The organism is Spirillospora sp. CA-108201 (assembly GCF_050936235.1).
Lineage (GTDB): Bacteria > Actinomycetota > Actinomycetes > Streptosporangiales > Streptosporangiaceae > Spirillospora.
In genome coordinates, this window is the sequence record NZ_JBNJNE010000001.1 from 9,270,703 (window position 1) to 9,327,243 (window position 56,541).

Consider the following 56,541-nt stretch of genomic DNA (forward strand, 5'->3'; position numbering starts at 1 on the left):
ACGTAGTCGATGTCCGCCGGGGCCAGGCCCGACAGCTCCAGCGCCCGCCGCGTCACCCGCTCCTGCGACGGCCCGCTCGGCACCGTCAGCGCCTGGCTGCGGCCGTCCTGGCCGACGGCGCTGCCGCGCAGCACGGCGAGGACCCGGTCCCCGTCGCGCCCGGCGTCGGCGAGCCTCTTCAGCACCACCATCGCGACGCCGTCGGAGAACGCGGTACCGTCGGCGTCGGCGGAGAACGACCGGCACCGGCCGGTCGGCGACAGCGCCCGCATCCGGCTGAACTCGACGAACGTGTACGGGGTGGTCATCAGCGTGGCCCCGCCGACCAGGGCCTGGTCGCACTCGCCTGCGCGCAGCGCGGACGCGGCCAGGTGCACCGCCAGCAGCGACGAGGAGCAGGCGGTGTCGACGGTCATCGCCGGGCCGACCAGCCCCAGGGTGAAGGCGAGCCGCCCCGAGGCCACGCTCAGCGCCGAGCCGGTGCCGACGTAGCCGTCGAACTGGTCCAGGCTCAGCCCGGAGAGGTAGTCGCTGCCGAGCATGCCGAGGTAGACGCCGGTCGGGCTGCCCGCGAGCCGGGCCGGAACGGTCCCGGCGCGCTCCAGCGCCTCCCAGGCCGTCTCCAGCAGCAGCCGCTGCTGGGGGTCCATCGCCGCGGCCTCCCGGGTGGTGATGCCGAAGAAGCGCGGGTCGAAGGCGTCGATGCCGTGCACGAAGCCGCCGTGGCGGGAGTAGGTCCGGCCCGCGGCCTCGGGGTCGGGGTCGTAGAGCGCCCCGGCGTCCAGGCGGTCCGCCGGGAACTCCTCGATCGCGTCCTCGCCGCCGGACAGCAGCCGCCACAGCCCGTCCGGGTCGTCGGCGCCGCCCGGAAGGCGGCAGGCCATCGACACCACCGCCACCGGCTCGGCGTCCTGCGGCCCCGCGGGGGAGCCGGCCCGCGCGCCGTGCCGCTCGAAGCCGGCGAGCGCCCGGGTGAACCTGTGCGCTGGTGCGTCCATCGCTTGTCCTCTCGGTGGTCTGCGCGGGGACGGTGGGGGATGCGGCGTCAGGATCCGATCGCCGTCACGGGGGAGGCGCCCATGGGCCGGCCGCCGGCGTCGAGCGCCTCCACACGCACGAACCGGTGTCCGCCGGGCAGCGCGGCGGACGTGTCCAGGCCGTCCCACTCCACGGTGCGGACGGCCTCCAGAGCGTCCTCGTCGCGGCCCGCGTACAGCCGCCATCGCGCGACGCCGGTGGCCCCGTTCCACACGGCGTGCACATGCCCGTCCTCGACCCTGGCCTGCGGCGGCGTCCCCGGCATGCCGTCCCAGGGGTACCGGTAGACCCGGTAGGTGGTCCAGCCGTTCCCGGTGGGGGAGTGCGCGTCGAACAGCAGGTCGCCCGCGGGCGAGAACTCCGAGATCCGCGCGGCCCGCCCCCACCCGACCAGGGTGTTGCCGTTGGGCAGGTCCTGGGCGTTGCCCTCGGCGATGGCGGACAGGTGCTCGGGATGGGTGACCTGCCGGACGAACGTCGCCCTGCCCGTCGCCGTGTCGGCCCGCACCCACACCACCCGCGACTCGTAGCCGGCGAGCAGCTCGTTCGTGGCGTTGTCGAAGAACCGGTAGACGCCGTCCCCGCAGGGCTGCCCGTCGTGCTGCCAGTGGCACCGCGCCCCCACGCCCAGGACGAACGAGCTGTGCGCGCTGCCGAGCTTCCACACGATCTCGCCCGTCCGCCGGTCCACCTTGTAGAGGGCGGACGACATCCGCGCGGTGATCAGCAGGTCGCCGTCGTCGTCGACGGCGACCGAGTTGACGTGCAGGTGGTCGTAGGGGTCGGCGAGCGCCGCCGGCAGGTCGCTCTCCGCGAGCGGGACGTGCTCCAGCCCGCTCCAGTGCAGCAGCACCTCGCCCGTCTCCACGTCCACCTCCTCGACCACGCTGTCCAGCGCGACGCCGTCCTCGGGGCCGCCGATGGAGCTGAGGTCGCAGGGCTTGGGCTGGTAGCTGACGAGTAGCGCGGTGCCGCGCCCGGTCAGCAGGAACTCGTGCAGGTCGAAGGGCTGGTCGCCGCCGGCGCGGACGGTCGCGACGGTGCGGTAGCGGCGGTCGAGGACGTATCCGGTCCCGTCGCCCACGCCCGTCTCGGTCGCCGCGCCCTGCCACCAGGTGAGCACGGGCTCTCCCCGGTACTCCTGAACCCGGACGTTCGTGGCGTACTCGCCCTCGGGAACGGGGTGGAACCACAGCGTGCGCCCCCGGTCGTCCGCGATCTGCGGGCCGTGGCACTTCTCCGGCTCCAGAAGGGACTGCGGCGACATGAACAGATACCCGGGCGCGAGCCCGTCGAGCGCCCTCGTCACCCGGATCCGCGGGATCCGCGAGTAGTCCGGCAGAGCCCCGGTCACCGGAATTGCCGTTTCAGTCATGGTGTCACCTGCAAGAACTCTCAGGAATGGGCAGAAGTGCGGACCGGGCGGCCTGGACCCCACCGCTCCACCAGGTCGGCGGTCAGCGCGACGGCGTCCTCCTTGCGCAGGGCGTCGCCGATCGCCTGCGCGCGGGAGCGGCAGGCGGGATCGAGCACCCGGCCGAGGGCGCGGTGGAGCCGGTCGGGCGTGAGCGTGCGGAACGGCAGCGTGACGCCGGCGCCGAGCCGCTCGACGCGCCAGCCCCAGAAGGGCTGGTCGGCGTAGACGCTGGCGACCACCGCCGGAAGGCCCGCCCGCAGCGCCGACGCGGTCGTCCCCGCGCCCCCGTGGTGGACGGCGGCGCGGCATCGCGGCAGCACGCGGTCGTGGTCGAAGTCCGACCGCGCGACGTACAGGTGCTCCGGCAGATCTCCGGCGAACCGCCCGAGGTCGCTCCACCCGACGCCGACGAGCCCGCGAACCCCCAGCCGCGCGGTCACCTCCGCCAGACTGCGCAGCGTCTCCTCCGGCGAGAGCACCGGAATGCTCCCGAAACCGAAGTAGACCGGCGGCGTCCCGGCGTCGAGCCACGCATCGAGCTCGGCGTCGACGACCCCCTCCCCGAGACGCTCCCGGAGCGCGGCCCCCAGCACCGGCCAGCCGACCAGCTCGTGCCGGGCGGGCAGATCGGACGGGACGGGCACCACATGGCGGCTGTACAGATGCAGGGCGGGCCAGTCCTCCTGGCGGGGCAGCCGCCGCACGCGCGGAACCCCCATCGCGTCGCACAGCTCGTCCAGGTTCGCCTTGTTCTGAAGCCAGTACAGCTGGTTCAGGACGCGCGAACTCGTCCGGTTCGCCCAGGGCACGCGGAAGTCGCGCACCCGGGGCATGATGCTGCTCGTGAAGTCCCCGGTCGGCTGGATGGGGAAGGAGTACAGGATCCGGCTGGGGATCCCCAGCGCCTCCTCCAGGTAGAAGCCGCGCAACCCCATCGTCAACGTCGTCAGGATGAGGTCGGCGCCCGAGGCCGCCGCGCGGCAGGCCTCCGTGATCGTCCCGTTGACCCTGCGCTCGTCGGCCGCGATCCGCCGGATCGCGGTCATCGCCCGCCCCCGCGCGAGCATCGCCCGGCCCTCCTCCGAGCCGAGGAACCGCCCGATGTCCGTACCGGTCGGCACCGCCTCCAGCCCCGCCCTGCGCACCCACGGCGCCAGATCGGAGTTGACCGCCACGACCACCTCGTGCCCGCGCCGCACCAGCTCGTCGCCAATGGCGATCATCGGCTGCACGTCACCCCGGGTGCCGGCCGAAAGAAACGCGATACGCACCGCTCTCACCTGCGCTCTCTGGAAGGAACGCCAAGAACGCTACGGACGACCGCCACCCCGCACGATGGGCGTTAGACCGGACAAGCGTCCTCCCCACCCCGGCGGACAGTGTTTATTGCAGTGCCTTCCTCCTTCGGGCCTGGCGGCCCTCTATCGTCAGGAACTGCGTGCGATCGCTGGCATCGCTTCGGCTCGCCTTGCGGCTCGCTTCGCGATCAGTTTCTCGCAAGCTCGAAACTGCCTTTGGACGCGATCGCGGTTCTTTAGCTTGTCGCGTGGTTGCGGCGGTGGCTGAGGTCGGTGGTGTGTTTATTGGAGTGGCTTCCTCTTTCGGGCCTGGCGGCCCTCTATCGTCAGGAACTGCGTGCGATCGCTGGCATCGCTTCGGCTCGCCTTGCGGCTCGCTTCGCGATCAGTTTCTCGCAAGCTCGAAACTGCCTTTGGACGCGATCGCGGTTCTTTAGCTTGTCGCGTGGTTGCGGCGGTGGCTGAGGTCGGTGGTGTGTTTATTGGAGTGGCTTCCTCTTTCGGGCCTGGCGGCCCTCTATCGTCAGGAACTGCGTGCGATCGCTGGCATCGCTTCGGCTCGCCTTGCGGCTCGCTTCGCGATCAGTTTCTCGCAAGCTCGAAACTGCCTTTGGACGCGATCGCGGTTCTTTAGCTTGTCGCGTGGTTGCGGCGGTGGCTGAGGTCGGTGGTGTGTTTATTGGAGTGGCTTCCTCTTTCGGGCCTGGCGGCCCTCTATCGTCAGGAACTGCGTGCGATCGCTGGCATCGCTTCGGCTCGCCTTGCGGCTCGCTTCGCGATCAGTTTCTTGCTTCGCTTGAAACTGCCTTCGGCGCGATCGCGGTTCTTCACGTTGTCGCGTGGTTGGGGTGGTGGCTGAGGTTGGTCGCAATAGGTGGGTGGCGGGTCAGCGGTCAGGTTCTCGCCTACCGCAAAAGACGCGCTTGAATAAGCGTTTGTTCCGGGGTCGTGGGCGCGCTGGCGACATTCTCAGTTCTCTCAGCATCCACGCGACTACCTCAATGGTTGCGATCGCGTCCGAAGGCAGGTTCGAGCTTGCGAGAAACTGATCGCGCAGCGAGCCTTTAGGCGAGTCGAAGCGATGCCAGCGATCGCCGCATTGCGCGACGATGGAGGGCCGTCAAGGCCCGAAGGAGGAGCGCACTGCAATAAACGCAGCACCCACTACTCCAACGACCTGAGCCACCGCCGCACCACGCGACAACCTGGGGGCCGCGATCGCGTCCGAAGGCAGGTTCGAGCTTGCGAGAACCTGATCGCGCAGCGAGCCGCAAGGCGAGCCGGAGCGATGCCAGCGATCGCCCGCGTTTTTCGACGATGGAGGGCCGCCAGGCCCGAAGGAGGAGAAAAAGGCTATAGATACAGCCCAGTGCCGTGTTCTGGGCGTTCGCTGGCTATGGCATGTAGGTCGCGTTCGCGCATGATGAGGTAGTTCTCGCCCTGGATCTCTACCTCGTACTGGTCGCCGGGGTGGAACAGGACGCGGTCGCCGGGCTTGACTATGCGCACGTGGTGGCCGACGCCGCAGACCTCTCCCCAGGCCAGGCGGTTCTGCTGCTCGACCGTCGCGGGGATGACGATGCCGCCGGTGCTGCGGCGCTCGCCGCTGTCCTTCTCGGTCTTGATCATGACGCGGTCGTGCAGCATCTGGACTTCGAACTTCGGCTCGGACACGCGGGCGAGTTTATCCGCACGCGGGGGGCGGAACGTTCCGCGCGGGTCAGGGCAGGGAGGTGAGCCGGGCGTAGACGCCCGGGTAGCCGGGCTTTCCGCAGCCGTAGCCCCAGGAGACCAGGGCGGCGACGCGGCCGTTCGCGATCAGGGGGCCGCCGCTGTCGAACTGGCACGAGTCGGCCTTCTCCGAGCCGGCGCAGAGCATGTCGGACGGGTCGAAGGAGTCGCCGTAGGCGCGGCGGCAGGCCGCGTCGCCGGGGAGTGGGACGCCGGCCGACCGGAGGCGGGTGTTGAACAGGTCGTTCTCGGAGGTGAAGCCCCAGCCGGCGATCTCGGCCGTGCGGGCGGAGCCGGGCGTGCCGAGGGGCGCGGCCGGGCGGTTCACGCGGCGCGCGAGGGTCAGGACGGCGAGGTCGTGGTGGCTGACGGTCTCGTCCTTGAAGGACGTCTCGCGGTACTTCGGGTGCATGCGTACGGACTTCACCGCGACCGTCTCTCCGCCGCGGCCCGTCAGGTCGTCCCTGCCGAAGGTGGTGGTCAGGACGCCGGGCACCGAGCGGAACATCGAGACGCAGTGGCCCGCCGTGAGGAGCCGGTCGGGTTTGATGAGCACGCCGCCGCAGAACTGCCCGGCCGGCCGGACGAAGAAGATCGGCGATCCCACGGCGCCCAGCCACGGGTACCGGGCCGCGGGCGCGGGAGCGCCGCCCATGACGGCGTTCGCGGGGGCGGCGAGGGGGGTGAGCCCCAGGGAGGCTCCGAGCAGCGCGAGGCCGAGGGACCGGCGGGACGGCAGGGCCATGGCCGCACTGTAAGCGATCAAGGGGCGGCGCGCACCCGTTTCCCGGCGGCGGCCCGGTGCGGCGGCGCGTCCAGCGCCTCGTAGCGGGGGAACAGCGCCAGCGCGGCCAGCGCGAGCGCGAAGCCGCCCGCCCGGAGCGCGAACGGCCCGGTGTCGCGCGGCCACTGCTCGCCGAACAGGACGGTGCTGCTGAGGACCAGGTACGTCCGGCCGATGACGGTGAGCACGACCGCGACGATCGCGATCCGGCAGCGCTGCAGCGCGACCTGGAGCTGTCCGAGCGCGATCGCGGCGAGGCCGATCGTCAGGTACGGGTAGGGGGACTCCAGGACCGCCCGCGCGCTGCCGGTCTCCTGGTAGAGGAGCGAGATGCCGCGGATGCCCGCCTCGGCAAGCCCGGCGCAGGCTCCGGCGCCGATGCCGTAGGCGACCCCGGCGAGCCGGCGGGCGTGCCGCCCGCCCGCGCGGCGGTCGCCGACCAGCCACACCAGAGCCGCGACGATCACCGCCGGGGCGCACACGGCGAGCATCGTCCAGGGCCGGGCGAGCGTCCCGGTGAGGGTGGCGTCGGCGCGCGGCTCGCCCTCGGTCGTGGCCGACAGCCCGATCAGGCCGGTGGCGAGGACGAACAGGGCGACGCTCGCCCACTCGCGCAGGCTCAGCCGCTCGCCGAGGAACCCGACCGCGAAGGCGACCAGGAGCACCAGGCCGAGGGCGAAGACGGGCTGTGCGACGGCGAGCGGCACGGCGGAGAACGCGACGACCTCGTAGCCGAGGCCGAGGAACAGCAGGAGGCCGCCGCCGAGCCAGACGGGGTCGGTCAGCATGAGCCGGGCGACGCGGAACGGGCGGCTGCCCCGCAGCGGCTCCATCCGGCGCGCGGAGACGCGGAAGACGAGGAAGGCGATGTAGTAGACGGTGGTGGCGAGCAGGGCGAGGGCGGCGTAGCCCAGGTCGTGACCCATCGGGAAAGACCCTTCGGCGGACGGGGCGGGAAGAGTCGTCCGGCGCGCCTCGAAGCGACTCGCCCTGCCACCTTGCCCTCTCGTGCCGGTCCGTGACAAGGCCGTGACGCCCTACTGCATGATCAGTCGTAGCGGCGCCCGGTGGTGGAGGACAGGCGCCCGAGGAGGCCGCGCGGCAGGAGCCGCGTGACCCCGACGACGGCCTTGTACTGCGCTCCCGGGACGCTGACCTGGACGCCGCGGCGCAGGTCGCGCAGGGCGGCGGCCACGACGTCGTCCTTGTCCAGCCACATGAACTCCGGGACGTCCGACATGTCCATCTGGGCGCGGTCGTGGAACTCGGTGTGCACGAACCCGGGGCAGAGCGCCATCACCCGGACGCGGCCCCGCGAGCGCTTCCGGATGTCGGCGGCGACGCCCTGGCTGAAGTTCACGACCCACGCCTTGGAGGCCCCGTAGGTGCCGCGCGTCGCGAACGCCGCGACCGACGAGACGTTGACGACGCCGCCCCGGCCGCGCGCCAGCATCCCCGGGAGGACGGCGTGCGTGAGCCGCAGGACGGCCTCGCAGTGCACGCGCAGCATGGTCAGCTCGTCCGAGACCGGGACGTCCAGGAACACGCCCCTGTTGCCGAACCCGGCGTTGTTGACCAGCAGGTCGACGTCCTTGCGGGCGCGCTCCTCGGCCGCGGCCAGCCCCTCCTCGGAAGACAGGTCGGCGGGCAGCGTCTCGGCGCGGACGCCGTAGTCGGCGCGCAGGTCGCCGGCGGTCCGCTCCAGCCGCTCGGCGTCGCGGGCGAGCAGGACCAGGTCGAACCCGTCGGAGGCGAGGCGGCGGGCGAAGGCGGCACCGATGCCCGCGGTCGCGCCGGTGATGAAGGCGGTCGGCATGGCACCGAGCCTATGGTCTCGACGTGGCCTCGGCCATGCTCGCGAACGCGTGACCTGGCCGGTGGAGCGAAGCCGGAGGCGAGCGGAGCCGGGCGGATCGCGAAGCGATGCCGCGTTCGCCCAGGCCCGGTCACGTAGCGAGCCGCCAGGCGAGCGAAGAGGGCCGGGACGTTTGAAACACAGCCGCCAGGCGAGCGAAGTGGGCCGGGACTGTGAAACACAGCCTATGGCGCGCCGGCTACCGGGTCGTGGCGCGCCGCGCGCGGAAGTGCCGCGGGTCGGGGCGGCGGGTGGCGCGGCGGTAGGCGAAGGTGTAGCCCGGCCAGTTGTTGACGACCTTCCCGCCCGCCGTCATGTACCAGCTCTGGCAGCCGGCCTCCCAGACGGTCGAGCGCATCCGCTCCCGCATCTCCCGGGTGAACGCGTCCTGCACGTCGGGCCGCACGTCGATCCAGTCCAGGCCCGCGCCGCGCAGCGCCTCCACGCACCCGAGGACGTACCGGAACTGCGACTCCAGCATGTAGATGATCGAGTTGTGCCCGAGGTTGGTGTAGGGCCCGTACAGCAGGAACAGGTTGGGGAAGCCGCTGACGGTGATGCCGAGGTGGGCCTGCGCGCCGTCCCGCCACGCCTCGTTCAGCTCCCGCCCGCCCCGTCCGACGATCTTCATGGGGGACAGGAACTCGGTGGAGCGGAACCCGGTCGCGTACACGATGACGTCGGCCTCGTGCTCGCCGCCCGCCGTCCGGATGCCCGCCGGGGTGACGCGCTCGATCGGGTCGGTGACGAGGTGCACGTTCGGCCTGTTCAGCGCCGGGTAGTAGTCGCCGGACAGCAGGATCCGCTTGCACCCCATCCGGTATCCGGGGACGAGCCGCGCGCGCAGCGCCGGGTCGGCGACCTGCTCGGCCAGGCGCCGGCGGAAGCCGCGCTCCATGATCCCCATCAGCCGGGGGTAGCGGATGAAGCCGAGCGCGCGGGCCTCGAACATCGCGTAGATCCGGGCGCGGCTCAGCGCGTACAGCCCCGGCACGGCCCGCAGCGCGGCGCGCTCCCAGCCCCGGTACGGCCGGTCCGGCTTGTCGATCACGTACGGCGCGGACCGCTGGAACAGCAGCAGTTCCGCCGCCTCCCGGGCGATCTCCGGGACGATCTGGATCGCGCTCGCGCCCGTCCCGACCACCGCGACGCGCCTGCCCCGCAGGTCGGCGCCGTGGTCCCAGCGGGAGGAGTGGAAGGCCGGGCCCGCGAACGACTCGCGCCCCTCGATCGGCGGCAGTTCGGGCCGGTTGAGCTGCCCGCACGCCGAGACCAGCACCCGCGCCGCGAGATCCCCGGTCGTGGTGGAGATCCGCCAGAGCGCCGCGTCCTCGTCGAACCGCGCCTCGGTCACCTCGGCGCCGAACCGGATCCTGTCCAGGACGCCGTGCTCGCGGGCGCAGCGCCGCAGGTACTCCAGGATCTCCGCCTGCGGCGGGAACCGGCGCGACCAGTCGGTCCTGCGTTCGAACGAGAACGAGTACAGGTGGGAGGGGATGTCGCACGCCGCGCCGGGGTAGGTGTTGTCGCGCCAGGTCCCGCCGAGGCCGCCGGCCTTCTCCAGGACCACCACGTCGTGGACGCCGGCCTGCCGCAGCCGGATCGCCATCCCGATCCCGCCGAACCCGCTCCCGATGATCACCACGCTGTGCGTCATGGCCGTCCCGAATCTGATTCTGTATCGGTACCCACGAGCGTAGGTGACCGTGAAGTCACTGAGAAGGCGCCGCCGCCGCGCGTTTTGTCGGCCGGTTCTGGCAGCATCCGGGCATGTCCGACGACGCCCTCGCCACCGAAGCGCGCACCGACGACGGCCCCGGCGCCGTCCGGGCGATGCTGGCGCGCGCCTGTGAGACCGAGGAGCAGGGCCACCGGTTCGCCCTGCTCGTCGAAGAAGCGCTGCCCTCGGCCGAGCGCCTCGGCGCCGAGGCCCTCCGCGGGCTGGCGCCGCTGCTGAAGCAGGTCAACGGCCGCTTCGCGCGGGCCGACATCCCGATCGGGTACCGGCAGCGGGCCGGCCGCCGCCTGCGGGCCCTCCTGGCGATCGTGGACGAGGCGTACCTGCCCGACGGGGTACTCCCCGTCCACGACCCGTGGGCCGCGCCCCTCAGGGAGCGCGTGCGCACGGCGCCGTCGGCCGGGCTGACCCGGTTCGTCCGGCACCTGGCGAGCCTGTCGGCGCCGCGCCCCACGCACAGGTGGAACCGGACGTGCGTCACCCTCGCCGACGAGGCGACCGTGCGCGAGGACCTCGCCGAGTGCCTCCGCGCGCTCGCCGAGGACGAGCCCCACTGCCCCCGCGAGGACGGCCCGCACGGCGAGGAGATCTGCGGGTACCACCACCTGGTCCACCCGCACCTCGGCGACGTCGCGCGCGGCATGGTCTGGGCGGCGGCCCTCACCGGCGGCCCTGAGGCCGTGCCCCGCCTCCGCTCGGTCGTCCTGCGCATAGGCACGGCGGGCCGCGACCTCTACGAGGGCCCCAAGCTCGCGGGCGCGGCGATCAACGCCCTGGGCGCGATCGACGATCCGCGCGCGCTGGAGGCGCTTTGGCGGCTCCGCGCGCCGGTCAGGAACCGCGCGCTGCGCAAGCAGCTCGACACGGCGCTCCAGGCGGCCGCCGAGCGGCAGGGCATCACGCGGGCGCAGCTCGTCGAGCGCACCGTCCCCGCCCACGGCCTGGGGCGCGACGGCTCGGTGGAGCAGGCCCTCGGCGACCACACGGTGCGCGTCGCGGTCGAGGGCGCGGCGGCCGTCCGCCTCACCTTCACCGGCCCGGACGGCCGCGCCTCCCGGACGGCCCCGGCGGCGGTCAAGGACGGCTTCCCCGAGGAGCTCGGGCGGTTGAAGGCGCTCGCCAAGGAGGTGCGGGCGACGCTGTCGAGCGAGCGGGCGCGCGTCGAGGGCCTGATGTCGCAGGACCGGGTGTGGCCCTACGCCGAATGGTGCGAGCACTACCGCGACCACCCGGTCACCGGTGCGGTCGTCCGCGGCCTCGTCTGGGAGTTCCAGGGCGAGGACGGCGTCTGGCGCGCGTCCCTCGCCGCTCCCGGCGGCGACGCCGCGCACGTCAGGCTGTGGCATCCCCTCCGGGCGGCGCTGGACGACGTGCGGGCCTGGCGCGGGCGCGTCGTCGACGAGCAGGTCCGGCAGCCGTTCAAGCAGGCGTTCCGCGAGATCTACCTCCTCACCCCGGCGGAGGAGGAGACCGCGGCCTACTCCAACCGGTACGCGGCGCACATCGTCCACTACCGGCGGCTGTACGCGCTGTTCAAGGAGCGGGGCTGGCAGGCGAACTTCCTCGGGCGCCACGACGGCGGCTACGCCGGCGAGGCGCGCGGCGAGTTCGGCGGCGGCGAATGGCGCGCGTGCTTCCACCACGAGCCGGTGGACGACGGCGACTGGGCGTTCGAGCACGCCGCGACCGACCGGGTCCGCTTCGAGCGCAGGCACGGCCGGCGCTGGCGGGAGGCGCCCCTCGCCGAGGTCCCGCCGGCGGTGTTCAGCGAGGCGATGCGGGACGCGGACCTGTTCGTCGGCGTCACCTCCATCGCCGCCGACCCGGACTGGGCCGATCGGGGCGGGGACCGCCACGCCGCCTACCGGCGCGAGGCGGGCTTCGGCGCGCTGACCGCGAGCGCGGAGGTCCGCCGCGCGGCGCTGGAACGCGTCCTGCCGCGCACGAGGATCGCCGGCCGCTGCGCCCTCGACGGCCGCCACCTGGTGGTGCGCGGTGAGCTGCGCACGTACAGGATCCATCTGGGGTCGGCCAACGTCCTGATGGAACCGGACGGCGCCTACCTGTGCATCGTCCAGGGCCGCCGGCCCCCCGGCACGCTGTACCTGCCGTTCGAGGACGAGCGGCTCTCGCTGATCCTCAGCAAGGCGTTCCTGCTGGCCGCCGACGACAAGATCACCGACGGCTCGATCCGGCGGCAGATCGGCGTGTGATCACCTAAGCGTTCCGGAACCGTCGCTTCCATCTGGAAAGATCACCTTATGTCCGACGACCCCCGGCCGCCGGCCGCGCTCGACCTTCTGGACCGCCCGCCCGGCCCCGCCGTGCCCGCCGAGCCCGGGGCGCCCGCCGAGCCCGGGGCGCCCGCCGAGCCCGGGGCGCCCGCCGAGCCCGGGGTGCCCGCGCACGGGCTCGGCCGCGACGGCTCGCTCGCCCGCGACATCGGCGGCTACCAGGCGGTGCTCGCCATCGCCGACCCGATGACCGTCCGGCTCACCTTCATCGGCGCGGAGGGCCGCCCGCTGCCCACCGTCCCGGGCGCGCTCAGGGCCGGGTTCGCCCCGCAGGTCAAGGAGACGAAGGCGCTGGTGAGGCAGGTCCGCGCGACGCTGGCCGCCGAACGGGCGCGGGTCGAGGCGCTGATGGCGGGCGAGCGGACCTGGCCGTACGGGCAGTGGTGCCGGCACTTCCGCGACCATCCGGTCACCGGGAGGGTCGCGCACGGACTGATCTGGGAGTTCCAGGAGCCGGACGGGCACTGGCACGCCGCCACACCCGGCGAGGACGTGCTCGTCACCGTGGACGGCCGCGCCCTGCCCGTGCCGCGCGGCGGCGCGCCCGTGCGGCTGTGGCACCCGGCGCGGGCGCTCCCGGGCGCCGTCCGGGCCTGGCGGGGCTTCGTGACCGGCAACCGGATGGCCCAGTCGTTCCGGCAGGCGTTCCGCGAGACCTACCGGCCGGGCCCGCCCGGGGCCGAGACCGACCTGCGCGGCGGCCGCTTCGACGGGGAGTCCCGGCGCGTCCTCGCGGAGGGCGCGTGGCGGGTCGGCTGCCACGGGGGCCGGGCGCGGGCGACGTTCGAGCGGCGGGCCGCCGGGCGCTGGCGGGAGGCGCCGCCGCGGGCCGTGCCGCGGCCGGTGTTCAGCGAGGGCATGCGGGAGGCCGACCTGTTCCTGCGCCTCGTCCCGCCCGCGCAGGAGGACCCGTTCGGCGCGCTGTCGGCGTCCGCCGAGATCCGCGCGGACGTGCTGCGCCGCGTCCTGCCCGGCACGAGGATCGCCGACCGCTGCTCGGTCGACGGGAGGTTCCTCGTCGTCCGCGGAGGGCTGCGCACCTACCGCGTCCACCTCGGCTCGGGCGGCGTGCTGATGGAGCCCGGCGGCGGCCGGCTGCTGGTCGAGCCGTCCCGCCGGACGGGCCGCAGGGGCCTGTTCCTGCCGGTCGAGGACGAGGAGCTGGCGCGGGTCCTCGACACGGCGTCCCTGCTGGCCGCCGACCACCGGATCACCGACGAGGCCGTCCTGCGGCAGATCACGAGGGACGCCTGATGGAGCTGACCGCGCGCCTGCTGCGCGCCATGACCGACCCGGCGGCGGAGGACGAGGAGTTCCGCTCCTGGCATCCCGACCTGTCGGCGCTGTCCGACCACGACCTCGGCGGCCTCGTCCCCGCCGCCTACGCGGTCGGCCGGGAGGCGCCGTTCGTGTCGATGTCCGTCCGGCTCATGATCGAGGACGAGGCCAGGCGGCGGCAGCCGCGCTACACGCCGGAGGCGTGCGAGCGGATGTTCCAGGCGCTCGTCGGCGGGCTGGCCCAGCGCGAGTGGGCGGACCTCGTGCTCGGCGCGGGCACGCTGGTCCGCTGCACGGGGCCCTGGCCCGACATCGCCGGCCCCGCCCGGACGCTGGTCGGGTTCCTTCTCGGCGAAGGGCGCCTCGACCAGCCGTTCGCGCTGCTCGCGATCGGCGGGCTCGCGGGCGACGACGTCCTGCGGGCGGTCGCCGACCGGCTCGACCGGTTCCGGCAGGGCCCGATCGCTCAGGACGAGCTCGACCTCGTCCTGCGATTGGAACCGGCGGAACGGGTGCTGCTGTCCGAGCTGTTCGACACCCGGTCCTACAACTCCCCGCCGGTCGCGCCCCAGGTGTGGGAGCGCGTCGCCGCCGTCCCCGCCTGCGTCGCGTACGCCCGCGCCGCCCTGGAGGCCGCCGCCGACCGCGCCCGCGCCGTCCAGGACGGAGAGATCCCGTTCCGCGCCGACAAGGCGTTCACCGGGAGGGAGGTCGCCGCCGTCGGGCACGCCGCGCGCATCGCGCTGCTGCGCGACGAGCCGTGGCTGCCCGCCCTGCTCGACGGCCTCCTGCCCGCCATCTCCGTGGCTCCGACGGAGGTGAGGACGCTGCCCTCGCAGGGGCTGCTGTACGAGATCGTCCGGGCCGCGCAGGAGTTCCCCACGCCCGAGCTGGTCACCGCGATCCGGACCGTGCGCGGGAACGTCCGGCACGCCGGGGTCCCCAAGCAGCTCGACAAGATGCTCAAGAAGGTCGAGGCGGCCCTCGCCGAGCGGACCGAGGTCGCGCTGCGCCTCCCCGATCTCGGCTTCGGCCCCGGCGGCGTCCTGCGCCGGGACCTCGGCGGCTACACGGCCGTCGTCAGCGTCGCCGCCGGCAAGGCCGAGCTGGCCTTCGAGAAGGACGGCAAGATCCTGAAGGGCGTCCCCGCGCCCGTCCGCCGCGACCACAAGGACGAGGTCAAGGAGCTGCGCGACCTCGCCAAACGGGTCGGCGCCCAGCTCGTCACGCTCGCGCGGGCGCTGGAGGGCGGCTTCACCGCCGACGCCGTCCACCCGTTCGGCCGGTGGCGGGACGGGCTGCTGCGCCACCCGATCGCGGGGCCGACGGTGCGCGCGCTCCTCTGGCAGGTCGAGACCGCCCCCGGCGACTGGCGCACCGTCCTCCCCGAGACGGGCGAGCTCCCGGACTGCGCCGACGACGCGCCCGTCCGGCTGTGGCACCCGATCAGGTCGCGGCCGGACGAGGTCCGCGCGTGGCGGGACCTGCTCGTCGACGAGCAGGTCCGGCAGCCGTTCAAGCAGGCGTTCCGCGAGATCTACCTCCTCACCCCCGCGGAGGAGGAGACCGCGACCTACTCCAACCGGTTCGCCGCGCACCTCGTCCACTACCGGCGGATGTTCGCCCTGTTCCGGGCCCGCGGCTGGACGAGCGCCCTGCTCGGGCCCTGGGACGGCGGCGGCTCCGACGAGGCGGCCCGGACGCTCGCGGCGGGGGAGTGGCGGGTCAGGTTCTCCCACGTCCTGGCCGACTGGCAGGGCGAGCACGAGATCGCCGGGACCAACCGGGTGGTGTTCGACCGCCGCGGCGACGGCGGCGGCTGGCGGGAGGCGCCGCTCGCCGACGTGCCGCCGCTGGTGTTCAGCGAGGCGATGCGGGACGTGGACCTGTTCGTCGGCGTCGCCTCCATCGCCGCCGACCCCATGTGGGAGGACGGCGAGGCCCACGACTACTGGGTGCGCGCGTGGTACGCCGACCTCGGCGAGACCACCCGGACCCGCCGGGAAGCCCTGGAGCGCGTCCTGCCGCGCACGAGGATCGCCGACCGCTGCGCGATCGACGGCCGCTACCTGGTCGTGCGCGGGCGGCTGCGCACCTACAAGATCCATCTCGGTTCGGCCAACATCGTGATGGAGCCCGACGACGCGTTCCTCTGCGTCGTCCCGGAGCGGCGCGCCGCCGGAGCCAGGGTCTTCCTGCCGTTCGAGGACGAGCGGCTCTCCCTCATCCTCAGCAAGGCGTTCCTGCTCGCCGCCGACGACGCGATCGACGACGAGTCCATCCTGACGCAGATCAAGCGAGGTGCCTGATGCCCGCCGTGAACTTCCGCGACGAGACGGCCGCCGGCGCACCCGTCGCCGGGTTCCAGGTGGCCGGGCTGCCCGACCGGATGACCGTCCGGGAGCTGATCAGGCTCCGGGTCCGCGAGGAGGTCGCCCGGCACAACGCCCGCCCCTCCGACCGGTTCGACGGCCTCGTCCGCCCGGACGGCGCCGAGGCGGAGCTGAACGGCTACCGGCTCCGTGAGCCCCGCCGCCTGGACTGGGAGCGGCAGGCCGACATCGCCGAGCGCGCCTTCCTCGCCAACGGGTTCTTCGTGCTCGCCGCCGACCGCCAGGTGGAGGACCTCGACGAGGAGGTCGACCTCACCGGCGACCCCGACCTGGTCTTCATCAGGCTCGTCCCGCTCGCCGGAGGCTGAGGGCCGCGCGCGGCTCAGCCGATCAGGCCGTACTCGTGGGCGCGCAGGCCCGCCTGGAAGCGGGAGTCGGCGTCCAGCAGGGTCAGGATCTCCGCGACGCGGCGCCGGTAGGTGCGCAGCGACATGCCGAGCCGCCGCGCGGCCGCCTCGTCCTTCAGCCCGCCGCCGAGCAGCCGCAGGATGTGCAGGCTCTCCTCGCCCAGCGCGGGCGGCCGGTCGCGCCGGTGGTCGGCGAGCTCCGCCGCCGTCTCCCACGTCGCCTGGAACAGCGACACCACGCCCTTCACCACGCCCGGCGACCGGACGACGGTGTACTCGCGCACGCCGCCCTCCACCGGGCCCGCGAGGATGGCGACCCTCCCGTCCACGATGATCGTCTCGTGCGGGAGCGGCGCCCGGCTGATCCGCACCCGCGCCCCCGCGGCGGCGATCGCGAGCAGCCGCCGCTCGGACTCCTCGTCGGCGAGGGCCGCGGGGGTGTACAGCTTGCGGACGGCCGGGGCGGGCCGGATCCGGCGCCGCTCGGCGACGATCCGCTCCCGGAACCCGGGCAGCACCCACGTGTTCTGGTCGGTCGCGGCGCACGCGAACTCCTCGCACGCGAAGAACAGCCGCCCCGCGCGCTCGACCAGCTCCGCCTCGCCGCGGAGCACGACGTTGCGGTCCAGGTCGACGCTCACGGGCCCCAGTCTGCCACGCGGCCGGCCGGACGCCGCCGTGGCAGCAAGCTGCCAGCCGATCGCCCCGGCCCGCCGGCCGCAGCACAGTGGACGGCATGACACGACACTTCGATCTCGGCGGCGACCTGCGGATCTCCCGGATGGGCTTCGGCGCGATGCGGCTGCCCGCGAGCGCCCTCGGCGGCCCGGCCAACGACCGGGACACCGGAATCAAGATCCTCCAGCGGGCCGTCGAGCTGGGCGTGGACCACGTCGACACGGCCGCGTTCTACCGCCACCCGGACGGCCTGGCGGCCAACGAGATGATCCGCGCCGCGCTCGCCCCCTACCCGCCCGGCCTCGTCGTCGCCACGAAGGTGGGACCGTACCGGGGCCCGGACGACCCCTACCCGTCCGGGCAGCTCCCCGCCTCGGAGCTGCGCGCCGAGGTGGAGCGCAACCTCACCGGGCTCGGTCTCGACCGGCTCGACCTCGTGTACCTGCGGCCCGGCGGGCTGGAGGCCCCGGCGGACGAGCCGGTCGGGGAGCGCTTCGCCGTGCTGGCCGGGCTCCGCGAGGAGGGCCTCATCAGGCACCTCGGACTGAGCCACGTGAGCCTCGCCCAGCTGGAGGAGGCGCGCGGGATCGCGCCGGTCGCGGCCGTCCAGAACCGGTTCGACGTGACGCAGCCGCAGGACGCCGAGCTCCTGGCCGCCTGTGAGGACGGCCACATCGCCTACGCCCCCTACTTCCCGCTCGGCGGGTTCGGGATCCCCGACGACGCCCGCGTCAACGCGGTCGCCGCCCGGCACGGCGCCACCGTCCCGCAGGTGCTCCTCGCCGGGCTGCTGGCGCTCTCGCCGGTGATGCTCGCCATCCCGGGCACCAGTTCCCCGGCCCACCTGGAGGAGAACCTCGCCGCCGCGGATCTGGCGCTCGCCCCGGAGGACCTCGCCGCCCTGAAGCGGTGAGGACCGCGCGCGCGGTCGCCGGAGCCTCTACCCTGAACAGGTTTGCGATCAGGGGGAGAGGATGTCGACGACGCGGCTGCTGGTGCTCGGCGGGGTGCGCAGGTTCGGGCGGGCGCACGGCTACGAGGTCCGGCGCGAGCTTCTCTCCTGGGGCTCGGACGAGTGGGCCCACGTCAACCCGGGCTCGATCTACCACGCGCTCAGGCAGCTGGCCAAGGAGGGCCTGCTGCACGCCCACGAGGTGGAGGAGAGCGAGGCCGGCCCGCCGCACACCGACTACGAGATCACCGAGGCGGGCCGGGCGGAGTTCCACCGGCTGCTGCGCTCGGCCCTCTCCGCGGTGGACGTCCGGCACCCGGAGATGCTGACGGCGGGCCTGGGGTTCCTCACCGAGCTGCCGCGCGCCGAGGCGCTCGCCCTGCTGCGCGAGCGCCTCTGCGGCCTGGCCGCCTGGCGCGCCTCCGTCGCCCCGCCCCTGGACGCGCTGGCCCCCTCCGACCACCTGCGCGAGCTGCTCGGCTGGTGGGTCCACTCCGCCGACTCCGCCCGGACCTGGACGCTCGGCGTGATCGAGCGCCTGGAGGCGGGCGCCTACGTCATGGCCGACGAGCGCGGGCAGGGCGGCCCCTGACCCGCCCCGGGCGGGTCAGGGGCGTCCTCCGGCCGATCAGGTGTCGACGAACGTCTTCGGGACGATCACCCGCAGGGCGTTGCCGCGCAGCTTGATCGAGACCGGGGTACGGCCGCGGACCTCGCCGTCCACGTCCACCTGCATCGGCGGGTCGGTCTCGATCTCCACGTTCGTCGTGGTGAGGAACGCGTCGTCCTCCAGCGACCGCCACGGGCCGGTCAGGACGTGCCGGGCCGTGGCCGACGCCAGCCGCAGCCGCCGCTCGTCACCGAGCCGGTACACGGCGAGCAGCCGGTCGTCCGGGCTGGCGTCGCGGGCGATGCGCTGCCCGCTGTGGTGCGCGCCGTTGGCGACGTTCAGCTGGTGCGTGGCGACCTCGTGCGTCTCGCCGTCGATCGTGATGCGGGCGGTGAACGCCTCGTGCCGGGGCAGCAGCCCCGCCGCCGTCAGCGCGTAGGCGGGGCGCCCGACGAACCGCTTGAGCATGTGCGGGACGTGCCCGGCGACCTGGACCGACAGGCCGAGGCTGACCATGTTGGCGAAGATGTGCTCGCGCTCGTCGCCGGGCCCCTCGCCCTGCGGGTCGCCCGTCGACTCGAACCAGCCGACGTCGACGTCGGCGACCTTCCCGGCGTCCGCCCGGCCGAGCGCGAGGGTCGTGACGGCGCCCGGCAGGTCCATCGGCAGCTCCAGGCTGCGGGCGAAGTTGTTGGTGGTGCCGAGCGGCAGCACCCCGAGCGCGATGTCGCGGTGCGCGAGGTGCCCGACCGCCTCGGCGACCGTGCCGTCCCCGCCGCCGACGACCACGAGGTCGGGCTCCAGCGCGAGGACGTCGGCGAACAGCTCCGGCAGCCGGGAGGGGTCGGTCACCGGGAAGACGTGCGGGAAGTCCAGGCCCGCCTCCCGCAGCAGGCGCCGTGCCGTGCCGTAGAGCCGCCGCCCCCGCCGGGAACGCGAGTTGATCACCAGCGCCGCGCGCCCGCCGCCCGCGATCGCCGACTCCAGCTCCGCCTTGCTCCGCATCTGGACGCTCCGCATCTCTTCCGGTCGCCCCCTTCGTCCGCGCCAGGTACGTGGACCGGAACGCCCGGCCCGACATTTTATAAACCGATTACACAGCGTTGAAACATTCCCGTCAGAGGGAACCTTTACAACAGGCACCTCTGGACGACGGGGGCGGGATCATGCGGCTGCTCGGCTTGGCGGGAGCGGGACTCATCGTTGCGGTCGCCGGGCTGACCGCGTCCATCGCGCCGGGCGGCACGGCCCTGCCCGGCGCCCCCGCCGACGACGGCGCGGCCGTGGTCGGCGAGCGCCGCCCGCGCCGCCGCGTCCTCGACCTGGCCGTGCGTTCCCCCGCCCTGGAGGCCGTCGCGCACGCCCGCCTCCTGCTGCCCCCCGGCTGGTCGCGGGACGCCGCCCGCACCTGGCCGGTGCTCTGGCTCCTGCACGGGGCCGCCGCCGGACGGGACGGCCACACCGCGTGGAGCGAGCACAGCGACATCGAGGAGCTGACCGAGGACGCCGATGTGATCGTCGTCATGCCGGACGGCGGTCCGTGCGCCGGCTACACCGACTGGTGGAACCGCGGCGGCGGCGGCGCGCCGAAGTGGGAGACCTTCCACCTCGCCGAACTGCGGCAGATCCTGGAACGCGGCTACCGCGCAGGGCCGGAGCGCGCCGTCGCCGGCAACGCGCTGGGCGGGCTCGGCGCGCTGGCGTACGCGGCCAGGCACCGGGGCCTCTTCCGGGCGGCGGCGTCGTTCAGCGGGCCGGTGCACACGCTGCACCGCGACCCGTCCGGGCTCGACGTCGCCGACCTCGTCGAGTTGAGCGTCGCGATCGGGGAGCCCGCCCTCGACTGGAGGGACGTGTGGGGCGACCCCGACGAGCAGCGCGTCGTGTGGCGCCAGCACAACCCCTACGACCTCGCCGCCCGGCTCGCGGGCGTCCGCGTGCACGTCAGCGCCGGGGACGGCGTCTCCGGCCCCTTCGACCACCCCGGCCGGGGCGCGCCGGAGACCGCCTCTCCCGACGTGCTGGAGGCCCTCGCCCACACCGTCTCCCGCGACCTCGCCGGCAAGCTGAAGAAGCTCGGCATCCCCGTCTCCACGCACTTCTACCGCGGTACCCACACCTGGCCCTACTGGCGCCGGGAGCTGCGGGCCGCGCTGCCCGCCCTGCTCGCCGAGATCGCCTGAGCGGCGGCTAGGGTCGGGGCGTGGCCGAACCTCGTTCTGATTCAGATGTCCCCGCGTTCTGGCGATCGCTCGGGCTCCCCGGCATCATCGACGTCCACGTCCACTTCATGCCGCAGCGGCTGATGAGCGCGGTGTGGGGGTACTTCGACGAGGCCGGCCCGCTGATCGGCACCGAGTGGCCCATCCGCTACCGCGACTCCGAGCAGGAGCGGCTGGACCTCCTGCACGGGCTCGGCGTCCGCGCCTTCACCTCGCTGGCCTACCCGCACCGGCCCGGCATGGCCGAGTCGCTGAACGAGTGGGGCGCCCGGTTCGCCGCGCGCGTCCCCGAGTGCCTCCAGTCCGCCACGTTCTACCCCGAGCCCGGCGTCGAGGAGTACGTGCGCCGCGCGCTGGACGCGGGCGCCCGCGTCTTCAAGGTCCACCTCCAGGTCGGTGGCTTCGACCCCCGCCTGAAGGAGCTGGACGCGGTGTGGGGGATGCTCGCCGACGCCGGCGTGCCCGCCCTCGTCCACGCCGGCTCCGGACCGGTCGCCAACGGCTTCACCGGACCCGGCCCGTTCGGCGAGGTCCTCGCCCGCCACGCGGGCCTGACGACGATCGTCGCCCACCTGGGTGCGCCGGAGTTCGAGGACTTCTTCGCCCTCGCCGACGCCCACGAGCGCGTCCACCTCGACACCACGATGATCTTCACCCGGTTCGCGGCCCTGGCGCCCTTCCCGGACGCGCTGCTGCCCCGGCTGCGCGACCTCGGCCTGGAGGGGCGCATCCTGCTCGGCACCGACTTCCCGAACATCCCCTACGCGTATGCGCACCAGCTGGAGTCCCTGGCCGCGCTCGACCTCGGCGACGACTGGCTGCGCTCGGTCTGCTGGCACGGCCCCGCCGAACTCTTCGGCCTGTAACCGCCGGGCCGCGGCCGTTGCGGCATCCCGAATATCTCGGACGATCCCAGCGTGGTCGGAGTGAATGCTTCGACCTCTTATCAGGGATAAAACGAGATGGAGTGGATGAATATGACGAACGAAACGCCTCCGCAACCCGAGGATGACAGGACCTTCCCGCAGGTCATCTTCAGCGGGCCCAAGGAGGATCTCGACAAGCTGGTCGACGAGACGGCGAAGGCGCTCGGCGTCGATCCGAAGGCGGGCAAGAACTAGAACTGACGAACTGACCTTTTTTGTTGTTGTCTGACCATTGATTGTTAACCGCTGGCCCCGCATCCGTGCGGGGCCAGTCTTTTTTCACCGGTTTTCACGCGGGTTGCCTGGTCAGCGCGGGGCGCCCGGCGCCGCCCTTGACGGGCCGGGAGCCGCGACCGAGTGTGGGAGCGCTCCCACCCCGTCGACCGAGGACCCCGCATGAGAACGACCGTGACCGTGGGACTCCCGCGGCCCCGCCTCCTCCCGATCCTCGTGGCCGTGCTGCTGGCGCTGGCGCTCGTCCAGGCCGCGCCGTCCCCGGCCCGCGCGGCCGGCGCCGGCTACTGGCACACCGGCGGCCGGCAGCTGCTCGACGCCGCCGGGCAGCCGGTGCGGATGACGGGCATCAACTGGTTCGGGGCCGAGACGTCCAACTACGCCCCGCACGGCCTCTGGTCGCGCGGCTACAAGGACATGCTCGACCAGATCAAGAGCCTGAGGTACAACACGCTGCGGCTGCCCTGCAGCAGCCAGCTGTTCGAGGCCGGCAGCGCCCCGAACAGCATCGACTACGCCAAGAATCCCGACCTGCAGGGCCTGAACGGGCTGCAGATCCTGGACAGGGTCATCGCGTACGCGGGGCGGATCGGGCTCAAGGTCGTCCTCGACCGGCACCGCCCGGACTCCGGCGGCCAGTCCGCGCTCTGGTACACCGCCGCCTACCCCGAGTCGCGGTGGATCTCCGACTGGACGATGCTCGCCCGGCACTACGCGGGCGACACCACGGTCATCGGCGCCGACCTGCACAACGAGCCGCACTCCCCGGCGTGCTGGGGCTGCGGCGACCAGACGAGGGACTGGCGGCTCGCGGCCGAGCGGGCGGGCAACGCGATCCTCGCGGCCGAGCCGAACTGGCTGATCATCGTCGAGGGCGTCAACGACCAGGGGAGCGACAACTACTGGTGGGGCGGCAACCTCCAGGGCGCCGCGCAGTACCCGGTGCGGCTGAACGTCGCGAACCGGCTGGTGTACTCCGCCCACGACTACGCCACGTCGGTGTACCCGCAGCCGTGGTTCGACGACCCGTCCTTCCCGTCCAACCTGGCGGGCATCTGGGACAAGAACTGGGGCCATCTCTACGAGAACGACGTCGCGCCGGTCCTGCTCGGCGAGTTCGGGACGACGCTGCGGGATCCGCGCGACCAGACCTGGCTGCGCACCCTGATGGCCTACCTCGGCAAGGGCGCGGGCGGGATCTCCTTCACCTTCTGGTCGTGGAACCCCAACTCGGGCGACACCGGCGGCATCCTCAACGACGACTGGACCACCGTGAACACGGCGAAGCAGTCCTACCTCGATCCCTACCTGCTCGGCGCGGGCGACCCGGGCGGTGACCCGGGCGGCCCCGGCACGCCCGAGACGTCCTGCAAGGTCGCCTACACGGTGCAGAACAGCTGGTCGGGCGGCTTCACCGCCCAGGTCACCCTCACCAACACCGGCTCCTCCGCGCTGAACGGCTGGACGCTGGAGTTCGCCTTCCCCGGCGACCAGAAGGTCTCCCAGGGGTGGAGCGCCGCGTGGTCGCAGAGCGGGGCCGCCGTCACCGCCGGGGACCTGGACTGGAACGCGTCGGTCGCGCCCGGCGCCTCGATCACGGTCGGGTTCCGGGCGACCGGCGCGGCGAGCGGCGCGCCCGCCGCGTTCGAGGTGAACGACAAGGGATGCGAGGTGTGACATGACGCGCAAGCCCTGGCTCGCCGTCCTCGCGGCCGCCGCGCTCCTGCCGTGGGCCGCGCCCCCGGCGCGGGCCGCGGACGGGCCCGCCCTGACCGTCGACCCGTCCGCGTCCCGGCACGCGATCAGCCCGTACGTCTACGGGATGAACTTCGCCTCCGAGGACCTCGCCAAGGAGCTGCGCCTGCCCGTCCGGCGGTGGGGCGGCAACGCCACGACCCGCTACAACTATCTGTACGACGAGACCAACCGGGGCTCGGACTGGTACTTCGAGAACGTGCCCGGTCCGGCGCCGGACCCCGCGAAGCTCCCCGACGGGTCCGAGACCGACGAGTTCACCGACCAGGACCGCCGCACCGGCACCGGCACGCTCCTCACCGTCCCGCTGATCGGCTGGACGCCTGAGGGCCGCGACTACACCTGCGGGTTCGGCGTCGCCGAGTACGGGCCGCAGCAGGGGGCCGACACCCAGTGGAGGCCCGACTGCGGCAACGGGGTGAAGCCGGACGGCTCGAACGTCACGGGCAACGACCCGGCCGACACGAGCGTCCCGGCGGGCGCGCCGTACGTCACCGACTGGCTGTCCCACCTGACCGGCAAGTACGGCCGGGCCGACGGCGGCGGCGTGCGCTTCTACGACCTCGACAACGAGCCCGACCTCTGGCACGCCACCCATCGCGACGTTCACCCGGACGGCGCCGGCTACGACGAGATGCGCCGCCAGACGTACGCGATCGCCTCCGCCGTGAGGGCCGCCGACCCGGGGGCCAAGACGCTCGGCCCGGTCGGCTGGGGCTTCCAGCCGCTGACGATGTCGGGTCTGGACAAGCAGACCTGCGACCGCGAGGGCGGCGACTGCTGGTCGAACCCGCCGGACCGGGCCGCCCACGGCGGCGTCCCGTTCGCGGACTGGTACCTGCGGCAGATGAAGGCCTACGAGCAGGAGCACGGGACCCGCATCCTCGACTACTTCGACGAGCACCTCTACCCGCAGCAGGCCGGGGTGTCCTCCGGCGAGCCCGGTGACGCGGCGACCCAGGAGCTGCGGCTGCGCTCCACCCGGCAGCTCTGGGACCCCTCCTACACCGACGAGAGCTGGATCGGCCGGCCGATCGACTACATCCCGCGGATGCGGGAGCTCGTGAACCAGAACTATCCGGGCACCAAGCTGGCGATCACCGAGTACAACTGGGGCGCGCTCGGCCATGTGAACGGCGCGCTGGCCCAGGCGGACGTCCTCGGGATCTTCGGGCGGGAGGGGCTCGACCTGGCGACGCTGTGGGCGCCGCCGGGCGCCTCCGACCCGGGCGCCCACGCCTTCCGCATGTACCGGAACTACGACGGCGCGGGCGCCTCGTTCGGCGAGACGTCGGTCCGCGCGTCCAGCGCCGACCAGGGCAGGCTCGCGGTGTACGCGGCGGAGCGCTCGTCCGACGGGGCGCTCACGCTGATGGTCGTGAACAAGTCGCTCACCGACGACCTCACCAGCACGGTCTCGATCGCCGGGCGGTCCGGTCCGGCGGCCGGGCGCGTCTACCGCTACAGCGGCGCCGACCGGTCCGCGATCGTCCGCGCCCCTGACGCGGCGGTCGGCGCGAACGGGTTCACCTCGACGTTCCCCGCGTCCTCGATCACCCTGGTCGAGATCCCGGCGGGCGGCCCGGCCGCGTCGGCGTGCCGGGCCTCCTACGCGGTGCAGAGCCAGTGGGGGACCGGCTTCACCGCACAGGTCACCGTCGCCGACACCGGGACCTCGCCCGTCGAGGGCTGGACGCTCGGGTTCGCCTTCGCCGCGGGCCAGCGCGTCACCCAGGGCTGGAACGCCGCCTGGTCGCAGAGCGGCCCGGACGTGACCGCCCGCGACCTCGACTGGAACCGGACCATCCGGCCGGGAGCGTCGGTCACGCTCGGCTTCAACGGGTCGAGCGGCGCGGCGAATCCGCCTCCGGGCGCCTTCACGCTGAACGGCGCCGCCTGCGCCACCCGCTGATCACGGGGCGGCGCGGCCGCGCGGCCCTAGTGCTCGCACGGCGCGCCGCCCGCGTGCTCGTGGGGCTCGACGGCCTCCGCCACATGGCGGGGGCCGTGCGCGTCGTCGCAGTGGACGTGGCCGCCGGACGGCTCGGCCACGTGGTCGACCTCCAGCGTCGTGTGCGTGATCGCGTAGGCGTCGCGCAGCAGCTCCTGAAGGTCGCGGCGGACGGCGTGGCAGTCGCCCTCGGAGTCGACGAGCACGTGCGCCGACAGCGCCGGGTAGCCCGAGCTGACCTCCCACACGTGCAGGTCGTGGACCTCCTCGACGCAGGGGCGCCCGGCGAGCCGCGCGCCGAGCTCGGACGGGTCGAGCCCGGCGGGCGCGGCCTCCATGAGCACCCGGCCCGCGTCCCGCAGCAGCCGGTACCCGGCCTTGAGCATCAGCGCGGCCACCACCAGCGAGGCGATCGCGTCCGCGCGGGCGAAGCCCGTCGTCCACACGACCAGGCCCGCGACGGCGGTCGCGACGAACGCGAACAGGTCGTTCAGGATGTGCTGGAACGCGCCCTCGACGTTCAGGCTGCGCCGGTCCGCCCGGCTGATCAGGACGGTCGCCGCGATGTTGACGGCGATGCCCGCGAGGGCGGTCCAGAAGACGAACTGGCCCTCCACCGCGGGCGGCTCGATCAGCCGCCGGACGCCCTCGTACACGAAGTAGACGGTGAGCAGGATCAGCGTCAGCCCGTTCAGCTGCGCGGACAGGATCTCGGCGCGGCGCAGGCCGAAGGTGTAGCCGCCCTTCGGCGGGCGGGCGGCGATGCGCATCGCGACCAGCGCCAGCGCGATCGCGAACGCGTCGGTCATCATGTGCGCGGCGTCGGTGATCAGCGCCAGCGACCCGGCGAGCAGGCCGACGACCACCTCGCCCGACATGTAGGCGATGATCAGCGCCAGCGCGCCGGTCAGCAGCCGCCGGTCGGCGCTCGCGGAGACGGCGTGCCCGTGGCCGTGCCCGTGCCCGGCCTCGTGGCCCGCGCGCCCGCGCTTTCCCGGCGTGTCCTCGCGGTCCCCGGTCATGTCCCCTCCTCTCCGTGGCCGACGTGGGTGAGGGCGAGATCGAGCAGCAGCCGCACGTGCGAGTCGTCGAGCCGGTAGTAGGCCATCCGGCCGGCGCGGCGGACGCGCACGACGCGGTTGGCGCGCAGCAGGCGCAGCGCGTGCGAGACCGCCGACTCCGAGTGACCGCAGGACGCGGCGATGTCGCACACGCACATCTCCCCCCCTGCGAGCAGCGCCGTGATGACCCGCAGCCGGCCGGGATCGGACAGCAGCCCGAACACCTGCGCCAGCTCGGTGATCGTCTCCCCGTCCGGCAGGGACGCCGTGACGGCGGCGACCTTGGCGGCGTCGACCACCCGGACGGCGCAGGCGTCCGGGGCGATGACATCTGAAGCACTGCTCATATGTGCAAATATAGCGCACGGCGTCAGGAGGTCACGGCGGCGGGCTCCTTCGAGGGCGGCAGGGAGACCGGCCCGTGCGCGCCGTCCCCGGGCGTCTCCATCCCGCCGGCGCCCGGGCCCGGGGCCTGCGTGGTCGCGCCCGGCGACGGGGACGAGAGCGCGGGACCCGGGGTCGCCGGTCCGGGGGCCTCGGTCCCCGGCGTCCCCGCGCCGGGCGTGCCCGCGCCGGGCGACTCCGTCCCCGGCGACTCCGTTCCGGGGGACTCGGCGCCGGGCGTCTCCAGGCCCGAGTCGGACGGCGCGGGCGAGTCGCTCGCGACGACCTCCGTCTCCGCCGGCGGGAGCGCGGTCGGCGGGCCGTCCGCCGCCCCCTCGGTGGCGCGGGGCCGCTCGAACCCCATCGTGGCCTCCGGGTCGACAAGGACGAAAGTGACGATCGTCCCCTTCTGGGAATCCCGCGGCCGGATCCGGGTGACATTCCCCTTCGCGAATCCCGGCCAGGATCGGCCACTGTACGACGCGTTCCGGGTGGAGATCTTTTTGTCGGGCGGAGTGAGGGGATTGCCGCAATTGCACTTCACCGTGGGCACTCCGTAACCATTGACCAGAACGCCCATTCCGGCCTGAAGGACGGCGGGATCGCTCGTTCCCCTGCCGTCCTTGAACCCGTGGTTGGTGACGAACGTGTCGGTGCGCAGCAGGACCGGCGTCTGCCGCGACACGTACCGCGGGATGTCGTCCACCGGGATGCCCTGCACCCGCGCCCACGCCCGCGCCTTGTCGGGATGGGCCCGCAGGAACGCGACGAGCTTCTCCCTGTCGCAGGTCGAGGCCTGCCGCGTGCCCCCGTAGAGCCCCGGCGCGTCCCCCTCCTTCGTGCCGCCCGCCCGCGGCATCGCCTTCACTCCGATCTTGTCGGTGCCGGACGCCAGCGTGTACGGTTCGGGCCCCGGCGAACCCACCGTCAGCCGCGTGATGGTCGCGCCGGCGTCCCCGCAGCCGGTCAGCGCGCCCGCGGCCACGAGCGCCGCGACGGCACCCGCCAGCGGCGCGGCGCCGACCCCGGACCGCGCAATCGTCGAACGAATCTGCAGCATCTTCTTCTCCCGCTTCGGGCTCGCCGAACCTATACTCTTCGATGCCGGGCGGAGCGGTTTTGTGCCCGTGGGAATGCTCAATTTTTTCGAGGGGGTGCGAATGGCGGGGCCTGTTCCTCTCACCGCGGCCGATCCCACCCGGCTCGGCCGCTGGGAGCTGCTCGGCCGGATCGGCGCCGGCGGCCAGGGCGCGGTGTACCTCGGCCGGCCCGCCGAGCCGGGGCCCGGGCCGTCCCGCGTCGCCGTCAAGCTGCTGCACGCCCAGCTCGTCGGGGACGCCAACGCGCGGGAGCGGTTCGTCCGCGAGATGGCCGTCCTGGAGCGGGTCGCCGGGTTCTGCACCGCGCAGATGCTCGCCGCCGACGTGGCGGGCGACCGGCCCTACATCGTCAGCGAGTACGTGCCGGGCCCGTCGCTGCGCGCCCTCGTCCGCGAGGAGGGGCCGCGCACCGGCGCCGCCCTCGACCGGCTCGCGATCAGCTCGGTGACGGCGCTGTCGGCGATCCACCGCGCGAACGTCGTGCACCGCGACTTCAAGCCGCAGAACGTGCTGATGGGCCCGGACGGGCCGCGCGTGATCGACTTCGGCATCGCCCGCGCGTTCGACGCGAGCGCGACGATGACGAGCCAGGTCGTCGGCACGCCCGCCTACATGGCCCCCGAGCAGTTCACCGGGCGGGTCGGGCCGTCGGCCGACCTGTTCGCCTGGGCGAGCACCCTGCTGTTCGCCGCCACCGGCCACGACCCGTTCGCGGGCGGCCCGCTGCCCGCGGTGATGTACCGCATCCTGAACGAGACGCCCGACCTCGGCGCCCTGCCCGCTCCGCTGGCCGAGGTCGCCGCCGCCTGCCTCGCCAAGGAGCCGCAGGCCCGCCCCACCTCCGAGGACGTCCTGCTCTGGCTGCTCGGCGAGAGCGAGCGGCACGCCCGGCTGGAGATCCCACCCGAGCACCCCACGGAGGACTTCGCCGGCGCCACGGAGCCGGTCCCGAGGTCCGCGACCGAGCTCTCCCCGCCGCCGACCGCCGACACGTCCGTCCCGGCGTCCTGGGAGCAGACGCCGACCTGGCCCGGCCCGCCCACGTCCGCACCGCCTTCGCCCGGAACCGCGCCCGCCTCGGGGGTTCCGGCCGGGCTCGCGCCCGCGCCTCGACCCGCGCCCGAGTCCGGGCCCTCAGCCGGACTCACGGCCGGGCCCGTGCCCGCGGCCGGACCCGCGCCCGCCCCGCCGCCCCGGACGACCCGGGCGCCCCGGACGCTGCGGCGCGGCCCCGCCGTCGTCGCCGGCCTGCTCCTCGCGGGGCTCCTCGCCGCCCTCGACGTCGCCGCCCTCGCGATCCTGATCGCCCAGCCGTCCCTCAGCGAGGGCCACCGGGGCGGCCTGCTGCCCGTGGTCGCCTCGTCGTTCGCCGTCGTCGCCGTCGTCACCCTGGTCGGAGTGATCCTGGCGTGGCGCGGCAGCCGCCCCGCGGCGGGGACGGTCATGGCCGCGCGCGTCGCCCGCGTCGCGATGTGGGCGGCCTGGGGCGCCCTCGTCCAGATCCAGCCCGCCGCCCTCACCGGCCACGCCGTGCTGACCGCCTTAGTGGTGATCCTTCTCATGGTCGGGCTGTCCCGCTCGCCGATCTGAGGCGGTCACCCGTCCGCCGCGGCGCGCTCGGACCATTCCTTGAGGTCGCGGCGCTCGATGGCGGCGGCCATCAGGCCGGGGAAGGCGTCGGGAGTGCACGCGAAGGCCGGGACGCCCATCGCGGCCAGGGCCGCCGCGTTGTCGTGGTCGTAGGCCGGCGCCCCCTCGTCCGACAGGGCGAGCAGCACGACGACCTGCACGCCCGCCGCCGTCAGCGCCGCGACCCGCTGGAGCATCTCGTCGCGGATCCCGCCCTCGTACAGATCGCTGATCAGCACGAGGGTCGTCTCGGCCGGGCGCGTGACCAGGCCCTGGCAGTACGCGACGGCGCGGTTGATGTCGGTGCCGCCGCCGAGCTGCGTGCCGAACAGCACCTCCACCGGGTCGTGGAGCTGGTCGGTGAGGTCCACGACGCCGGTGTCGAACACCACCAGCGACGTGCGCAGCGACCGCATCGACGCGAGCACCGCCCCGAACACGCTCGCGTACACCACCGAGGCCGCCATCGAGCCGCTCTGGTCGATCGCGAGCACCACGTCCCGCTTGACGGCCTCCCGCCGGCGGCCGTACCCGATCAGCCGCTCCGGCACGAGGGTGCCCTGGTCGGGCAGGTAGTGGCGCAGGTTCGCGCGGATCGTGCGGTCCCAGTCGACGTCGGCGAGCCGCCTCGGGCGCAGCACCCGCGCCGACCGGTCGAGGGCGCCGCCGACCGCCGAGCGCGTCTTCTGCGCGAGCCGCCTCTCCAGGTCGCGCACGACCGCGCGGACCACCGCTCGCGCCGACTCCCGGGCCTGGTCGGGCAGCACCCGGTTCAGCGACAGGAGCGTCCCGACGAGGTGGACGTCGGGCTCGACCGCGTCCAGCATCTCCGGCTCCAGCAGCAGCCGGGTGAGGTCGAGGCGCTCGATCGCGTCCTTCTGCATCACCCGCACGACGCTCGACGGGAAGTAGGCGCGGATGTCGCCGAGCCACCGGGCCACGGAGGGCGCCGAGTCGCCGAGCCCGGCGCCGCGCCGCCCCGGCCGGGGCCGGCCCTCCTCGCCGCCGGCCCCGTAGAGCCGCTCCAGCGCGCCGTCCATGCCGGCGTCGTCGCCGTCCAGCGCCACGCCCGTCCCGTCGGCCTGGTCGCCGCCGAGCACCAGCCGCCAGCGCCGCAGCCGGTCGTCCGCGCTCTCGTCCGTCACGACGTCCGCTCCCATCCGAGGATCCGCAGGGCCGTGGCGGCCGCCGGCGCCGCCCGGGCCTCGTCCACGTCGTGCTCCCGCGGCCGTGCCCGCCCGGCGGGGCCGCGGCCGCGGCGGAGCCGCTCGCCGATGGCGCGGCGCTCGGCGGCGGGGTAGGCGCCGAACGTCCGGCGCAGGAGGGGCAGGACGTCGGTGAACGCGTCGGCGGGCAGGCCGGCGATCCACTCGTCGACGAGCCGCAGGAGCGCCTCGTCGTGCATGAGCAGGAGCCCGCCGCCCGCGAGGAAGCCCTCGACCCAGGCGGCGGCGCGGTCCGGCGCGGCGCCGACCGACACGGCGCGCGCCATCCGGTCGGGGACGTCGTGCAGCCGCCCGGCGTCGAGCAGCAGGCGGGTGAGGCGGCCCTCGATGAGTCCGTGCAGGGTGTCGGGGCGGCCGAGCAGATCCTCCAGCGTGCGGCGCCAGTGCTCGATGTGCCCCTCGTCGGCGAGCAGGGACAGGGCGCCGTGGACGGCGTCGACGTGCCCGAGGAACTCGCGGGCGGCGTCGTCGTCCAGCCCGGTGATCGCGGGCGGGAGCCCCACGCCGACGCGGACGACGAGGCCGTCGACCACCGTGCGGAGCGGGCCGGTGGAGGTGCCGCGGACGTCGCCGTAGCGCAGCGCGCGGACCAGCGCGGGCATGGCCGCCATCAGGTGCGCGACGTCGGTGTCGACCGCGGCGCGGTCGGCGAGGGCGCCCATGACCGCGGGGAGCGCGTCTGCGAGGTCGGCGAGCAGGCAGCGCTCGGCCACGGCGGTGAGGTCGGCGAGGGCCGTGGCGCTCTCGGCCGCCTCCCGCGCGCGGGCCGTGCTCGCGCCGCGCACGGTGGTGCCCCACGCGCTCGCCTCGATCAGCTCCACGTCGAACTCGGGCCGCCAGACCAGCGTCCACGTCTCGCGGAACGTGCCCTTGGAGCGGCTCTCCGACGGGACGCCCCAGTGCACGTCCAGCATGCGGAGGCGGTGCAGCAGGCGGCTGCGCTCCAGGTCGGTGGGCTTGCGCAGGTCGAGGTCCTGCTCCTTGCCGAGGGCGGACGGCCTGAGCCTGAGCCGCCGCTGCTCGGCCTGCAGGTCGCGCTGCAGCGGCACCATCGGGGTCCGCTCCGGGACCGCGCCGAGCCGCTCGCCGACCACCATCCGGTCCTGGATGAGCCGGACCGGCAGGTCGGCGCCCTCGCACAGGACGGCCCGGGTCGCCTCGGTGACCTCGTCCAGCCCGGCGAGGGGCCGCCCGCGCAGCGCCGCCAGGGCCTCGGCGAGCCGGACGGCCTCGATCACGTGCGCGGAGGAGACGTGCAGGTCCTCCTCGCGCAGGACGCGGGCGGCGGCGGTCAGCCAGCGCTCGATCGGGCGGTCGCGGGCCGCGAACAGGTGGTGGTACCAGCCCGGGGAGCGCACGCCCGCGCCGTAGCCGGACCGCCCGGCGAGCCGCCCGTGCGTCCACGGCACCCACGTCATGGCGACCCTGGTCTTCGGCAGGCCGCGCAGCGTCCGGTCGTCGTGGCTCGCCGGGACCCTGGCGCGCAGGGCCGGGACGTGCCACGCTCCGCACACCACGGCGACCCGCTCGTGGCCCTCCTTCAGGGCGCGGCGCACCGTCCTGCGCATGTGGGCCTCGCGCTGCTCCTCCCGCGCGGCCGGTTCGAGCTCGCCGCGCAGCTCCGCCATGGCCTCGGCGATGGCGGGGAAGGGCGACGGGCCGCCGTGGCGGTGCTCGACCACGTCGTCCCACCACCGCTCGGCGTCGTCATACCCGGCGGCCTTCGCCAGCCAGCCGAGCGGGTCGAGCCTGACGGCCTCCTCGGACGGCTCCTCCTCGGCCGGGACCAGCTGGTTCGCGGCGGGGAGGTCGCAGAACCGGACGGGGACGCCCGCCGACAGCGCGTACCGGATCGCCTGCCACTCCGGGCTGAACTCGGCGAACGGCCAGAACGCGGCCTTCCGGTCGCCGTCGGCGGGGGCGGGGGAGTAGGCGAGCAGGGCGACCGGCGGCGCCATCCCCGGGTCGCCCGCCAGCTCCACGATCGCGTCGGCCTCGGGCGGCCCCTCGACCAGCACCGCGTCCGGCTTGAAGTCCTCCAGCGCACCCCGCAGCGCACGGGCCGATCCCGGCCCGTGGTGCCGGACGCCGAAGACTTCGACCTGGCTCAAGAGACCTCCCGGCAGGCGCGGTAGAAGTCCCGCCACTCGGGGCGGTCGCGGACGACCGCCTCCAGGTACTCCTGCCACACGACGCGGTCGGACACCGGGTCCTGGACGACGGCGCCGACGATCCCGCCCGCCACGTCGGCGGCGCGCAGCACGCCGTCGCCGAAGTGCGCGGCCAGCGCCAGCCCGCTGGTGATCACCGAGATGGCCTCGGCGGTGCTGAGCGTCCCGCTGGGCGACTTCAGCTTGGTGCGCCCGTCGGCCGTGGCCCCGGACCGCAGCTCCCGGAACACCGTGACGACCCGCCGGATCTCCTCCAGGCCCGCCGGGCTCTCGGGCAGCTCCAGCCCCGCGCCGATCTGGTCGACGCGGCGCGCGACGATCGCGACCTCGTCCTCGGCGGACTCCGGCAGCGGCAGCACGACCGTGTTGAACCGGCGGCGCAGCGCGCTGGACAGCTCGTTCACGCCCCGGTCGCGGTCGTTGGCGGTCGCGATGACCGTGAACCCCTGGCGCGCCTGCACCTCGGTGTTCAGCTCGGGCACCGGCAGCGTCTTCTCCGACAGGACGGTGATGAGGGTGTCCTGGACGTCGGAGGGCATGCGGGTCAGCTCCTCGATGCGGGCGACGGAGCCGCGCCGCATCGCGCGCATCAGCGGGCTCTCCACCAGCGCCCGCTCCGAGGGCCCCTCGGCGAGCAGCCGCGCGTAGTTCCAGCCGTAGCGGACCGCCTCCTCCGCCGTGCCCGCCGTGCCCTGCACGAGCAGCGTGGAGTCGCCGCTGATCGCGGCGGCGAGGTGCTCGGACACCCAGGTCTTCGCCGTGCCGGGGACGCCGAGGAGCAGCAGCGCCCGGTCGGTCGCGAGCGTCGCCACCGCGACCTCCATCAGCCGGCGCGGCCCCACGTACTTCGGGCTGACCGCCGTGCCGTCCGGCAGCTCCCCGCCGAGCAGGTACGCGGTGACCGCCCAGGGCGACAGCCGCCAGCCGGGCGGCCGGGGCCGGTCGTCGTGCTCGGCCAGCCGCGCCAGCTCGGCGGCGTGCTCCTGCTCGGCGTGCGGCCGCAGCACGGCGCCCGCGGTCGGCGCGGGGGAACCGTCCCCGGGGCCCGCCGGGCCTGCCTCTTCGGTCACTGGTCAAGCTCCTTCAGCATCTCGTCGCGGAAACGCAGGGTCGCGATCAGGTCGGTGACGGCCCGCGGGGCGGCCGGTCCTATGCCCGCCAGGCGGGCCGCGGCGGCCGGGTCGAGCCGCTGGTCGGCGAGCCGGCACAGCTGTGTGATCAGATGTTCGTCGCGGCGGGTGGGGCGCTCGGCGGACGCGCTCAGCGTCTCGACCACCGCCGCCGCGAGCGGCCCGGCCCACGGGCCGGGCACCCGCTCCAGGACCCGCAGCAGGTCGGGCCGCCCCTCCACCCAGCGGATCAGGTCGGCCGCCGCCGGGTCGCGCTCCGGGCCGGGCAGGACCGACAGCAGGTCGGCGAGGGCCTCCGGCTCGTCCACCATGACGCCGCCCCTGAGCAGCGCACGGGCCCACCCGGTGTCGTGCTGGCCGAGGGCGGCGCGGGCCCAGCCGATGTGGACGTCGCGGCCGTCGGTGTCGGAGACGGGCAGGCACACGATCTCCATGGGCGGCAGCCCGAACAGCTCCGTCCAGGTGGACAGCGGGGTGCGGGCCAGGATCTCGCGCAGCCACGCGGCCCGCGTCCCGACCGGCGCGGCGCCGCCGCGCGGCGCGAACGAACCGGTCGGATGGAACGGGACGCCGTCGCGCGCCAGGTCCTCGTCGTGGGCGTGCGGCGGGTCCACCCGGATCCGCGTCTGCTCGCGGCCCCGGACCGTGCGCTTCTCGGTGGTCAGGCAGGCGCGGGCGCGCGCCGCCATGCGCTCCCCGTACGCGGAGCCAGGCATGCGGGCCAGCAGGTCGGACGCGAGTTGCCGGACGTCCTTCCCGCGGTCGCCCAACGCCGCCTCAAGGAACTCCTCGTCGTCCGGGGAAAGCCCGTGCGTGAACGTGGCGAGGAACGCCGCGCGATCGGGTGCCGGTTCCTTGGCCCAGGTTGCCTGAAGAAGCTCCCGCGCGCGCTCTGGCTCGGTCTCGCGAAGCATGGTCAGGTAGGCCACCCGCCGGTTCCGCGTGCCGGTCTCCCACACTTCGGGCCCGCCGCCGGGGTCGTCGCCCGAACCCACCAGGTAGGCCCAGTCGGTGTTCTGCAGGGCCAGCCACACGCCGCGCCGCCCGCACGCCCGCGCGATCGACGGCCGCAGCATCCGGTCGCTGCGCCCCCGCTCCAGCAGGTCGGGAAGCGTCTGGGCGGGCACCCGCAGGCCCCGGGCGGCCGCCGCGTCGAGCCATTCGGGCAGCACGCGGATCTGCTCGCCGCCGAGGATCCGCCGCAGCCGGGCCGCCGCCGCCCTCGGAACCGCCGGGACGCTCTCCACCGGGGCCAGCGCCACCGGCTCGGGGGGCGGCCCCTGCGGGACCTGCCCCGCCCGCCGCCGGACGGCGAGCAGCGCCGCCTGGTCGAGCAGCCGCCCGGCCTTGTCGCCGCCGTCGCCGCCGCCGTTGCCGTAGCCGCCCGGCGCCTCCGCCAGGACGGGCGGGTCGCGGCGCTCGGTGCCGAGCAGCGCGGCGGTGACGTGCTCGTCCCACGCCGTCACAGGATCACCGTCCCCTCGTCCTCGTGCCACGCGGCCAGCGGGCGCAGGCCGCGCGGGCTCCACTCCCCGGCGAGCGTGACCGGGCCGCCGCCCGACAGCGCGAGCAGCCGCCACGGATCGCCCATCCGGAGCGGCAGCGCGTCACCGGCGCCGTCGACGACGTGCAGGTCTCCTCCTTCGGTGCGCGCCAGGCGGACGTCTTCCAGCGTCGCGGGCCAGCGGTCCAGCCACGGGTCGAGCGCGAGCGCGGCGGCGTGCTCGTCGAGGAAGCCCCGGACGGACGTCCCCGCGGGCGCGCCCCTCATGGGCGCCCCGTACCGCTCGGCGACCAGCGCCCGCAGCGGCTGCGCGCCCGGGTAGAAGGCCAGCTCCGCGTCGACCCGCGTACCCACGACGAGCGACCCGTCAAGGGTCGTGCCCGGCGCGGCGAAGGACAACACGAGCGCGGGACGCCGCGTCCGGCTCCCGCGAAGCCACACCCGCCGCGTGGTGAGCAGGTCTTGCGCGGTGTCGCGCGACCCGGTGACCGACCACAGGTCCCGCACGCGCTCCCCGCCGGACAGCACCTCCTCCTGCGGGACGGTGAACCCGACCCGCGAGCGGACGGTCTCGCCCAGCCCCGGGGGCAGCTCCTCCCGCCGCTGGTAGGCCCGGACCAGCAGCCGCAGCAGCGCGTACTCCTCCAGCAGCCGGCCCGGCCAGCCGGGCCGGCGCGGGATCGCGGCCAGGCCCCTGACGGGCCCCGCGAGCGCGCCCGCCTGCGCGTCGACGAGCCGCCGCGCGGCGTCGTCCCACAGCCGGTAGGGGGCCTTCTCCGCCTGCGCGAGGCCGTGCGCGACCTGGTCGCGGAGCCACTGGTCCAGCTCGGCGAGCCCGTCGTCGACCCGCCTGGCCCGCCGCTCCGCCGTCTTCGGGTCGCGGGTCCTGGCCGCCGACGCGGTCCGCCGCTCGGCCGCCCGACCGGCCCTCTCCCGGCGGTCCTCGACCCACTCGGCGACCCACCCGGGACGCGACCCGCCCTCGCCCGCGGCACCGTCACCCCCGGGGGGACGACCCCCCGCACCCCCCGGAGCGCCTTCGGCTTCGATGTGGCCGTCCGCCCACAGGAACAGCAGGGCCAGAGCGTGCTTGCACGGGAACTTGCGGCTCGGGCACGTGCACCGGAAGGCCGGGCCGGTCAGGTCGACGCACGTCCGGTAGGACGACCTGCCGCTGCCCTGGCACTCGCCCCAGACGGCCTCGTCGTCGCACCCCGTCCCGGCCCACTTGGCGGGCTTGGCGACGCCGCCCGCCGCCCTGGCGGACGGCGCGTCGGGCGCGAGCCCGAGCACCTGCTCACGAGACCACCGATCGCTCACACACCCGAAACTATCGGCGCCCTCGGACAGTCGGCCCCCTCGCGGCCCCGGCCTCGCGTCAGCCCGCGCCGCCGAAGCCCGGCGGGGTGGGGAAGTCGGGCAGCGACACGTCCGGGATGAGGAGCGCTCCGCCCGCCAGCAGGGCCACCAGGGCGGTGGCCGCGAACAGGCCCACCCAGGCGAGCCCGGGGACGCCGGTGAGGTGGTGGAGCTGGTCGGCGTCGGAGCTCGGCGCCATGTGCCGGGACCGCATCCGCTGCAGCTCGATCACCGGGCGGGTGCCGGCCAGCAGCAGGAACCAGGCGGCCAGGTAGGCGAACCCGGCCTGCACCGTGGCGCTGCCCAGCCACGACACCGCGAAGACCACCGCGCCCGTGACGATCACCGACAGCGCCCCGTAGGCATTGCGGATCATGATGAGCGTCGCGGCGAGCAGAGCCAGCGTGAACCACAGCATCAGCGTGATGCGGCCGTCCTCCAGCAGCAGCGCGAACAGCAGCCCGAGCAGCGGCGGCGTCACGTACCCCGCCATCGCGGTGAAGATCATCCCGATGCCGTGCGGCTTGCCGCGCGACACCGTCACCCCCGACGTGTCGGAGTGCAGCTTGATGCCGTCCAGCTTGCGGCCGAAGAGCAGCGCGACCAGCGCGTGCCCGCCCTCGTGCGCGATCGTGACGGTGTTGCGCGCCATCCGCCAGGTCGGGCCGTGCACCACCGAGGCGAGCGCCACGAGGCCGACCAGGGCCACCAGCCACCACGGCGGATCCGGCTGCGTTCCCGTCACCCGGTGCCACAGGTCGGCGATGCTCACGTTTTCCACGTCCACCTCGGAGTCGTCGTCGCGATGCCCAACACTAGGACGTCCCGGATAACGTTCGCGTTCGGTTCTCAGGCCGACGGACCGAGCATGTCACCTCCAAGGCGCACACATGTGATCAATGGCATAGGAGATCACCCGTAACCCGCCGGACTGGGAGCGAACGTCAGGCCGATCTGCGCAAACCCGTTCCGGAGCGCCCCGTATTGCCGTTAAGGTGCCTTCGCGCCCCGGGCCAGCGGCTCCCTGCTCCCGGCGCGCCGAGAGGGTGAGCGGGGATTGAACGGGGACCGATCCTCCGCGCGGACCACCGGCCCGCGCGGTCTATTCCGATACTTCCGGCGTGACAGGCTGACCGGTCAGATCGCCGCCGGGCTGGTCGGCGTGCTCGCGGTGGGCGCGCTCGTCTACGGCGTGGGCACCGCCAGCGCGCGGTACCGGCTCTCGGACGTGGGGGCCTGGCTCAGCGCGAGCGGCAAGGGCCTGGTCGTGCACGCCAACGGGCTGGCCGGCAAGGTCGACGGCAAGGCCCCGGTGGTGCCGCAGATGCGCGGCCACCGCATCAAGGTCGTCCAGGACGGCGCGACCGTGCTGCTGGTCGACGAGGAGACCGGCGTCGTCAGCCGGATCGACCCCTCCCAGCTCAAGATCACCAAGAGCCGGCAGGTGGGCGGGGCGGGCATGCAGGTGCTCTCCGGCGCGGGCGCCGCCTACACGGTCGACGTCGTCAAGGGCACCGTCCAGCAGATCGACCCGGTGACCCTGGCGCCGGTCGGCGGACCCGCGACCCTCACCGCGCCGCTCGGGCAGGCGGGCATCGACGCCGACGGCGCGCTGTGGGTGCCCGTCCCGCAGACGGGCCACGTCGTCCCCTTCAAGTCCGGCCGCCAGGGCGCGCCCGTCGCCGCGGGGAAGACCGGCGACCGCCTCGCGCTGGCGATGGCCGCGGGCCGGCCCGTGATCATCGACAGTACGGCCGCGACGGCCCTGATCGTCCGCCCCGAGGGCACGCGTCGGATCAACCTCCCCGCGCCCGTCACGCGGGCCGCGAACGGCGTCAAGGTCCCCGCGGTCGCCGACGGGCAGATCGTCCCGATGCTCGGCGCGGGCGGCTCCCTCTACCTGCTGGACACCGGCGTCGGCCGGGTCGACTCGGTGGCCCTGCGCGTGCCGGACCACGCCTTCGAGCCCCCGAACGTCCTCGGGCAGCGCGTCTACCTGCCGGACCGCACGTCCGGCCGGCTGCTGGTCTTCAACACCGAGCGCAACGCATGGGAGCAGCCCATCGCGGCCACCCGCCCAGGCGGCGCGATCGAGATGCTCGTCCGAGACCACATGCTCTGGGTGAACGACCCCAACGGCCCCACCGCCCTCGCCTTCGGCCCGGACGGCGGCGTCAAGCGCATCAAGAAGTACGAGGACAAGGTCCCCGGCAGCGCGCGGCGCCCGCTGCCCGTGCAGGCCGACCCGGGCGGCCAGGGCAACCGCAACGGCCGCGGCGGAGGCGACGGCGGCAACACCACCACCACCACGCCGCCGCCGCGCACGCCCGTCAAGCCGCCGGTGAAGAAGGACCCCACCGCGCCCGACCCGCCCACGCCCGCCGCGTCGGGCGACAACGGCTCGGTCAAGGTGCGGTTCACCGCCGCCGCGCAGCCGCAGGGCGTCTACCCGGTGACCCGGTTCGTGCTGCTCGGCCAGAACGGCAGGCCGGTCGCGGACGCCAAGCCCGCGCAGTTCCCCGGAACCAGCCAGGGCGGGACGTTCTCCGTGGGCGGCCTGACCTGCGACACGACCACGCACATCTACAAGGTGGCCGCCGAGTACAAGGGGAAGAACGGCAAGCCCGCCTACAGCGAGTCCGGCGACGTCGGCGCCACCGCCTGCACCGCCCCGGGCCCGCCTACGGGTCTCAGAGCGACCCCCGTCAACCACGGCGCGGACCTCACCTGGACCCCCTCGTCCGGCTTCGACGTCACCTACGACATCACCTGGAACGGCGGATCGGCCTCGGCCAAGGGCACCTCGCACCAGGTCAGGAACCTCGCCAACGCGAGGACGTACAGGCTGAACGTGACCGCCCGCAACGGCGCCGGGTCGTCGACGCCGGTGAGCGCGTCGGCGGATCTCGACCCGGACGCGCACGCCGGGTCCTATGCCGGCCACAACAACGAGAACACCAACACGTGGCTGCACACCGGTCCGGGCACCGGCGCGCCGCGCGACGGGCAGTTCCCCAAGGGTTTCACGGGCCAGGTGAAGGTCTACTGCCAGCAGAGATCCGACCTGGTCACGGACGAGAACAACCCCGGCCTCAGAAGCACCGTCTGGGACAAGATCGAGTACGGCGGCCGGACGCGGTGGGTCAGCGACCTCTACGTGAACACCCCCGGCTCCAACTCGGGGACGTTCTCCTCGTCACTGTGGGAGTGCACCTGATGACCGAGAACTCCGGGATGAACGCTGCGGTGGACGCGGACGCGCTGGCGGGGCGGTTCGCGCAGATGTTCGCGGCGCTGGCGGGCAACATCGAGCGGGTCGTGCGCGGCAAGCGGGAGAAGGTCGAGCTGGCGCTGACCTGCCTGCTGGCCGAGGGGCACCTGCTGGTCGAGGACGTCCCCGGCGTCGGCAAGACCACGCTGGCGCGGGCGGTGTCGGCGTCGGTGGACGCCAAGTGGGCCCGCATCCAGTTCACGCCCGACCTGCTGCCCAGCGACATCACCGGCGTGTCGATCTTCAACCAGGGCGACGGCGCGTTCGAGTTCCACCCCGGGCCGATCTTCGCCAACCTGGCCGTGGCGGACGAGATCAACCGCGGTTCGCCCAAGACGCAGTCGGCGCTGCTGGAGGTCATGGAGGAGCGCCGGGTCACCGTCGAGGGCGTCCCGCATCCGGTGCCGCGCCCGTTCATGGTGATCGCCACGCAGAACCCCGTCGACATGGACGGCACCTACCCGCTGCCGGAGGCGCAGCTCGACCGGTTCCTCATGCGGATCTCGATGGGCTACCCCGACCACCAGGCGGAGGTCGCGCTGCTCGCCGGGGCCCCGACCGGCACGACGCTCGACCAGATGCCGCCGGTGATGAGCCGCGAGGACCTCGCCCGGATGATCGAGTTCGCGCAGCGGCTGCACGTCGCGCCGCCCCTGTTCGACTACCTCGTGCGCGTCGTCGCCGCCACCCGCGAGCACCCCGACCTGCGGCTCGGCGCGAGCCCGCGGGCCGGCATCGCGCTGCTGCGCGCCGCGCGGGTGCGGGCGGCGGCGGACGGCCGCTCCTACATCGTTCCCGAGGACGTGAAGGCGCTCGCGGAGCCGGTCATCGCCCACCGCCTGATCGTCACGCCGGAGGCCGAGCTGCGCGGGCGCACGGGCGCGGACGTGGTCGCCGAGGCGCTGGGCAACGTGCCGACGCCGCAGGCCGCCGGGGTGTGACGTGCTGACGCCGCTCGGGTGGGGGACGGCGGCCGGCTCGGTCCTGCTGTACGCGGCGGGCTGGTGGCTCGGCTATCCCGAGCCCGCCGTGCTGGCCGTCGCGGGCCTCGTCGCGGTGGTGGCGGCGGCGCTGTGGACGCTGCCGCGCCCGAAGCTGGAGGTCCGCCGGGAGATCGCGCCGGCGCGGGTCGAGCGCGGCGAGCCCGCCGTCGGGGTCCTGCACGTGACGAACAAGGGGCGCGGCGTCCGCGGGCTCAGCGCCGAGGACGCGGCCGGTTCCACTCCGGTCGCGGTCGACGTCCCGCGGCTGCGCCCGGGCGGCGGGCGCACCGTGACCTACCGGCTGCCGACGTCCCGGCGCGGCGAGATCCCGGTGGGGCCGCTGCGGCTGGTGCGCGCCGACCCGCTCCGGCTGGCGCGCCGGGTGCGCGAGTACGGGACGCCGCGGGTGCTGCTCGTCCGGCCGAGGACGGTGCGGCTGGCGCTGCTGCCGTCCGGCCGCGCCTACCACCTGGAGGGCCCCACCAGCGACCGGTCCCCGGCGGGGACGGCGACGTTCCACGCGCTGCGCGAGTACGTGATCGGGGACGAGCTGCGCCACATCCACTGGAAGTCGTCGGCGCGCACCGGGACGCTGATGGTCCGCCAGCTCATGGACGCCAGCCTGCCGACGACGACGGTCGTGCTGGAGGCGCGCCCCGGGTCGTGGCCGGAGCCCGACGACTTCGAGCTGGCCGTGGACGCGGCGGCGTCGGTCGCGGCCGGGGCGGCGTCGGCGAGCTTCCCCGTCCGGATCCTCACCGGCGACGGCCAGGTGGCCGACACGCGCGGCGGGCCGGAGGACGTGGAGGTCCTGCTCGACCGGCTCACCTCCGTCGGGATGCGGGAGGGGCCGCGCTCGGCCGTGGACGCGATGCGCCGCGTGCGCCCGGGCGGGTCCCTCGTCGTCATCACCCCGGACGCCGGCGAGCTCGGGCGCATCGCGGCCGTCCGCAGCCGCTTCGACCGGGTCGTCGTGCTGCGGGTCCGCCCGGAGGCGCCCGCGGCGGCGCCGCCCGGGGTCCAGCTCGTCGACTTCGCCGACCTGGAGGGGCTGGCGGAGGCGTGGCGCCGGCTGGGGAGCGCCCGGTGACCCGGTACGCGTCGCTCGCCGTGACGGCCTGCCTGGTCGCCGTCGCCGGGCTCGCGTTCCAGCGGGTCTTCGGGCTCGGGCCGGTCGTCCCCGTCGCCGCCGTCGCGGCGGTGGTGCCGACGCTGCTGAGCGGGCTGCTGTCGGGGCCGCGCAAGGACAGGGGCCCATGGCCGCTGTGGATATCGCTGGTGCTGACCGTCGTCGCCTGGGCGGGGACGGTCTCGGCCACCGTCCTGCGCCCCGCCCTCGGGGACGGGACGCTGCCGCAGACGCTGCGCGAGGGCGTGCTCGGCGCGTGGAAGTCGATCCTGACCACGCTGCTGCCCGCCCCCGCGAAGCCGGAGTACCTCGTCCTGGTCCACGTGGTGGTGTGGCTGGCGGCGTTCGCGGCGGCGGAGCTGGCGCTGCGCACCTCGCTGCGCGTCCTGCCGTGCGTGCCCGCGCTCGGCGTGTGGGCGGTCGCGCTGCTGCTCGGCGTGGACGGGCCCGGATCCAACCTGCCGCTCGCCGCCGCGACCGTGGTGCTCACCGCCGTGCTGGTCCTCGTCCGCGCGGAGGGGCCGGGCGCGGGCGTCGCCTGGCGGCCCCCCTGGTCGGCGTCCCCGCGGCGGCCGTCCTCGGGGCGCTGGCGTTCGCCGCCGGCCCCGTCGTCCCCGTCAGCGCGGACCCCTACAACCCGCGCGAGCAGGTGCAGGCGCCGCCGCCGCAGCAGCGCGACGGCGTCAGCCCGCTGGACCGCGTCGGCGGCTGGCTGCTCAGCCCCGACCAGGTGATGTTCACGGTCCGGTCCAGGCGCGGCGAGATCGAGCGGCTCGCCGTCCTGGACCGGTTCGACGGTGTGACGTGGTCGTCCACGGCCCGGTTCGTCCCCACGGGGAGCCGCGTGCCGCAGGGCCCGGACCCGGACCGCGAGCACGAGGTCGCGCAGCACATCACCATCCGCGACCTGCCCGGCGTGTGGGTGCCCGCCGCCGACCGGCCCCGGGAGGTCACCGGGCTCCCCGTCGTCGTCGACCCCGGCAGCGGCGCGCTGGCCGCCGCGCGGCCGCTGCGCCCCGGCCAGACCTACCGCGTCGACTCCGTCGTCCCCGAATGGACGGCCGACGACCTCGCCGGGGCGGAGGTCGCCGGCGACGCCGAGGCCAGGGCGGCGCGGGAGCTGCCGTGGGGGCCCGGCGCGAAGGAGCCGCCCGTCCAGATCGCCGAGTTCCGCAGGTTCGCCCAGGCCGCGACGCGGGGCGCCGTGTCGCCCATCCAGAAGGCCGCGATGCTCGCCGAGTACCTCAAGCGGTACGCGCGGTACGACGTCACCGCCCCGCCGGGGCACAGCTACCGGCAGCTCGACTACTTCCTCGGCGAGGGCAGGCGCGGCACGCCCGAGCACTTCGCGACCGCCTACGCCCTGCTCGCCCGGACGATCGGCCTGCCGTCCCGCGTCACCGTGGGCTTCGACGGCGGCGACCGCGCGGGCGACACCGTCCAGGTCCGGTCCGGGGACGTGATGGTGTGGCCGGAGATCAAGTTCGACGGTCTCGGCTGGATCCGGTTCAACCCGCTCCCCGACAGCGCGCGCCGGTCCAAGAAGAACGACTCCGTCGCGGCGGGGGAGACCGAGCAGAAGCTGGAGCAGGCCCAGAAGAACGCGGCGTCCCAGCAGCGCGGGCAGGGGCCGGGCGACACCACGCAGAAGGGCCCGCAGAAGCCGGCCGGCGCGGACGGCCGGCCCACGCCGTGGTGGATGATCGCCTCCGTCGCGGTGGGCGCCCTCGCCGCCGGCTACCTGGGCGCCGTCCTCCTCGCCCCCGCCCTGCGGAGACGCCGCCGGAGGGCGGGAGCGCCCGCCGCCCGGATCACCGGCGCGTGGCACCAGGCGCTCGACCACCTCGCCGACGTCGGCCTGTCGACGGCCCGGACGCTGACCGCGCACGAGGTCGCCCGGTTCGGCGCGTCCGCCGTCGGCGACGACGCCCACGGCCACCTCGGGCCGCTCGCCGACCTCGTCAACCGCAGCCGGTTCGCCGCGTCCGGCGCCGACCCCGGCGCCGCCGACCTGGCGTGGCGGCACACCGACGAGCTCGGGCGCCTCGTCACCGCCCGGGCCGGGCGGCTGCGGCGGTTCCGGCGCCGCCTGCACCCGCGGTCGCTGCGGGACCGCCGGGCCGTCAGGACGCGGGGACGCTGACCGCGATCTCGCCGCCGAGCACCGCGCCCGTCTCCAGCTCCAGGTCGTCGCCGCTCCAGAACCGGCCGGGGTCGAACCAGTTCGGGCGGCGCCCCTTCGGCAGCAGCCCCATCGACTGGTACGTCACCGCGACGATCTCCGCGCAGAACGCGGTCTCCAGGTTCGCGTCCCGCTCGGCCGGCCGCCGGATCGGCACCCGCCCGCGCAGCCACCGCGTCGCCAGCTTCGACGTCGAGGGGAACGGCGTGCCGTCCAGGCGCGCCACCGCGCGCAGCGCCGCGTCCTCCATCGCCGGGGTCGGCGGCGGGTCGAGCTGCCGGAGCCAGGCCCGCTGCCCGTAGCGGTTCCCCCAGGCCAGCACCGCGTCCCGCAGGTCGTGCAGCTGCGCGCCGCGGTGGTGCCCGCCCGTCCACATGTCCCGCAGCGAGCGGCCGAGCTCGGCGTGCCACATCAGCGGCGGCAGGTCGTCGATCACCACCGCCATGCCGACGTGGTTGACGGGGCTGTTGGTCGTCATCTGGATGGCGCGGTCCGCGACCGTCCGGCCGCGGAACAGCCACACGTCCCCGGTGCGGGTCAATTCGGCGGCCTCGGCGAGGGAGATGCTCGTGCCCGGCATGGTCGCTACCGTAGCCGTATGCGCACGTTGAGCGGATCCGGCCTCTGGAAAGCATCGAATCTCTGGAAGGCGCTGGGCGTCGCCGGGTTCCTCGGGGTCGCCGCGACCGGGGCCGTGATCGTGCGCGCCGAGCGCCGCCGCCGCTCCTACACCCCCGACGAGATCCGGGAGCGCCTCCACGAGCGGCTGGACGGGTCGCCGGGGGAGCGGGCGTGACGGAGCGCTCCGTCCGGCCTCCCGGCCCGGACGACCTGGAGCGCGCCTGGCGGGCCGTGTCCGCCGAGCTCGCCCCCACGCCGCTCGTCCCGTCGGGCCTGGCGCCGGGCGCGCTGCTGAAGCTGGAGACGTTCCAGCCGATCGGCGCCTTCAAGGTGCGGGGCGCGCTCGCGGCCGTCGCCGCGCTCCCCGAGGGGGAGCCGGCCGTCACGGCGAGCGCGGGCAACCACGGCCTCGGCATGGGGTACGCCGCCGCGAAGGCGGGCGCGGACGTCACCGTCGTCGTCTCGACCCGGGCGTCGCAGGTCAAGGTCGACAGGATCCGCGCGTTCCCGGTGCGCCTCGTCCAGCACGGGACGACCTACGACGAGGCCGAGGCGCACGCGATGACGCTTCCCGGCCACTACGTCTCGCCCTACAACGACCCGGCGGTCATCGCGGGCCAGGGCACCATCGGCCGCGAACTCGACGCGCAGGCGGGCGGCCCCCTCACGGTGGTCGCGCCGGTCGGCGGCGGCGGGCTCGTCGCCGGCCTGTGCCTGTGGGCGCGCGAGCGCGGGGACGTGCGCGTCGTGGGCGTGGAGTCGGCGGTGTCGCGCGGTGTCTCGGCGTCGGTGGCGGCCGGGCGGGTCACCCGGGTCGAGGTCGGCGACACCTTCGCCGACGGCCTGCCCGGGAACCTCGAACCCGGCTGCGTCACCCCCGGGGTGATCGGGGGCACCGCCGAGCTGACGTCGGTCACCGACGAGCAGATCCGGACGGCGCTGCGCCTGCTGTTCCACGACCACGGGCTCGTCGCCGAGGGCGCGGGCGCCGCGGCGGTCGCCGCCGTCCTGGCCGGAAAGGTCGAGGCCACCGGGCGCCTGGTGGTGGTCGTGTCCGGGCGCAACATCACCGTTCCGGCGTACACGGCCGCCCTCGGCGGGGGCTGAGCGCCGCCCGTTTCCGCGAACACGGGCGCGGCGGGGCGCGAGCGGCTACGGTGTCCCTGCGCGACGGGTGGGGGATTTCAGGACATGGCGGGCCTGGGCGGTTTCTTGCGGCGTGATCGGCTGACGGGGCAGGTGGCCGTCGGGCTCACCGGCGTGCTCGTCATCGCCGCCGTCGTCTACGGGGTGGGCGTGGCGAGCGCCAAGTACCGGATCGCCGACGTCGGCGCCTGGCTCAGCGCGCGGGACAAGGGCCTCGTCGTGCACGTCAACGGGCCCGCGGCCAAGGTGGACGGCAAGACCGGCGTGCCCCCGCAGATGCGCGGCCACGACATCAGGATCGTCCAGGACGGCGCCACCGTGCTGATCATCGACCAGGACACCGGCGTCGTCAGCCGCCTCGACCCCTCCCAGCTGGACGTCGGCGCGAGCCGCCCGCTCGGCCGCGGCATCCAGGTCCTCGCGGGCGCCGGGAAGGCCTACACGGTCGACTCGGTCAAGGGCGTCCTCCAGCAGATCGACCCGGTCGGCCTCGGGCCGGTCGGGGCGCCCGCCGCGCTTCCGCCGGTCCTCGGGCAGGCGGGCATCGACGCGCGGGGCGCCCTGTGGGTGCCCGTGGCGAAGGAGGGGCAGGTCACGGCGTTCAAGGACGGCCGCTCGCAGCCGCCCGTCCGCGTCGGCGGGCCGGGAGACGACCTCGCCCTCACCCTGGCCGCGGGCGACCCGGTCGTCGTGAACTCCACGGCCGCCACCGTCACCGTCGTCAGGCCGTCCGGGACGCGCCTGACGATCGGGCTGCCCGCGACCGTCCGCCGGGCGGGCCGCGGCGGCGTGCTCGCCCCGCCCGCCACCGAGGGCAAGACCGTCCCGCTGCTGGTGCCCGGCGCCGGGTCGCTGGTGACCGTCGACACCGACACCGGGCGGTACACCAGCACCCGCCTCGCCATGCCGAAGCACCGGTACCGGCCGCCGCAGGTGCTCGGGTCCAAGGTCTACATCCCCGACGAGACGGCCGGCGCCCTGCTCGTGTACGACCCGGCGGGCAACCGGTTCGAGGAGCCCGTCCCGGTCAGCGGGCGGCCGGCCACGCTGGACGTCTTCGTCCGCGACGGCCTGCTGTGGGCGAACGACCCGTCCGGCCCGCGCGCCGTCGTGATCGACGGGCAGGGCGGCCGCAAGGGCATCGACAAGTACCGGGACAGGGTCCCGGGCGGCCCCGGGCGCCGCGCCATCCCGCGGCCGGGCGACGGCGGCGCCCCGCAGCCGCCGCGGACCGCGCCGCGGGACCCCCGCCGCCAGCGTCCGGGCGCGCTGCCCGGCGCGCCGCTGAACGTCTCGGTCACCCCCCGGCGCGGGCACGATGCGGATCGACTTCCAGCCCTCGGACGGCGAGGGGGTCACCGGGTACGCGCTGAAGGACGTCCCGCCCGGCCTCGCGGCGAGCCCGGCCGCGATCGCGCCGGGCGCCGGGCCCTTCGCGTTCACGGTCACCGGCGGCGACTGCGCCCGCGAGTACCGCTTCCGCGTCGCCGTCCGCTACCGGGACGGCCGCGGGCGGACCCGCGAGCAGGTGTCGGCGCCCAGCGACCCCGCCCGTCCCTGCGTGACGCCCGGCGCGCCGACCGCCCTCAAGGCGCAGGCCACCGCGTCCGGGACGAAGGTCTCGTGGACGGCCCCGCCGGGCGCGTCCGCCTACCGGATCGGCTGGGACGGCCCGGTCGACGGGACCCGGACGGTGCCCGCCGCGGCGGGCACGGCCATGACCGCGACGCTCGGGGACGTGTGGACGAACGGGCCCTACACCTTCACCGTCGCCGCCGTGAACGGCGCGGGCACGGGCGCCGCCGGGACGCTCGACGCCAGGCTCACGGGGCCCGCGGCCAAGTACCCGGTCGAACGCAACGGGAACTCCAACGCCTACATCCGGGCCACCGCCGACGCCAAGAACGGCACGACCGTCGCCACGATGACCGACAACAACGGCGAACTCGTCGTCGTGAACTGCCAGAAGAAGGGCGTGAGCTACACGCACCCCAGGGACTCCAGCCTCACCGGCGACATGTACGCCAGCATCACCTGGAACGGCAAGACCGGCTACCTCATCGGGTACCTGGTCAACACGCCGGGCGACTGGAGGAGCCCCGCGGGGCCGGCGGTCTGGGCGTGCGAGCCCTGACCCGCGGCCCCTCCGCGAGCGTCACGGCTGGGTGCGCTTCTTCGCCTTGCCGACGCAGGCGGGCGCCGACCAGGCGACGTCCGGCGCCTGGCCCTGGTTGAGGCGCAGCACCGCGCCGACCTTGAAGCAGTGGGCCGTGTTCGGCCGCAGGCCCGGCATGGTCGCCGACTGCGAGCCCGCCCTCACCGTCACGATCGCCTTGGTCCCGGCGGGCTGCTGCTGGACGAGCAGCGGCAGCCCGCGCGCGGCGGGCGGCAGCGTCCAGAGCAGCGCCGCCGACCGGCCGACCTGCCGCGCGACCACCTTGCGCGGGCGGGTCGCCGCCAGCTGCGAGGCGGGGATCGGCTGCGGGGCCTGGGTGGCCTGCCCCTGCGGGACGGTCTGGGACGGCGGCGTCGACTTCGCTGCGGTCCCGCCCTTGCCGCCGCCGTTTCCGGACAGCGCGAGCGCCCCGACGCCGAGGGCCAGCCCGCCGGCGAGCACGATCCCGCCCACGACGATCAGGCCACGTCGGGGCCCGTCGTGCGGCTGGTCCCAGGTGGTCTGGTGCGGACCCTCCTGCGGTGCCGTGCGCGGTGCGGTGTGCGGCGTCGTGGAGGAGCCGTTCGCGTGCTGGTCGCCCCTCTGGAGCGCCGGGGACGGGGGCCAGGCGGCCTCCGGGGCCGGCCGCGGGCCCTCCTGGGGGAGGGACGCGTCCGGAGGCCGCGGCGGGAAGGCGTTCGGCGCCCACGGCGACGGCGGCGGCTTCGGCGCGGCGACGGGCGCCGGGGCCGGCGGAGGCGCGGCGGGCAGGGGCGGCGCCTGCGCCGCCGTCGCCTGAGCGGGCGGCGGCGGGGCGGGTGACGGCGGGGCGGGTGACGGCGGCGGGGCGGAGGTGTCGGGGAACGAGGGGAGCGGGCCCGCGTCCGGCGCCGCCGGGGCGCCGAGGCCGCTGTGCGCCACGTCCGTCACCGGCAGCCTCAGCTCGGCCTGCACGCGCTGGAGCGCCCGCGCGAACTCCACGGCGCTCGCGAACCGCTCTTCGGGCGTCTTGGCCATCGCGCGGACGATGACGTCGGTGACCTGCTGGGGGACGTCGGGGCGGGGGATCGGCGGCGGCGGGTCGTTCAGGATCCGCAGCATCAGCGGCGCGATGCCCTCGCGGGGCGGCCCCTTGAACGCGGGCCGCCCGGCCAGCAGCTGGTAGAGCGTCGAGCCGAGCGAGTAGAGGTCGGACCCGATGCCCGGCGGCCTGCCCTCCAGCACCTCGGGGGCGGCGTGGTGCGGGGTGAACGCCTGCGTGTGGGTGGCGTCGAAGCTGTCGACCAGGCGGGCGATGCCGAAGTCGGCGAGCGCGGGCTCCCCGTACCGCGACAGCAGCACGTTCTGCGGCTTGACGTCCCGGTGCAGGACGTCGGTCTCGTGGGTGGCGGCGAGCGCGCCCGCCATCTTCACCCCGATCCGCAGCACCTCGGGGTGCGGCAGCGGCCCCTCCCGCGTGAGCCGGTCGGTGAGCGCGCCGTGCTCGAAGTACTCCATCACGATGTAGGGGCGCCCGGACCGGGTGGTCCCGGTGTCCAGCACGGTCACGATGTTCGGATGCCCGGAGAGCCGCCCGGTGATCTTGCACTCGCGCTGGAACCGCCGCATGGCCGCGTCGTCGACCGCGCTGATCGACAGGACCTTCAGCGCGACCATCCGGTCCAGGCGCTCCTGGTGGGCGCGGTAGACGATGCTGAACCCGCCCTCGCCCACCTTCTCGAGCACCCGGTAGCCCGGAACTTCCTCGGTCATGGGTCGGGGGTTCCCTCTCGGTCGCTCGTCTCGTCCGGGGTGCGGCGGGGCGCGGTCATTCGATGCGGTGCGGCCCGGGGCGGTTCCCCCGGGGCAACAGCGTAGTACGGGGAGGAAACGGGCGTGGCGCTCTCGCCGGGAAGGCCCGGTCCGACCGCCGGCCCGGCCTCGTGCGGAAATGAAATGACATTTCCCTCCACCCGGTTAATCGTTATGCCAATTGCACTCCGGTGCCGGCTCTTCCGGCCTAACCTCGGGGTTCGCGAGGAAGGAACGGCCCCAGAGGGAGTGTCCCGCCGTGACGGACGATGTCATGACGAATCCGCAAAGGGAAACGCCGCCGGCCGAATCGGCTTATGGTGACCTTGTCCGGATGGCGTATTTCGTTCTACCGGGACGGGGAAAGCGCGTCTACCGGCTGGCGATCGCCCGCCGGATCGTGGACTCCACCGCGCGCGGCGCCCGCGACCGCTCCGCCGCCGGGCACGCCCGGCGGCGCACCCGCGTGCTGCGCCGGGCGCTGCGCCCGTCCCGCCGCCTGCAGATCGGCCTCGGCCCGTGGCTGCGCGCGCTGCCCGCCCGCCTGCCCGACCCGGCGCTGACCTCGGCGCTGTCCAGGCTCGACCCCCACGTCCGCGCCGCCTACGTCCTGCGGAACGTGGAGGGGATGCCCCGCTACGCCGTCCACGACCAGCTGATCGAGCTGCGGGTGCGCGACCCCTGGCCGGTGATCCGCGCCGCCGAGGACGTCGAGGTGCCGGCGCCCCGCCGCGCCGACCGGTTCGAGCCGGATCTGCTGCGCCCCGTCCGCACCCGCTCGGTGCTCCCGCTCGCGGCCGCGGTCCTGCTCACCGGCGCGCTGGTCGGCGCCCTCCTGGTGACCGAGCGGGAGGGCCCGCGCGAAGCGTCCGCCCGCGGCCTCGGCCTCGTCCAGGCGGCGCCGGACGCCTGGACGCGCGGCGCCCGCTCCCTCGACGTCTGGCCCGCCCGCGGCGACCTCGCCGGCGACCGGGCGCTCGGCCGGCGGGCCGCCGCCGCGTGGGCGGCCGCGCCCGCGGGGCGCCGCCCCGGCAGCGGTGTCGCGCAGCTCCTGTACGCCGGCCGGGTGGACGGCGCGCCCCTCGCCGTGATGCGCAGCGGCGGCCTCCTGGCCCGCTACGCCTCCGGACGCCTCGACGTCGCCGCGATCGGCGCCGACCCGTCCGCGCCGATCGCCCTCGGCGGCGGGCGCTACCTCCTCGCGCCCTGGGAGGTCCGCCCGGAGACCTTCGCCGGGCGGCGGCTCGCCACGTCCGGCGGCGTGACGGCCCCCGTCGGCCCCGGCACCGACTGCGGCCGCGGCCCGCTCTTCCACCTCGGCGCGCGGACGGTCGGCGACCTCGGCGGCCCGCGCGCCGCCGTCCTCGGCTACCGCGCGCCGGACCGCCGCCCGGGAGGCCCCGACCGTCCGGCCGCGCTCGGCCGCTCCGCCCGGTCGTTCTGGAAGAGGCTGGCCTGCGCGGCGCCCGCGCCCGCGCGGCCCGTCTCCGCGGCCATGGCGTTCGACTTCTGGTCGGGGACGCTGCCGCACGGCGGGAACCACGCCGACTGGGCCTGCACCCGGCTGGCGTACGCCGACGGCGGCGCCGCCGCGTACGCGACCCTGCTCGGGGCCCGGAACCCGGCCACGGGCGCCTGCGACGTCCTGCGCCCGGTCAGCGGCACGTGGTGGCGCGCCCCGTCGGGCCGCTGGTACTACCTGGCAGCGGCGGGACGCGGCCTCGTCCCGCACGCCGAGGGGGTCCGGAGCCCGGCGACGCGCGACCGCCTCCTCGTCGCCGGGGGCGTCCCCGGCACGCCCGTGACCCTCACCGCCCGGTAGGGCGGGCCGGTCAGCATCCGCTTACCTGGATCGGGCACACTGGAGGGGGTACCGAACGAGATTCAGGGAGTCGCAGATGGGCAACGGGCCGCTCTCCGGAGTGCGGGTGATCGAGCTGGCCGGGATCGGCCCGGGGCCGTTCGCGGCGATGCTGCTGGCCGACCTCGGCGCCGACGTGATCCGCGTCGACCGCGCCTCCGCCGTCCGGGACGGCGCGAGCGCCGGCGGCACCGACTTCACCAACCGCGGCAAGCGGTCGATCGCCGTCGACCTCAAGAACGAGCGCGGCAGGGAGGTCGTCCTGCGCCTGGTGGAGAAGTCCGACGTCCTGCTCGAAGGGTTCCGCCCCGGCGTCACCGAGCGGCTCGGCATCGGCCCCGGCGACTGCCTCGCCCGCAACCCGCGCCTGGTCTACGGGCGGATGACCGGCTGGGGGCAGGAGGGGCCGCTGGCGCACGCCGCGGGCCACGACGTCGGCTACATCGCGATCACCGGCGCCCTGCACGCGATCGGCCGCGCGGGCGGGCCGCCCCAGGTCCCGATGAACCTGCTCGGCGACTTCGCGGGCGGCAGCATGTACCTCGTCACCGGCGTCCTCGCCGCCCTGCTGGAGACGCGGGCGAGCGGGCGCGGCCAGGTCGTCGACGCCGCGATCGTCGACGGCACCGCCCACCTGTCCACCTTCATCCACGGCTTCCTCGCGGGCGGCATGTGGGAGGACCGCCGCGGCGTCAACATGCTCGACACCGGCGCCCCCTGGTACGACGTCTATGAGACCTCCGACGGCCGCCACATGGCCGTCGGCGCCATCGAGCCGCAGTTCTACGCCGAGTTCCTCCGCCGGCTCGGCCTCGACGGGGAGGACCTGCCCGCCCAGTACGACCGGGAGAGGTGGCCCGCCATGCGCGAGCGGTTCGCCGCCGCCTTCCGCACGAGGACCCGCGAGGAGTGGACGGACGTCTTCGTCCCCAGCGACGCCTGCGTGGCCCCCGTCCTGTCGATGGCCGAGGCCGCCGAGCACCCCTACAACACCTCCCGCGACGTCTTCCCCGAACTCGCCGGCCACCGCCAGCCGGCCCCGGCCCCCCGCTTCTCCCGGACCCCGGCCGGCACCGACGGCGTCCCCGTCCTTCCCGGGGGCCAGACCAGGGCCGTCCTGGACGACCTGGGCTTCGACGACGTCGAGGCCCTCCTCAGGGAAGGCGCGGTGTCCCAGGCCTGACCGCCCCGGCGGCCGCGCCCGCCTCGGACGCGGCCGCCGGGGGCGCGTCAGGCCGTGCGCCTCTCCAGACGGGTGCCGCCGCGGAGGGTGACGGACATGACGTCGCTCGGGGCGTCCAGTTCCAGGCGGTGCCAGCGGCCGCGCGGGACGACGGCGGCCGTGCCGGCGGGCAGCCGCAGGATCTCCTCCTCGCCGCCGGGCTCCTCGGGACGCAGGTAGATCCGCAGGCCGCCGGAGAGGCAGCACACCGCCTCCTCGGCGGCCGGGTGCATCTCCCAGTGGTCGGCGTGGACGTCCTCGTCGGTCTCGACGCGGAACGCCGCGATCTGCCAGTCGCCGTCGTCGCCGGTCATGCGGCGCTCGGCCGCGCGGACCGCGCCGCCGGGGCCGAAGGTGAGGGCGGAGGCGAACATGTCGATCGGATTCACGGGCGTGTTCCTTCCAGTCGGTCTTCCTTGGGTGCGGGGGAGGAGGCGGCGGACGCCGCGGTACGGGGGAGGGCCGCGGCGATCGCCGCCGCGATGAGGAAGAGGGCGGCGGAGACGGCGAGGCTCAGCGCGTAGCCGTCGTTCAGCGCGTTCGCGTTCGCGGCGCCGCCGGTGCGGTGGGCGGCGACGGTCGCGAGGGCCGCCAGGCCGACGCAGCCCCCGAGCTGGCGGGAGCTGCTGAGCAGGCCCGAGGCCATGCCCGCCTCGCGGGGCGCGACGCCGGTGGTGGCGGCGACGGCGACCGGCGCGAGGACGAGACCGGTGCCGACGCTGCACAGCAGGGACGGCCCGAGGACGTCGGTGAGGAAGCCGCCGCCGGGGCTGATGAGGGCGAACCAGCCGAGCCCCGCGGCGGCGAGCAGGCCGCCCGGGACCAGCGACGCGCGCGGCGAGCGGGCCGAGGTGAGGCGGGTGGCGGCCGCGGTCCCGGCCACGAGCCCGGCGGAGAAGGGCAGGAACGCCGCGCCCGTCTCGGCCGCGCCCATGCGCAGGACCTGCTGCATGTAGAGGGACACGAAGTAGAAGGCGGAGAACTGGCCCGCGGCCGCGAAGAACACGATCAGGTTCGCCCCGGCCACCCAGGGGCCGCGCAGCAGGCCGAGCCGGACGAGCGGGGCCGGCGACCTGGACTCGGCGAACACGAACGCCGTGAGGAGGACCGCCGCCGCGCCCAGGGAGGCGAGGGTCGCCGCGGAGGTCCAGCCGCGGGTGTCGGTGCGGACGACGCCGAACACCAGGAGCCCGATGCCGCCGGTGGCGAGCACCGCGCCGAGCACGTCCGCCCGTTCCCGCGCGGCCGCCCGCGCGGCGGGGACGCCCGCCGGGACGAGGGCCAGGGCGGCCGCGACGATGGGCAGGTTGACGAGCATCACCCAGCGCCAGCCCGCGTACTCGGTCAGGACGCCGCCCGCGAGGACGCCGAGGGCGCCGCCCGCCGCGTTCACCGCGCTCCACACGCCGAGCGCCCGCACGCGGGCGCGGCCCTCGAACGTCGTCGTCAGCAGCGCGAGCGCGGCGGGGGCGACCGCCGCGGCGCCCGCTCCCTGCCCCGCGCGGGCGGCGACGAGCTGCCAGGGCGCCTGGGCGAGGCCGCCGGCGAGCGAGCAGAGGCCGAAGACCGCGAGGCCGAGGACGAACAGCCGGCGCCGCCCGAACAGGTCGCCCGCCCGGCCGCCGAGCAGCAGGAACCCGCCGAACGTGAGGGCGTAGACGTGCACGACCCAGGCCAGGTCGACCGGGGCGAAGCCGAGGGACGTCCGGATCGCGGGCAGCGCGACGTTGACCACCGCCATGTCCAGGGCGACGACGAACTGGGCGACGGACGCGGCCGCCAGCACCACCCCGGGTCTCGATTTTTTGTACATGTATAGAAATGTAGGCGGAGCCGCGCCCGCCTGTCCAGCCGGTGGCGCGCCCATGCGCGGGTCTACGGGCGCGCCCATGCGCGGGTCTACGGGCGCGCCCGTGCGCGATGATGAGGGGATGGCGTCCCCAGAGCGGCGCGGCGGCGGCAGGCCGCCCCGCATCTCCCGCGCGGAGATCATCGAGACCGCCCGCCGGATCGTGGACGAGGAGGGGGCCGGCCGGCTCACGATGCGGCGGCTGGCCAAGGAGGTCGGCAGCACGCCGATGGCGCTCTACCACCATGTGCGCGACAAGGAGGAGCTCCTGCTCCTGCTGCTGGAGGACTACGCCGCCCGGACGCTGCGCAGGCCCGAGCTGCCCGGCGACCCCCGCGAGCGCGTCGTCGTGCTGGCCGCGGCCATCCGCGAGACGCTGGCGGGCTGCCCGTGGATCGTGGAGGTGCTCACCGCCGACGACCTGATGGCGCAGGAGGCGCTCTGGTTCAACGAGCGGATCGTGGACGCCCTGATGGAGTGCGGTCTCACCATCGAGCAGGCCGTCCACGGCTACCGGGCGGTCTGGTACTACACGGCGGGGGAGATCCTCGTGCGGGCCGCGTCCGCGCGCCGGCGCGCCGGCGACGACCGGCCCACCTACCGCGACCGGGTCTTCGCCGGCCTCGACCCGGCGGAGCTGCCGCGGCTGGCGTCCCTGTCGGGCCGGTGGGCGGCGCTGACCGCGCAGGACACCTACCTCGACGGCCTGCGCGCGCTCGTCGACGGGCTCACCCGCGAATGAGGCCGCAGGCCACGCCGCCTCGCGCCGGGCCGATTGTGAGCCGGCTGACAATTCCCCCGCGGTAACCGGCGGTCATCCCACAAGACCGCGACGGAACGCGGCCGTACCTTGTGGGCACTCCACCCCCGATCGACACGGCGACCGCGAAGGCCGGACGACGGCCTTTCCCGTCGTGCCCGCCTTAGGGAGATGCCCATGCGTTTCAACCGACTCCGCTCGTGGGCGGTCGTCGCCACGGCGGTCCCCGCCGCGCTCGGCCTGGCCGGGGCGGTCGCGCCCGCCGCGCACGCCGAGACGAGCCCGGAGGGGGCGAACGACTGGAACTGCAAGCCCTCGTTCCTCCACACCCGCCCCGTGGTGCTCGTCCACGGCACGTTCGAGAACATGGCGTTCAACTGGCAGAAGCTCTCCCCGGCGCTGAAGAAGGCCGGGTACTGCGTCTACGCCCTCAACTACGGCGGCCCGAAGGACGGCCCCGTCCAGGGGATCGACGACATCCCGACGTCGGCCGGTCAGCTGTCGGC

Annotated in this window: 48 protein-coding genes and 1 pseudogene (2 of these 49 cut by a window edge); 23 read left to right on the top strand and 26 right to left on the bottom strand. The window is 74.8% G+C overall.

What is annotated here, in order from left to right:
• From ACQEU6_RS44270 to ACQEU6_RS44305, 8 genes and pseudogenes are all read right to left on the bottom strand, one after another.
• Nucleotides 1–998: pseudogene (locus ACQEU6_RS44270) on the bottom strand (type I polyketide synthase) (its annotated part extends 2,569 nt beyond the left edge of the window); the annotation flags it as partial.
• 47 nt (nt 999–1,045) lie between these two features.
• A complete protein-coding gene (locus ACQEU6_RS44275; protein WP_499339787.1) occupies nt 1,046–2,413 on the bottom strand; it encodes an arylsulfotransferase family protein in 1,368 nt (455 codons plus the stop codon).
• Between the two features lie 20 nt (nt 2,414–2,433).
• Entirely contained in the window at nt 2,434–3,735 is a 1,302-nt protein-coding gene (locus ACQEU6_RS44280) for a glycosyltransferase (RefSeq protein WP_499339788.1), read from the bottom strand.
• A gap of 1,371 nt (nt 3,736–5,106) precedes the next feature.
• Nucleotides 5,107–5,427 carry a GroES family chaperonin gene (locus ACQEU6_RS44285; protein WP_499339789.1) on the bottom strand — a complete coding sequence of 107 codons (321 nt, stop codon included), beginning with the start codon at nt 5,425–5,427 and terminating at the stop codon, nt 5,107–5,109.
• A 46-nt stretch (nt 5,428–5,473) separates the two neighbouring features.
• Nucleotides 5,474–6,229: a serine protease gene (locus tag ACQEU6_RS44290; RefSeq protein ID WP_499339790.1), complete on the bottom strand. Its 756-nt coding sequence runs from the start codon at nt 6,227–6,229 to the stop codon at nt 5,474–5,476.
• A 17-nt stretch (nt 6,230–6,246) separates the two neighbouring features.
• Entirely contained in the window at nt 6,247–7,194 is a 948-nt protein-coding gene (locus tag ACQEU6_RS44295; protein ID WP_499339791.1) for a DMT family transporter, read from the bottom strand.
• A gap of 122 nt (nt 7,195–7,316) precedes the next feature.
• The gene (locus ACQEU6_RS44300) at nt 7,317–8,084 is read right to left on the bottom strand and encodes an SDR family NAD(P)-dependent oxidoreductase (protein ID WP_499339792.1); all 768 of its coding nucleotides are present in this window, start codon (nt 8,082–8,084) and stop codon (nt 7,317–7,319) included.
• A gap of 238 nt (nt 8,085–8,322) precedes the next feature.
• A complete protein-coding gene (locus ACQEU6_RS44305) occupies nt 8,323–9,780 on the bottom strand; it encodes a flavin-containing monooxygenase (protein WP_499339793.1) in 1,458 nt (485 codons plus the stop codon).
• A gap of 113 nt (nt 9,781–9,893) precedes the next feature.
• Between ACQEU6_RS44305 and ACQEU6_RS44310 the strand changes: the two genes are divergently transcribed.
• From ACQEU6_RS44310 to ACQEU6_RS44325, 4 genes are read left to right on the top strand one after another with little or no spacing between them, the layout of a single operon-like run.
• Nucleotides 9,894–12,074: a DUF4132 domain-containing protein gene (locus ACQEU6_RS44310; protein WP_499339794.1), complete on the top strand. Its 2,181-nt coding sequence runs from the start codon at nt 9,894–9,896 to the stop codon at nt 12,072–12,074.
• Nucleotides 12,075–12,122: 48 nt separating this feature from the next.
• On the top strand, nt 12,123–13,409 hold the full coding sequence (locus ACQEU6_RS44315) for a DUF4132 domain-containing protein (RefSeq protein WP_499339795.1): 1,287 nt from the start codon (nt 12,123–12,125) through the stop codon (nt 13,407–13,409).
• Nucleotides 13,409–15,742 carry a DUF4132 domain-containing protein gene (locus tag ACQEU6_RS44320; protein ID WP_499339796.1) on the top strand — a complete coding sequence of 778 codons (2,334 nt, stop codon included), beginning with the start codon at nt 13,409–13,411 and terminating at the stop codon, nt 15,740–15,742. Before ACQEU6_RS44315 ends, ACQEU6_RS44320 begins: the two co-directional genes overlap by 1 nt.
• Entirely contained in the window at nt 15,742–16,134 is a 393-nt protein-coding gene (locus tag ACQEU6_RS44325) for a hypothetical protein (protein WP_499339797.1), read from the top strand. Before ACQEU6_RS44320 ends, ACQEU6_RS44325 begins: the two co-directional genes overlap by 1 nt.
• A 14-nt stretch (nt 16,135–16,148) precedes the next feature.
• On the opposite strand, the gene ACQEU6_RS44330 is transcribed toward ACQEU6_RS44325, so the two are convergent.
• Nucleotides 16,149–16,814, bottom strand: a complete 666-nt coding sequence (locus tag ACQEU6_RS44330; RefSeq protein ID WP_499339798.1) for a DNA-binding response regulator — start codon at nt 16,812–16,814, stop codon at nt 16,149–16,151.
• A 95-nt stretch (nt 16,815–16,909) separates the two neighbouring features.
• On the opposite strand from ACQEU6_RS44330, the gene ACQEU6_RS44335 reads away from it, so the two are divergent.
• The gene (locus ACQEU6_RS44335; protein ID WP_499339799.1) at nt 16,910–17,764 is read left to right on the top strand and encodes an aldo/keto reductase; all 855 of its coding nucleotides are present in this window, start codon (nt 16,910–16,912) and stop codon (nt 17,762–17,764) included.
• 61 nt (nt 17,765–17,825) lie between these two features.
• Nucleotides 17,826–18,395 (top strand): PadR family transcriptional regulator, encoded by a 570-nt coding sequence (locus ACQEU6_RS44340; protein ID WP_499339800.1) that lies wholly within the window; start codon nt 17,826–17,828, stop codon nt 18,393–18,395.
• 36 nt (nt 18,396–18,431) lie between these two features.
• On the opposite strand, the gene ACQEU6_RS44345 is transcribed toward ACQEU6_RS44340, so the two are convergent.
• Nucleotides 18,432–19,418 carry a diacylglycerol/lipid kinase family protein gene (locus ACQEU6_RS44345; RefSeq protein WP_499339801.1) on the bottom strand — a complete coding sequence of 329 codons (987 nt, stop codon included), beginning with the start codon at nt 19,416–19,418 and terminating at the stop codon, nt 18,432–18,434.
• Nucleotides 19,419–19,579: 161 nt separating this feature from the next.
• Here ACQEU6_RS44345 and ACQEU6_RS44350 point away from each other — a divergent pair, with 161 nt between their 5' ends.
• The 5 genes from ACQEU6_RS44350 to ACQEU6_RS44370 all read left to right on the top strand — a co-directional run bounded on the left by ACQEU6_RS44350 (nt 19,580) and on the right by ACQEU6_RS44370 (nt 25,462).
• Nucleotides 19,580–20,596 carry an alpha/beta hydrolase gene (locus ACQEU6_RS44350; RefSeq protein WP_499339802.1) on the top strand — a complete coding sequence of 339 codons (1,017 nt, stop codon included), beginning with the start codon at nt 19,580–19,582 and terminating at the stop codon, nt 20,594–20,596.
• Between the two features lie 20 nt (nt 20,597–20,616).
• Nucleotides 20,617–21,501, top strand: a complete 885-nt coding sequence (locus ACQEU6_RS44355) for an amidohydrolase family protein (RefSeq protein WP_499339803.1) — start codon at nt 20,617–20,619, stop codon at nt 21,499–21,501.
• A 111-nt stretch (nt 21,502–21,612) separates the two neighbouring features.
• Nucleotides 21,613–21,756, top strand: a complete 144-nt coding sequence (locus ACQEU6_RS44360) for a hypothetical protein (protein WP_499339804.1) — start codon at nt 21,613–21,615, stop codon at nt 21,754–21,756.
• 201 nt (nt 21,757–21,957) lie between these two features.
• Complete coding sequence (locus ACQEU6_RS44365; RefSeq protein WP_499339805.1) at nt 21,958–23,472, top strand: cellulase family glycosylhydrolase; 1,515 nt, start codon at nt 21,958–21,960, stop codon at nt 23,470–23,472.
• A gap of 1 nt (nt 23,473) precedes the next feature.
• Nucleotides 23,474–25,462 (top strand): glycoside hydrolase family 44 protein, encoded by a 1,989-nt coding sequence (locus ACQEU6_RS44370; RefSeq protein WP_499339806.1) that lies wholly within the window; start codon nt 23,474–23,476, stop codon nt 25,460–25,462.
• A 26-nt stretch (nt 25,463–25,488) separates the two neighbouring features.
• Here ACQEU6_RS44370 and ACQEU6_RS44375 read toward each other — a convergent pair whose 3' ends face one another.
• The 3 genes from ACQEU6_RS44375 to ACQEU6_RS44385 are packed head-to-tail and all read right to left on the bottom strand — an operon-like array spanning nt 25,489 to nt 28,006.
• Nucleotides 25,489–26,523, bottom strand: coding sequence for a cation diffusion facilitator family transporter (locus tag ACQEU6_RS44375; protein WP_499339807.1), 1,035 nt, complete (start codon nt 26,521–26,523; stop codon nt 25,489–25,491).
• Nucleotides 26,520–26,909: an ArsR/SmtB family transcription factor gene (locus ACQEU6_RS44380; RefSeq protein WP_499339808.1), complete on the bottom strand. Its 390-nt coding sequence runs from the start codon at nt 26,907–26,909 to the stop codon at nt 26,520–26,522. Before ACQEU6_RS44380 ends, ACQEU6_RS44375 begins: the two co-directional genes overlap by 4 nt.
• A gap of 23 nt (nt 26,910–26,932) precedes the next feature.
• Nucleotides 26,933–28,006, bottom strand: a complete 1,074-nt coding sequence (locus tag ACQEU6_RS44385) for a DUF6777 domain-containing protein (RefSeq protein ID WP_499339809.1) — start codon at nt 28,004–28,006, stop codon at nt 26,933–26,935.
• A 100-nt stretch (nt 28,007–28,106) separates the two neighbouring features.
• On the opposite strand from ACQEU6_RS44385, the gene ACQEU6_RS44390 reads away from it, so the two are divergent.
• Nucleotides 28,107–29,636, top strand: coding sequence for a serine/threonine-protein kinase (locus tag ACQEU6_RS44390; RefSeq protein WP_499339810.1), 1,530 nt, complete (start codon nt 28,107–28,109; stop codon nt 29,634–29,636).
• Between the two features lie 5 nt (nt 29,637–29,641).
• On the opposite strand, the gene ACQEU6_RS44395 is transcribed toward ACQEU6_RS44390, so the two are convergent.
• From ACQEU6_RS44395 to ACQEU6_RS44420, 6 genes are read right to left on the bottom strand one after another with little or no spacing between them, the layout of a single operon-like run.
• Entirely contained in the window at nt 29,642–30,835 is a 1,194-nt protein-coding gene (locus tag ACQEU6_RS44395) for a VWA domain-containing protein (RefSeq protein ID WP_499339811.1), read from the bottom strand.
• Entirely contained in the window at nt 30,817–33,012 is a 2,196-nt protein-coding gene (locus ACQEU6_RS44400) for a DUF5682 family protein (RefSeq protein ID WP_499339812.1), read from the bottom strand. The genes ACQEU6_RS44395 and ACQEU6_RS44400 overlap by 19 nt, the downstream gene beginning before the upstream one ends.
• Entirely contained in the window at nt 33,009–34,142 is a 1,134-nt protein-coding gene (locus ACQEU6_RS44405) for an ATP-binding protein (RefSeq protein ID WP_499339813.1), read from the bottom strand. The genes ACQEU6_RS44400 and ACQEU6_RS44405 overlap by 4 nt, the downstream gene beginning before the upstream one ends.
• The gene (locus ACQEU6_RS44410) at nt 34,139–35,668 is read right to left on the bottom strand and encodes a DUF5691 domain-containing protein (protein WP_499339814.1); all 1,530 of its coding nucleotides are present in this window, start codon (nt 35,666–35,668) and stop codon (nt 34,139–34,141) included. Before ACQEU6_RS44410 ends, ACQEU6_RS44405 begins: the two co-directional genes overlap by 4 nt.
• A complete protein-coding gene (locus ACQEU6_RS44415) occupies nt 35,665–37,026 on the bottom strand; it encodes an SWIM zinc finger family protein (protein WP_499339815.1) in 1,362 nt (453 codons plus the stop codon). Before ACQEU6_RS44415 ends, ACQEU6_RS44410 begins: the two co-directional genes overlap by 4 nt.
• Nucleotides 37,027–37,084: 58 nt before the next feature.
• The gene (locus tag ACQEU6_RS44420; RefSeq protein WP_499339816.1) at nt 37,085–37,846 is read right to left on the bottom strand and encodes a M50 family metallopeptidase; all 762 of its coding nucleotides are present in this window, start codon (nt 37,844–37,846) and stop codon (nt 37,085–37,087) included.
• A 276-nt stretch (nt 37,847–38,122) separates the two neighbouring features.
• Between ACQEU6_RS44420 and ACQEU6_RS44425 the strand changes: the two genes are divergently transcribed.
• The 4 genes from ACQEU6_RS44425 to ACQEU6_RS44440 all read left to right on the top strand — a co-directional run bounded on the left by ACQEU6_RS44425 (nt 38,123) and on the right by ACQEU6_RS44440 (nt 44,591).
• Entirely contained in the window at nt 38,123–40,282 is a 2,160-nt protein-coding gene (locus tag ACQEU6_RS44425; RefSeq protein WP_499339817.1) for a fibronectin type III domain-containing protein, read from the top strand.
• Entirely contained in the window at nt 40,282–41,277 is a 996-nt protein-coding gene (locus tag ACQEU6_RS44430) for an AAA family ATPase (RefSeq protein ID WP_499339818.1), read from the top strand. Before ACQEU6_RS44425 ends, ACQEU6_RS44430 begins: the two co-directional genes overlap by 1 nt.
• Nucleotide 41,278: 1 nt before the next feature.
• On the top strand, nt 41,279–42,409 hold the full coding sequence (locus ACQEU6_RS44435; RefSeq protein WP_499339819.1) for a DUF58 domain-containing protein: 1,131 nt from the start codon (nt 41,279–41,281) through the stop codon (nt 42,407–42,409).
• Between the two features lie 166 nt (nt 42,410–42,575).
• A complete protein-coding gene (locus tag ACQEU6_RS44440) occupies nt 42,576–44,591 on the top strand; it encodes a transglutaminase TgpA family protein (RefSeq protein ID WP_499339820.1) in 2,016 nt (671 codons plus the stop codon).
• On the opposite strand, the gene ACQEU6_RS44445 is transcribed toward ACQEU6_RS44440, so the two are convergent.
• Complete coding sequence (locus ACQEU6_RS44445; RefSeq protein ID WP_499339821.1) at nt 44,572–45,210, bottom strand: hypothetical protein; 639 nt, start codon at nt 45,208–45,210, stop codon at nt 44,572–44,574. The two genes, ACQEU6_RS44440 and ACQEU6_RS44445, sit on opposite strands and share 20 nt — an antisense overlap.
• A gap of 18 nt (nt 45,211–45,228) precedes the next feature.
• Here ACQEU6_RS44445 and ACQEU6_RS44450 point away from each other — a divergent pair, with 18 nt between their 5' ends.
• Together ACQEU6_RS44450 and ACQEU6_RS44455 are read left to right on the top strand one after the other, a co-directional pair.
• Nucleotides 45,229–45,426, top strand: a complete 198-nt coding sequence (locus ACQEU6_RS44450) for a hypothetical protein (RefSeq protein ID WP_499339822.1) — start codon at nt 45,229–45,231, stop codon at nt 45,424–45,426.
• Nucleotides 45,423–46,358, top strand: a complete 936-nt coding sequence (locus ACQEU6_RS44455; RefSeq protein ID WP_499339823.1) for a threonine ammonia-lyase — start codon at nt 45,423–45,425, stop codon at nt 46,356–46,358. Before ACQEU6_RS44450 ends, ACQEU6_RS44455 begins: the two co-directional genes overlap by 4 nt.
• Nucleotides 46,359–46,534: 176 nt before the next feature.
• Here ACQEU6_RS44455 and ACQEU6_RS44460 read toward each other — a convergent pair whose 3' ends face one another.
• The 3 genes from ACQEU6_RS44460 to ACQEU6_RS44470 are packed head-to-tail and all read right to left on the bottom strand — an operon-like array spanning nt 46,535 to nt 47,698.
• Entirely contained in the window at nt 46,535–46,807 is a 273-nt protein-coding gene (locus tag ACQEU6_RS44460) for a hypothetical protein (protein WP_499339824.1), read from the bottom strand.
• Between the two features lie 27 nt (nt 46,808–46,834).
• Nucleotides 46,835–47,344: a hypothetical protein gene (locus ACQEU6_RS44465; RefSeq protein ID WP_499339825.1), complete on the bottom strand. Its 510-nt coding sequence runs from the start codon at nt 47,342–47,344 to the stop codon at nt 46,835–46,837.
• A gap of 3 nt (nt 47,345–47,347) precedes the next feature.
• Nucleotides 47,348–47,698, bottom strand: coding sequence for a hypothetical protein (locus ACQEU6_RS44470; RefSeq protein WP_499339826.1), 351 nt, complete (start codon nt 47,696–47,698; stop codon nt 47,348–47,350).
• Between the two features lie 17 nt (nt 47,699–47,715).
• Between ACQEU6_RS44470 and ACQEU6_RS44475 the strand changes: the two genes are divergently transcribed.
• The gene (locus ACQEU6_RS44475; RefSeq protein ID WP_499339827.1) at nt 47,716–48,531 is read left to right on the top strand and encodes a fibronectin type III domain-containing protein; all 816 of its coding nucleotides are present in this window, start codon (nt 47,716–47,718) and stop codon (nt 48,529–48,531) included.
• Between the two features lie 21 nt (nt 48,532–48,552).
• On the opposite strand, the gene ACQEU6_RS44480 is transcribed toward ACQEU6_RS44475, so the two are convergent.
• Entirely contained in the window at nt 48,553–50,304 is a 1,752-nt protein-coding gene (locus ACQEU6_RS44480) for a serine/threonine-protein kinase (protein ID WP_499339828.1), read from the bottom strand.
• A gap of 373 nt (nt 50,305–50,677) precedes the next feature.
• Between ACQEU6_RS44480 and ACQEU6_RS44485 the strand changes: the two genes are divergently transcribed.
• Both ACQEU6_RS44485 and ACQEU6_RS44490 read left to right on the top strand, forming a co-directional pair.
• The gene (locus ACQEU6_RS44485) at nt 50,678–52,165 is read left to right on the top strand and encodes a hypothetical protein (RefSeq protein WP_499339829.1); all 1,488 of its coding nucleotides are present in this window, start codon (nt 50,678–50,680) and stop codon (nt 52,163–52,165) included.
• 76 nt (nt 52,166–52,241) lie between these two features.
• Nucleotides 52,242–53,387 carry a CaiB/BaiF CoA transferase family protein gene (locus tag ACQEU6_RS44490; protein WP_499339830.1) on the top strand — a complete coding sequence of 382 codons (1,146 nt, stop codon included), beginning with the start codon at nt 52,242–52,244 and terminating at the stop codon, nt 53,385–53,387.
• 47 nt (nt 53,388–53,434) lie between these two features.
• On the opposite strand, the gene ACQEU6_RS44495 is transcribed toward ACQEU6_RS44490, so the two are convergent.
• Nucleotides 53,435–53,815, bottom strand: a complete 381-nt coding sequence (locus ACQEU6_RS44495) for a cupin (protein ID WP_499339831.1) — start codon at nt 53,813–53,815, stop codon at nt 53,435–53,437.
• On the bottom strand, nt 53,812–55,239 hold the full coding sequence (locus tag ACQEU6_RS44500) for an MFS transporter (protein ID WP_499339832.1): 1,428 nt from the start codon (nt 55,237–55,239) through the stop codon (nt 53,812–53,814). The genes ACQEU6_RS44495 and ACQEU6_RS44500 overlap by 4 nt, the downstream gene beginning before the upstream one ends.
• A 118-nt stretch (nt 55,240–55,357) precedes the next feature.
• Here ACQEU6_RS44500 and ACQEU6_RS44505 point away from each other — a divergent pair, with 118 nt between their 5' ends.
• Together ACQEU6_RS44505 and ACQEU6_RS44510 are read left to right on the top strand one after the other, a co-directional pair.
• Nucleotides 55,358–56,017, top strand: a complete 660-nt coding sequence (locus ACQEU6_RS44505; RefSeq protein WP_499339833.1) for a TetR/AcrR family transcriptional regulator — start codon at nt 55,358–55,360, stop codon at nt 56,015–56,017.
• Nucleotides 56,018–56,212: 195 nt separating this feature from the next.
• A protein-coding gene (locus ACQEU6_RS44510; protein ID WP_499339834.1) for an esterase/lipase family protein crosses the window boundary here: on the top strand, nt 56,213–56,541 show its beginning. 529 nt of this gene lie beyond the right edge of the window; 329 of the gene's 858 nt are visible here — the first part of the coding sequence; its start codon is at nt 56,213–56,215; the stop codon falls past the right edge of the window.

What these genes read in the sequence shown, in the direction of transcription:
- ACQEU6_RS44275 (WP_499339787.1), bottom strand. Translation starts at nt 2,413, where the DNA reads ATGACTGAAACGGCAATTCCGGTGACCGGGGCTCTGCCGGACTACTCG.
- ACQEU6_RS44290 (WP_499339790.1), bottom strand. Translation starts at nt 6,229, where the DNA reads ATGGCCCTGCCGTCCCGCCGGTCCCTCGGCCTCGCGCTGCTCGGAGCC.
- ACQEU6_RS44295 (WP_499339791.1), bottom strand. Translation starts at nt 7,194, where the DNA reads ATGGGTCACGACCTGGGCTACGCCGCCCTCGCCCTGCTCGCCACCACC.
- ACQEU6_RS44300 (WP_499339792.1), bottom strand. Translation starts at nt 8,084, where the DNA reads ATGCCGACCGCCTTCATCACCGGCGCGACCGCGGGCATCGGTGCCGCC.
- ACQEU6_RS44305 (WP_499339793.1), bottom strand. Translation starts at nt 9,780, where the DNA reads ATGACGCACAGCGTGGTGATCATCGGGAGCGGGTTCGGCGGGATCGGG.
- ACQEU6_RS44310 (WP_499339794.1), top strand. Translation starts at nt 9,894, where the DNA reads ATGTCCGACGACGCCCTCGCCACCGAAGCGCGCACCGACGACGGCCCC.
- ACQEU6_RS44315 (WP_499339795.1), top strand. Translation starts at nt 12,123, where the DNA reads ATGTCCGACGACCCCCGGCCGCCGGCCGCGCTCGACCTTCTGGACCGC.
- ACQEU6_RS44320 (WP_499339796.1), top strand. Translation starts at nt 13,409, where the DNA reads ATGGAGCTGACCGCGCGCCTGCTGCGCGCCATGACCGACCCGGCGGCG.
- ACQEU6_RS44325 (WP_499339797.1), top strand. Translation starts at nt 15,742, where the DNA reads ATGCCCGCCGTGAACTTCCGCGACGAGACGGCCGCCGGCGCACCCGTC.
- ACQEU6_RS44335 (WP_499339799.1), top strand. Translation starts at nt 16,910, where the DNA reads ATGACACGACACTTCGATCTCGGCGGCGACCTGCGGATCTCCCGGATG.
- ACQEU6_RS44340 (WP_499339800.1), top strand. Translation starts at nt 17,826, where the DNA reads ATGTCGACGACGCGGCTGCTGGTGCTCGGCGGGGTGCGCAGGTTCGGG.
- ACQEU6_RS44345 (WP_499339801.1), bottom strand. Translation starts at nt 19,418, where the DNA reads ATGCGGAGCAAGGCGGAGCTGGAGTCGGCGATCGCGGGCGGCGGGCGC.
- ACQEU6_RS44350 (WP_499339802.1), top strand. Translation starts at nt 19,580, where the DNA reads ATGCGGCTGCTCGGCTTGGCGGGAGCGGGACTCATCGTTGCGGTCGCC.
- ACQEU6_RS44360 (WP_499339804.1), top strand. Translation starts at nt 21,613, where the DNA reads ATGACGAACGAAACGCCTCCGCAACCCGAGGATGACAGGACCTTCCCG.
- ACQEU6_RS44365 (WP_499339805.1), top strand. Translation starts at nt 21,958, where the DNA reads ATGAGAACGACCGTGACCGTGGGACTCCCGCGGCCCCGCCTCCTCCCG.
- ACQEU6_RS44370 (WP_499339806.1), top strand. Translation starts at nt 23,474, where the DNA reads ATGACGCGCAAGCCCTGGCTCGCCGTCCTCGCGGCCGCCGCGCTCCTG.
- ACQEU6_RS44375 (WP_499339807.1), bottom strand. Translation starts at nt 26,523, where the DNA reads ATGACCGGGGACCGCGAGGACACGCCGGGAAAGCGCGGGCGCGCGGGC.
- ACQEU6_RS44380 (WP_499339808.1), bottom strand. Translation starts at nt 26,909, where the DNA reads ATGAGCAGTGCTTCAGATGTCATCGCCCCGGACGCCTGCGCCGTCCGG.
- ACQEU6_RS44385 (WP_499339809.1), bottom strand. Translation starts at nt 28,006, where the DNA reads ATGCTGCAGATTCGTTCGACGATTGCGCGGTCCGGGGTCGGCGCCGCG.
- ACQEU6_RS44390 (WP_499339810.1), top strand. Translation starts at nt 28,107, where the DNA reads ATGGCGGGGCCTGTTCCTCTCACCGCGGCCGATCCCACCCGGCTCGGC.
- ACQEU6_RS44395 (WP_499339811.1), bottom strand. Translation starts at nt 30,835, where the DNA reads ATGGGAGCGGACGTCGTGACGGACGAGAGCGCGGACGACCGGCTGCGG.
- ACQEU6_RS44430 (WP_499339818.1), top strand. Translation starts at nt 40,282, where the DNA reads ATGACCGAGAACTCCGGGATGAACGCTGCGGTGGACGCGGACGCGCTG.
- ACQEU6_RS44440 (WP_499339820.1), top strand. Translation starts at nt 42,576, where the DNA reads ATGGCCGCTGTGGATATCGCTGGTGCTGACCGTCGTCGCCTGGGCGGG.
- ACQEU6_RS44445 (WP_499339821.1), bottom strand. Translation starts at nt 45,210, where the DNA reads ATGCCGGGCACGAGCATCTCCCTCGCCGAGGCCGCCGAATTGACCCGC.
- ACQEU6_RS44450 (WP_499339822.1), top strand. Translation starts at nt 45,229, where the DNA reads ATGCGCACGTTGAGCGGATCCGGCCTCTGGAAAGCATCGAATCTCTGG.
- ACQEU6_RS44460 (WP_499339824.1), bottom strand. Translation starts at nt 46,807, where the DNA reads ATGCCGCGGCCGAGCGGGCGGCTCGCGCCGACGTCCAGCTGGGAGGGG.
- ACQEU6_RS44475 (WP_499339827.1), top strand. Translation starts at nt 47,716, where the DNA reads ATGCGGATCGACTTCCAGCCCTCGGACGGCGAGGGGGTCACCGGGTAC.
- ACQEU6_RS44480 (WP_499339828.1), bottom strand. Translation starts at nt 50,304, where the DNA reads ATGACCGAGGAAGTTCCGGGCTACCGGGTGCTCGAGAAGGTGGGCGAG.
- ACQEU6_RS44485 (WP_499339829.1), top strand. Translation starts at nt 50,678, where the DNA reads ATGGCGTATTTCGTTCTACCGGGACGGGGAAAGCGCGTCTACCGGCTG.
- ACQEU6_RS44490 (WP_499339830.1), top strand. Translation starts at nt 52,242, where the DNA reads ATGGGCAACGGGCCGCTCTCCGGAGTGCGGGTGATCGAGCTGGCCGGG.
- ACQEU6_RS44500 (WP_499339832.1), bottom strand. Translation starts at nt 55,239, where the DNA reads ATGTACAAAAAATCGAGACCCGGGGTGGTGCTGGCGGCCGCGTCCGTC.
- ACQEU6_RS44505 (WP_499339833.1), top strand. Translation starts at nt 55,358, where the DNA reads ATGGCGTCCCCAGAGCGGCGCGGCGGCGGCAGGCCGCCCCGCATCTCC.